We start from the raw sequence: 57,671 nt of genomic DNA on the forward strand, positions 1-57,671 counted from the left end.
GCTCGTGAAGGGCTGCGAGTTCAAGGTCTTCACCGATTGGGCGAACCATGCCGAAGGCCGCGTCGTCGCGCTGCGCGTGCCGGGCGGTGCGTCGCTCTCGCGCAAGCAGATCGACGACTACGGTGCGTACTGCGCCAAGTACGGCGCCAAGGGCCTGGCGTGGATGAAGGTCGAAGCGCGCGCGAAGGGCCGCGAGGGCATCAATTCGCCGATCGCCAAGTTCCTCGACGACGCCACGCTCGCCGCCGTGCTCGACGCCGCGCAGGCGAGCGACGGCGACCTGCTGTTCTTCGGCGCCGGCACCTACAAGACCGTGTGCGACTTCATGGGCGCCCTGCGCCTGAAGGCCGCGAAGGACCTCGGCCAGGTGGCGAACGTGTGGGCCCCGCTGTGGGTCACCGACTTCCCGATGTTCGAGTGGGACGACGAAGCGCAGCGCTACGTGGCCCTCCATCATCCATTCACTGCACCAAAAATCGACGACATCGCCGACCTCGCCGCGAACGCCCGCATCGCGGTCTCGCGCGGCTACGACATGGTGCTCAACGGCAACGAGATCGGCGGCGGCTCGGTTCGCATCCACAACAGCGCGATGCAGGCCAAGGTGTTCGAGCTGCTCGGCATTGGCGCGGAAGAGGCGGAAGCGAAGTTCGGCTTCCTGCTCGAGGCCCTGCGCTACGGCGCGCCGCCGCACGGCGGCATCGCCTTCGGCATCGACCGCATCTCGGCCCTGATGGCCGGCAGCGACTCGATCCGCGACGTCATCGCCTTCCCGAAGACCGCCAGCGCCCAGTGCTTGCTCACCAACGCCCCGTCGCCCATCGACGACAAGCAGTTGGCCGAGCTGCACGTGCAGGTGCGTCCGGCGGCAAAGGGCTGACCGCGCCGCTAGTACTTGCAAGTACTAAAAAGTGAGGCTAGTGTATCCACACCTTCAAATGGGTGGGGTGACGCCATGCGAATGCACGAAGTTCAGGTGGATAGCGAAGTTTTCGAGTTCGTGAAGAGCAAGTCGGAACCGCTAGTCGACACGTTCAACTCGTCTCTCAAAAGGCTGCTCATGACGGGAGGTGTTGCGCAGTCCAAGCCGATTGCGAAGGCGCAGCCGTCAGAGCTTCTGGTTCCAATGACCGCTCCCGTTGCCTTGAGGCAGACCCTGGCAGTCATTCGTCTCGTCGACAGCGGCGTTGATCGGATCGCTGCAACGCAAGAGGTTGCGAAGAGAGAAGGCGTCGCGCGGGAGACCGTCCAAGACAAATACTGCCGTCAGCTCGGTTTGTCTGCCGAGGCTTTCGACGAGTTGTTGGCGGAGATCGGTCGGGGCCGGATGTCCCGTCTTCTTGCCTCCAAGTTTCCGAAGTACTCGCATCAGATTCGAACAGCGATCGGAGCGGACTCCTTGAAATGAATGCCAATGGCTGACCGCGTCGTCCTGCTGCATGGCATCTGGAACAACCGCCCGGTGCTGTGGCCGCTCGCGGCGCGGCTGCGTGCCAGCGGCTTCGAGGTCGAGACCTTCGGCTACCCCAGCGTGTTCGGCGGCGCGGAAGCGGCGGCCCAGCAGCTGGCCGCCAAGCTGCGACTCGACGCCCGGAAGCGCAAAACCCCGGCCCATCTGGTGGGCCACAGCCTCGGCGGCCTCGTGTCGCTGCTCGCCGCCCAAGACCCCGAACTGCCGGTGCGGCGCATCGTCTGCCTCGGCAGCCCGCTCACCGGCAGCGGTGCAGCGCGCGCCGTGCATGGCCGCGGCCTCGGCTTCGGCATGGGCCGCAGCGCCCGCGTGCTGCTGAAGGGCCTCGAACACGCGCCCCAGCACTGCGAGGTCGGCGCCATCGCCGGGACCCTGGAAGCGGGCTTGGGTCGGGTGTTCGGCACGTTCGACGGCCCGCATGACGGCACCGTCGCCGTCGACGAGACCCGGCTACTGGGCTTGGTCGACCATTTCGAAGTCCGCGCCAGCCACATGGGCTTGCTGGTGTCGCGGGTCGCCGCCGAGGCGGTGGCGAGTTTCCTGCGCACGGGGCGGTTCGCGGGGTAGTCATCAGCGCGCCTGCCTCGCGTTCCGGCAGGCCGCTCTTCGCGGACTCGGGGCTGTCCTGCCCCGAGCCGCGCGCTCGCCATCCATGGCTCGCTCGTCGCTGGCCTGCCGACCCGCGGTCGCGGCGCGGCGATCCCCCGCACCGACATGTTGGCGAGGTGTGCGGGATCGCCGCGCTGTTGCGCTCCGGTGCGGGGTGGTGGGGCGGCGAGGCGAATAAGGAGCCCCGGCGCGGTCTTGAGGCGCAAGCCCCGAAGGGGTCGCGCAGGATGCGCGATCCGGCCGAGCGACAGGGATGTCGCCTTCGGCCGGACCGCCGGAAACCTCGCCGAGAGGGTCATGGGGCGGGACAGCCTCGCCGACAAGCCACCCCGCCCGTGGACGCATCACTCGGCGATAATCCCGCCATCGCACATACCACCGAGGCATCCCATGGGTCGATTGATGGCCATCGAAGGCCGCAAGAACGCGCAAGCCGCCAAGCGCGGCGCGGTCTTCACCAAGCTGGTCCGCGAGATCTCCGTCGCGGCGCGGATGGGCGGCGGTGATCCCGCCGGCAACCCGCGCCTGCGCCTCGCGGTCGACCGCGCCCTCGCGCAGTCGATGCCGAAGGACAACATCGAGCGCGCGATCAAGAAGGCCACCGGCGAACTGGAAGGCGTCTCGTACGAGGAAGTGCGCTACGAGGGCTACGCGCCGGGCGGTATCGCCGTCATCGTCGAGTGCCTCACCGACAACCGCGTGCGCACCGTGGCGGATGTGCGCCACGCCTTCTCGAAGTACGGCGGCAACCTCGGCACCGAGGGTTCGGTCGCCTTCATGTTCAAGAAGATCGGCGTGCTGGCGTACGGCGCTGGCGCGGACGAAGAGAAGATCACCGAAGCCGCCATCGAGGCCGGTGCCGACGACATCAAGAGCTACGACGACGGCGCGGTGGAAGTGATCACCTCGCCCGAGGCCTTCGAGGCGGTGAAGAAGGCGATGGAGGCCGCCGGCCTCGCGCCGGCCGAAGCCAACGTGACGATGCGCGCCGACAACGACGTGGCCGTCGACGGCGAAACGGCGCAGCAGGTGGTCAAGCTGCTCGACAAGCTCGAGGACCTCGACGACGTGCAGAACGTGCACCACAACGCCGACCTGCCGGACAGCGCGTACCAGTGACGACCCGCCTGCTCGGCATCGATCCCGGGTCCCGGCGCACGGGCCTCGGGGTTATCGACGTCGACGCCTACGGCCACTACACCTTCGTGCACTGCGAAGTGCTGAACCTGCTGATCGACACCGACAACTTCCCCGAGCGCCTCGGGCGTCTTGCCGAAGGCATCGACGCGATCATCGACCAGTGGCAGCCGCAGCAGGTCGCCATCGAAACCGTGTTCATGGACAAGAGCGCCACCTCGGCGCTGAAACTGGGCCATGCCCGCGGTGCGGCCATCGCCACCGTTGTGCGCCGCGGCCTGCCGCTGGCCGAGTACGCGCCGCGCGTCATCAAGCAGTCGCTGGTGGGCAAGGGCGCGGCCGACAAGGACCAAGTGCAGCACATGGTCAAGATCCTGCTGAACCTGCAGGGCGAGCGCCTGTTCGCCGATGCGGCCGACGCGCTGGCCGTCGCGCTCACCCACGCCCACATGTCCGCCACCGCCATGCGCGCCGGGGTGGGCGTGGCCGCGCTGCGGCGGCGCTGACTCGGGCAGACTGCCTCCCACTCTCCACGAGCGATCCACGAATGATCGGACGCCTCCGCGGCACCCTCATCCAGAAAGCCCCGCCCTCGCTGATGGTCGAAGTGGGCGGCGTCGGCTATGAGCTCGACGCGCCGATGTCGACCTTCTACGACCTGCCCGAGATCGGCCGCGAGGTCACGCTGTTCACGCACTACGCGGTGAAGGAGGACAGCGTCGCGCTGTACGGTTTCCTCACCGAGCGCGAGCGCCGGCTGTTCCGCGACGTGCAGAAGGTGACGGGCATCGGCGCGAAGATCGCGCTGGCCATCCTCTCCGGCGTCAGCGTCGACGATTTCGCCCGCCTCGTCTCGACCAGCGACGTCACCGCGCTCACCCGCATCCCGGGTATCGGCAAGAAGACCGCCGAACGCATCGTCGTCGAGCTGCGCGATCGCGCGGCGGAACTGGGTGGCGTCGGTGGTCCGGTGGCCAAGGGCCAGCCCATCCCGGCCGACCCGCAGTCCGAAGCCGTCATCGCGCTGCAGCAACTGGGCTACAAGCCGGCCGAGGCGGCGAAGATGGCCAAGGACGCCTTCGAGGCGGGGGACACGGCCGAGGCCGTGATCCGCAAGGCGCTCAAGGCCTCGCTGCGGACCTGATTTCACGCGGAGTACACGCCCGCCGAAACGGGCGTAGACTCCGCGCGCCGCCGCTTCCGCCCCGCCCATGTCCGACCCCAACGCCGCCCCCGTTTCCTCCGCGCCCGCCGAAGCCGCCTGCGAGGTCGGGACGGGACAACCGGCGGGCCACGTGCACGCCAGGGCCGGCACCACGGCCCTCGTGGTCGGCGCCATCGGCGTCGTGTTCGGCGACATCGGCACCAGCCCGCTCTACACGTTGAAGGAAGCCTTCGGCCACGCCTACGGGCTGACGCCCACGCCCGACAACGTGCTCGGCGTGCTGTCGCTGATCTTCTGGGCCCTCATCGGCGTCGTCAGCGTCAAGTACGTGATGGTGATGATGCGCGCGGACAACCGCGGCGAAGGCGGCGTGCTGGCACTCGCCGCGCTCGTGCAACGCCATCTGCCGATCGCCGCGCCGCTCAGTTACCTCGTCGGGGTGCTCGGCATCTTCGCCACCGCGCTGTTCTTCGGCGACGGCGTCATCACCCCGGCCATCTCCGTGCTCGGCGCGGTCGAGGGCCTCGAAGTCGCGGCGCCGGCGCTGCACCCGTATGTCGTGCCGGTGGCCATCGCCGTGCTGCTGGTGCTCTTCGCCTTCCAGTTCCTGGGCACCGAGAAGGTCGGCAAGGTCTTCGGCCCGATCACCTGCCTGTGGTTCGCGGCGATCGGCGTGGCCGGCGTGGGCGGGATCGTGGAGAACCCGGAGGTGCTGAAGGCCTTCAATCCGGCGTGGGCCGTGGCGTTCTTCGCCCACCACGGCGTGGTCGCGTGGGTGGCGCTGGGCGCCGTGGTCCTGGCGGTGACCGGCGGCGAGGCGCTGTATGCCGACATGGGCCACTTCGGCCGCCGCGCCATCCAGCTCGGCTGGTTCGGCTTTGTGATGCCCTGCCTGTTGCTCAACTACCTCGGCCAGGGCGCGCTGCTGCTCGCCGACCCGGCAGCGGTCAAGAACCCCTTCTACCTGCTGCTGCCCTCGTGGGCGCTGGTGCCGATGATCGTGCTGGCCACCTTGGCCGCGGTGATCGCCTCGCAGGCGCTGATCTCGGGCACGTACTCGGTCGTGCGGCAAGCGATCCAGCTCGGCTACCTGCCGCGCATGAAGATCGTTCACACCTCGGACGACACCGAAGGCCAGATCTACATGCCCAGCATCAACCGCTGGCTGCTGGTGGCGGTGATGCTGACGGTGATCGGCTTCGGCAGCTCCAGCGCGCTGGCCGTGGCCTACGGCGTGTCGGTGACGGGCACGATGATCATCAGCGGCATCCTGCTGCTGATCCTCGCGAGGGTGTGCTGGCGCACGCCGCGCTGGGTGCTGTGGACGGCCGGCCTCGCCATGCTGGTCGTCGACGTCGCCCTGTTCAGTGCGAACCTGGTGAAGTTCTTCGAGGGCGCTTGGTTCCCGCTGGCCTTGGGCCTCGGCGCCTTCGTGCTCATGCGCACCTGGCACCGCGGCCGCGTGCTGGTGCGCGAGCAGGTCAACCGCGACAGCCTGCGCATCGAGCACCTCGTGAAGAGCCTGATGGCCTCGCCGCCGGCGCGGGTGCCCGGCACCGCGGTGTTCCTCACGCCCAGCAATGCGTTCACGCCGCCGGCCCTGCTGCACAACCTCAAGCACAACAAGGTGCTGCACGCCTGCAACGTGCTGCTCAGCGTGCAGGTGCTGACGGTGCCGCGCGCCGAGGCGAACGACCGCGTGACGCTCGAACCCATCGGTCACGGCTTCTGGCGCATGACGCTGCGCTTCGGCTTCGTCGAGGACCCTCACGTGCCGAAGGCGCTGAAGGCCCTGAAGCTCGTCGAACCCGACTTCAACCCGATGGCCACCACCTTCTTCGCCAGCCGCGAAGCGCTGGTCGCGTCCAAGGGCGACGGCATGGCGCTGTGGCGCGACAAGCTGTTCCTGCTGCTGTCGCGCAATGCCACGCCGGCCACCGAATTCTTCTCGATCCCCGGCAACCAGCTCGTCGAGCTGGGGATGCAGGTCAGGATCTGAGCCGAACCTAGTTCGGCGGGAGCGGGTTCCGCCCCGCGATGGGTCGGCAGTCTGGCGTGAGCATCGGCTCGCGCGCCACGTCGGGGCTCAGGAAGCGTTGCCGCAGCTGTCGGTCGCGCAAGGCCCAGTCGAAGCCCGCCAACGCCCGGCGCAGGGCGTTGCCGTGCATCTGCTCGGCGTCAGGCGTGAGGCGGTAGTAGAGCTCGTAGCTGCCGAGGCGCCGCGTGCGGGACCGCAGGGTGACTGCCCCCCAGCCGCGGCGCATCAGGGCCACGTAGACCACTTCGCGGCCGCCGACCAGCACATCGAGGCGCCCCGCGGCGAAGTCGTCGGCCAAGGCCCCGTCCACGGTGCCTGCCACGATCTGGGACTCAGCGAAGCCGAGCGATTCGGCCAAGCGCACCGTGCGCGCGCCCACCTTCAGTGTCGAGGGTGGGGCCGTCGAGGCGGTCGCCCAAGGGCCCTGGTACACGGCGATCCGGTCGATCGTATGGCCGAACGGCAGTTGCACCGTGTCCTCGAGCCCGGTGCTCAGCTTCGGATCGCCGAGGAAGAGGTCGATGCCGCCGGCTTTGCGCGCTTCGAGGCCGGCATCGAGCGGGAGCGGAACGGCAACGAAGCGCCGTCCGGCGCGCTCCGCCAATCGGCGCAGGTTTTCGACCGCGATGCCGGTGAGGTGGCAGTCCGCGTCGTGGAAGGCCCAAGGCGGGAGATGGGGGACGCCCACGCGCAGCTCGACGGCGGGCGTCGAGGCTTCCGCGGCGTCGGCGTCGGTGCCGGGCCAAGCGGCGAGAGTGGTGATCGCAAGGACCATTCCCCACCTCAGGACGCTGTGACGGACCATGCCTGCCTCCCTGCGTTGGGGGCGCCGAGCCCGGGCGGTCTCACGCGCCGTGCGAATATACGCCCATGAGTACCCGCACCGTCTCGCCCGGCGCCACCGCCGAGGACGAAGCCCTCGAAGCCAGCATCCGCCCGAAGTCGCTCGCCGAGTACCTCGGCCAGGAAGCCGTACGCGAGCAGATGCAGATCTACATCCAGGCCGCCAAGCAGCGCGGCGAGGCTCTGGACCACGTGCTGATCTTCGGGCCGCCGGGCCTTGGCAAGACCACGCTCTCGCACGTCATCGCCAACGAGCTCGGCGTGAACCTCCGCCAGACCTCGGGCCCGGTGATCGAGAAGGCCGGCGACCTCGCGGCCCTGCTCACCAACCTGCAGCCGCACGACGTGCTGTTCGTCGACGAGATCCACCGCCTCTCACCGATGGTCGAAGAGGTGCTGTATCCCGCGATGGAGGACTACCAGATCGACATCATGATCGGCGAAGGCCCCGCGGCCCGCTCGATCAAGCTCGACCTGCCGCCCTTCACTCTCATCGGTGCGACCACCCGCGCTGGCCTGCTCACCGCGCCGCTGCGCGACCGCTTCGGCATCGTGCAGCGCCTCGAGTTCTACACCGCCGAAGAACTCACCCGCATCGTGCGGCGCTCGTCGCAGATCCTCGGTATCGCGTGTGATGCGGAGGGCGCGGCGGAAATCGCCAAGCGCTCGCGCGGCACGCCGCGGATCGCCAACCGCCTGCTGCGCCGCGTGCGCGACTACGCGCAGGTGAAGGGCGAGGGCGTGATCACCAAGCCCATCGCCGATGCGGCGATGAAGATGCTGAAGGTCGACCCGGAAGGCTTCGACGACCTCGACCGCCGCCTGCTGCAGACGATCGCCGAGAGCTTCGCCGGCGGTCCGGTGGGCGTCGAATCGCTGGCCGCCGCGCTGTCGGAGGAGCGCGGCACCCTCGAGGACGTCGTCGAGCCCTTCCTGATCCAGCAGGGCTTCCTGGTCCGCACGGCCCGCGGTCGCATGCTCGCCCCGAAGGCCTGGACCTGGCTGGGCCTGAAGCCGCCGCGCGGCGCCGCCACGCCCGATCTGTTCGACGCCGATGCCGGCTGATCGGTCCGCGTTCAGCCTGACCTTAAGGGTCTATTGGGAAGATACCGACGCCGGTGGGGTCGTCTACCACGCCAGCTACGTCCGGTTCCTCGAGCGGGCGCGCACCGAATGGTTGCGCGCCGTCGGGTACGACCAGACCACGCTGCGTGGCGAGAACGGCCTGCTGCTGGTGGTGCGCGCGATGCGGCTCGATTTCCTCGGCCCGGCGCGGCTCGATGACCTGCTCACCGTGACCGTAACCCCGGTCGAGGCGAAAGGGGCGAGCCTGCGCTGCCGGCAGTCGGTGCTGCTTGGCGAGCGCCCTTTGCTCACCGCCGAGGTCGAAGTCGCCTGCCTGCGTGCCGCCGATTTCCGCCCCATCCGAATCCCCGCCGGCCTGCTGGCCGACCTGATGCCGAACCCTGGTGCCCCATGCTGACGACCGTTTTCCTCGCTGCTGCCACCGCTGCCACGCCGCTTGCTCCGGAGGCCGCCGCGGCCGCCGCGGAGGTCGCGACCGAAGCCGCTGTGTCGGGGGGCATCAACTACTTCACGCTGATCCTCAAGGCGAGCGTGCCAGTGCAGCTCGTGCTGCTGCTGCTCGTCGCCGCCTCGGTGCTGAGTTGGGTGATCATTTTCCGCAAGCAGCGCGTCTACAAGCGCGCCGACGCCGAAGCCAACGAGTTCGAGAACCGCTTCTGGTCGGGCGCCGACCTCAACCAGCTGTACCGCGCGGCCACCGATCGCAACCGCGTGGTCGAGGGGCTGGAAGCCATCTTCGAGGCGGGCTTCCGCGAATTCACCCGCCTGCGCCAGAAGAAGGGCATGGACGCGCGCGCCCAGCTTGAGGGCGCCCAGCGCGCCATGCGCGCCACGCTGGCCCGCGAGACCGGCGAGCTCGAGCGCAACCTCGAGCTGCTGGCGAACATCGGCTCCACCTCGCCGTACGTCGGCCTCGTCGGCACCGTGTGGGGAATCATGATCGCCTTCCACGAGCTGGGTAACGTCAAGCAGGCGACGATGGCGCAGGTCGCGCCGCACATCTCCGAAGCCCTGATCGCCACCGCGATCGGCCTGTTCGCCGCCATCCCGGCCGTGTGGGCCTACAACCGCTACGCCTCGCGCGTCGAGCGCCTGACCGTGCGCTACGAGGCCTTCGCCGAAGACTTCAGCTCGATCCTCGCCCGCCAGGGCGGCAGCGACGAGCCCTGACCCCAAGCCCCCGCCTCATCCGTTGGAGGGCCCATGGCCGCGTTCAGCAACCGCCACAAGAAGCGCAAGCTCAAGGCAGAGATCAACGTCGTTCCGTACATCGACGTGATGCTCGTGCTGCTCGTCATCTTCATGATCACCGCCTCGGTGATGAACCTCGGCGTCGAGGTCAACCTGCCGCAGTCGAATGCCCGGCCGGTCGAACAGGCGCAGGACCCGGTGGTCGTCTCGATCGCCCGCGACGGCAGCTATTCGCTGAAGCTCGGCGATGGCGCCGACACGCCGATGTCGCGCGAGGAACTGGGCAATCGCATCCGCGCCTTCGTGGCACAGAACCCGCAGACGCCGGTCTTCGTCGCCGCGCACCGTGAGCTCCAGTACCAGACGGTGATGGAGGCCATGGAGCTGCTGCAGGGCGCCGGCGTCTCCAAGGCCGCCCTGATGAGCGAGCCGCGGGCCACGGAGCGCTGATGCGCGAGCGTCCCGAAGACACGGGCATTGCGGTCGGCCTGGCGGTCGGCCTGCACCTGCTCGTCGTCGTCCTGATGTTCGTCGCCTGGCTGTGGACCCCGGCACCCGAGGTGCTGTCCGTCGCCGGCCCGCCGATCGAAGTCGAACTGGTGCAGGCCGCGCCCGTGCGCGACCGCGAGCGCCCGAGCGCCGCCACGCCGCCGCCGGCCGCCCCGGAGCCGGTCGAAGAAGAGGCCGCCCCGCCGCCTCAGCCGGAGCCCGAGCCCACCCCACAGGATGCGGTGGTCGAACCGCAGCCCACGCCGCAGACCCCGCAGGCCGTTCCCGACACCCGCGATCAGGATCGCGCGTCCCGCGACGCCGTGTCGCCCGAGCCGCCGGCCCCGCGCGAGCAGGAAGAGCGTCGTCGCGAAGAGCAGGTCGACCTGACCGAGCGCCCGCCGCAGACCACGCCCGAGGAGCGGCAGCGCCTGTCCGCGCAGCAGCTCGAGCGCCTGAAGCGCTTGGCCGCCCTGCAACAGCAGAGTGCCGAAGCGCGCAACCAGACCCGCATGGAAGAGCAGCGCGACCGGCAGCGGCAGGACCTCGCCGCCCGCCAGCCCTCGCCGCAGCCCGCTGCCTCGCCGAGCGAGGCCACGCCGACGCCGATGGCCGGCAACAACGGCGTGGACACCAGCCTCCAGGCGGCTTACCAGCTCGCCATCCAGAATGCCGTCGAGCGCAATTGGCGGCGGCCGGAGACGATCCCGGTAGGGCAGCGCTGCCGCATCGTCATCGTCCAGATCCCCGGCGGCGAGGTGATCAGCGCCGACGTCGATCCGACCTGCCCCTACGACGCGCTGGGCCGCGATTCGCTGGAGCGCGCCGTGTTCGCCGCATCGCCGCTGCCCTACGCCGGTTTCGAAGAGGTTTTTGTTCGTCGCCTCGGCCTGAACTTCCAGCCGGCGGACTGAGGCTGCACCGGCGTTCAGCAACCAGCGGCTATCTCTTTCTCCGACCCCGTACACTCCGCGCGCGCCGCCCGACGGCTTTTGGAACCCCAGCCATGACGCGAACCCTTGCATCCCTCGTCCTGCTCGCCTTCGCCCTGCTGACGCTGCCCTTCGCGTCGCGCGCGCAGACGCTGGAAATCGACATCGTTGGCGGCAACGCCGCGGCCCTGCCGATCACCGTCGTGCCGATGCCCTACCTGGGCACGAACGTCGCCCCGGACACCGACGTCGCCGCGGTCATCGCCGCTGACCTGAACCGCTCGGGCCAGTTCCGCACCCTGCCGGACGCCAACATCATCGAGAAGCCGATCCGCGGCAGCGAGATCCAGTTCCCGACCTGGCGCGTGCTGAAGCAGGACTTCATCGTCGTCGGTCGCGTGCTGGACGCCCCGGACGGCGGTTACCGCGTCGAGTACGAGCTGTACGACGTGGCCAAGCAGGAGCGTCTGCTGGGCCTGGCCATGACCGGCCGGGTGCGCGGCATGCGCGACATCGCCCACCAGATCGCCGACCAGGTCTACGAGAAGATCCTGGGCGTCCGCGGCGCCTTCTGGACCCGCATCGCCTACGTGACCGCCTCGGGCCGCCACCCGAACCAGCAGTACGCCCTGATGGTCGCCGATGCCGACGGCTTCAACCCGCAGACGGTGGTCCGCTCGCGCGAACCGCTGATGTCGCCGGCCTGGGCCCCGGACGGCCGCCGCCTCGCCTACGTGAGCTTCGAGCGCGGCAACTCGACCATCTATATCCAGGAGCTGACCACCGGCGCCCGCGAGGTGGTGGCGAGCTTCCGGGGCATCAACGGTGCTCCCAGCTTCAGCCCGGACGGCACCAAGCTGGCCCTGACCCTGTCGCGGACCGGCAACCCCGAGATCTACGTGATGGACCTGGGCTCGAAGGCCCTGACCCAGATCACCCGCCATTTCTCCATCGACACCGAGGCGGTCTGGACCCCGGACGGCCAGAGCCTGGTCTTCACGTCCGACCGCGCCGGCCGGCCCCAGCTCTACCAGGTGCCCGTCACCGGGGGGGAGCCGACCCGCCTGACCTTCGAAGGGGACTACAACGCCAAGGCGTCCGTGGCCTTCGATGGTAAAAAATTCGCTATGGCGCAGGGAAACAGGAACGTTTATCGTATTGCGGTACTGGACCGCAGCCTCGCCCAGCCCCGTTGGCAGACCTTGTCGCCGGGCAACCTGGACGAGTCTCCCAGCTTCGCGCCCAACGCCAGCATGCTTCTGTACGCCACGAAAGAGGGCGGCCGGGGCGTGCTGTATGCGGTGTCGGCCGATGCGCGTGTCCGGCAGCGTTTGGTTTTGACCGACGGTGACGTCCGGGAGCCCGCCTGGTCGCCGTACCGGCAACGATAAACAGGACGGGCCTGCCGCACCCCCGCTCACGCTCCACTTTTTTGCTACTCACTGCCAACGAGGTTCCACCCATGAACAACACCACCCGCGTCCTGCTGGTCGCTGCCATCGCCGTCGGCCTCGCCGCCTGCACCAAGAAGACCGTTCCGGAAGCCCCGGCCGCCCAGCCGGCGCAGCCGGCCACGCAGGCCGCCGTCGACGACGGCAAGTACGGCCCGGAAGACCTGGACACCGACGCCTGCCTGAAGCAGCGCACCGTGTACTTCGATTTCGACCAGGACGCCGTCAAGGCCGAGTTCCAGGCGATCATGGCGTGCCACGCCAAGTACCTGCAGGACCGTCCGGAATCGCGCATCACGCTGGAAGGCAACGCTGACGAGCGCGGTTCGCGCGAGTACAACCTCGGCCTCGGCGAGCGCCGTGGCAACGCCGTCTCGGGCGCCCTGCAGGCGGCCGGTGGTTCGGCTGGCCAGCTGACCGTCGTCTCGTACGGCGAAGAGCGTCCGGTCGACACCGCGTCGACGGAAGAGGCGTGGGCGAAGAACCGCCGCGTCGAGATCGTCTACACCGCCCGCTAAGCGGAGCCGGTCTTGCGTGCCTTGAAGCTCGCAGTCGTGGTGGCGGCCCTCGTGGCCGCCACTTCGGTTTCGGCGCAGCGCGCCAGCCTGTCGGAGCGCATCGAGCGCCTCGAGGCCCAGGCGGCGTCGCAGAACAACGCGCAAGCCAACATCGAGACGCTGAACCGTCTCAACGCCCTGCAGCAGGAAGTCGCCTCGCTGCGTGGCCTCGTCGAACAACTGCAGAACGAGAACGCCCAGCTCAAGCAGGCGGCCCGCGAGCAGTACATCGACCTCGATTCCCGGTTGGGTCGCCTCGAAGGCGGCTCGGCCCCGGCGGCCGGAACGGCTGCCACGCCGGCAGGCGCCGACGGCGGTGCTCCCACGCCCGCAGAGACCCCTGCCGCCCCGGTGGACGCCGCCCCAGGCACCGCCGCCCCCGCTGCGCCGCGTGGCGTGGTCGCCGATGTCGCGACCGGTGCCCCGGTCCCGGCCGATCCGGCCGGCGAGCGGCCCATGTACGACAGTGCCTTCCAAGCCCTGCGCGACGGCGAGTACGCCGAAGCTTCGCGCCGCTTCCAGGCCTACCTGGAGGCCTACCCGGCCGGCACGCTGGCGCCGAACGCCTGGTACTGGCTCGGCGAGAGCTATTACGTCACCCAGAACTACGATGTCGCTCTGACGGCCTTCGAGAGCCTGCTGCAGGCCTTCCCGGATTCGGCCAAGGCGCCCGACGCGCTGCTCAAGCTCGGCTATTGCCAATTCGAGCTCGGCCGCGCGCCGCAGGGCGAAGCGACGCTGCGCGACGTGATCGCGCGCTTTCCGGGCAGCGACGCCGCGCGTCTCGCCCAAAGCCGCCTGCGCTCCCTCGCGCTGGACGCCGGCTGAGGCCCCGATGACCGCTCCGCGCCTGCGCGAGCAGCCAGGCGATCGCGAGCGGCCCTCCGAGATCGTCCAGGCCGAACGCCTCAAGATCACCGAGGTCTTTCTTTCCCTGCAGGGCGAATCCCGTTCGGTCGGCTGGCCGACCGTGTTCATCCGCCTGACGGGCTGTCCGCTGCGCTGCACCTATTGCGATAGCGCCTACGCCTTCCACGGCGGTGAGTGGCGATCCATCCCGGACCTCGTCGACGAAGCGCGCGCCCACGGGGTGCGGCACGTGTGCGTGACCGGTGGCGAGCCGCTCGCGCAGAAGCGCTGCCTGTTGCTGCTGAAGGCCCTGTGCGACGCCGGTTTCGACGTGTCGCTCGAAACGTCCGGCGCCCTCGATATCTCGGAGGTCGACCCGCGCGTTTCCATCGTGCTCGACCTGAAGACCCCGGATTCCGGCGAGGCGAAGCGCAACCGGCTGCCGAACCTGCCGCTGCTGCAGGCCAAGGACCAGGTGAAGTTCGTGCTGTGCAGCCGCGCCGACTACGACTGGGCGAAGGCAATGGTCGCGGAGCACGCGCTGGCGTCGCGCTGCGAGGTGCTCTTTTCGCCGAGCTTCGAGCAGCTGGCGCCGCGCGAATTGGCCGATTGGATTGTGGCGGACCGGCTGCCGGTGCGTTTCCAGCTGCAGTTGCACAAGCAGCTTTGGGGCGATGAGCCCGGGCGCTGAGGACGAGGAATCATGGCGATGAATCAAGGTGCGGAGGGTGCCGACTCGATGGCGCAGGACGGTCGCGGCAAGCGTGCCGTGGTGCTGGTTTCCGGCGGCATGGACTCGGCCGTGGTGCTGGCCATCGCCCGCGCCCGCGGTTTCGAGACCTATGCGCTGTCGGTGCGTTACGGCCAGCGCCACTCCGCGGAACTCGACGCGGCGGCGCGCAACGCGGCCAGCCTCGGCGCGGTGGCGCACAAAGTGGTCGAGGTCGACCTGCGCAGCATCGGCGGTTCGGCGCTGACCGCCGACATCGACGTGCCGGAGAGCCCCAGCGAGGGCATTCCCGTCACCTACGTGCCGGCGCGCAACACCATCATGCTGTCGGTGGCGCTGGGCTGGGCCGAGGTGCTGGGCGCCCGCGACCTGTTCTGCGGCGTCAATGCCGTGGATTACTCCGGGTACCCGGACTGCCGCCCCGAGTTCATCGCCGCGTTCGAGCGCCTCGCCAACCTCGCCACCAAGGCCGGGGTGGAGGAGGGCGGCTTGAAGGTGCACGCGCCGCTGATCGCGATGTCGAAGGCCGACATCGTCGTCGAGGGCCTGCGCCTTGGCGTGGATTTCGCCCAGACCGTGAGCTGCTACCAGGCCGACGCCGAGGGCCGTGCCTGCGGCCGCTGCGACGCCTGCCGGCTTCGGGCCGAGGGCTTCGTGAAGGCCGGCGCGCCGGACACGACTCGCTACCAGCCGCGCTGAACGCGGTGGCCCGCCGCGCTGCCAAGCGCCCGGGCTTGCGGTAGACTTCGCGCCCCGCCGCGATGGCGGGGCAGGTTTCGGTGGGCCGTTAGCTCAGTCGGTAGAGCAGCTGGCTTTTAACTAGTTGGTCGATGGTTCGAATCCATCACGGCCCACCACTTCCACCAATCGTCGTCACGACGCCCGCCGGGTCCGCGATCATCCGCCGACGCCCGGCGCCGGTGCGCGTGCCACCGATGGCGCGGGGCACCGTGGGCGAAGCTTCCTTGGCGGTGCGAGGTCGAGAACGAACCGGCCCTCGACCTGTCCTGCGTCCATCAGGCGATGCGCCTCGATGGCCTCACCCAGTCCGAAGACGCGCTGGATGTGGGGCGAGATCCGGCCTTGTTCGAGCAAGGTCAACAGCATCGAGAGGTCGGCCCGGAACCACTCCGGATGCCGGGCCCGGCGTTTCGAGATGTCGTAGAAGATGACCCGCCGCGCGGTCCCGGAACGGGACGACAGCCACTGGATCCGCAGGAAGTCGAAGGCGAAGCGGAGCGCCGCCAGCAGGCCTGGGCGCGCGTTGCCCGCCCTGTGGGCGGCCCGGAATGCGGCGCTGAAGCCCAGCGCCACGAAGCGTCCGTCCGGTGCGAGCCGGGCGAGGACGGACGAGAGCGCTTCGCTCCGAGCAGCGTCGAGGATGACCTTGAAGCCCTTGGCGTCGCGCGACAGGCGATCCAGTGTCGCGGAGGCGTCGGGCCGGTCGTAAGCGACGAACGTCGCACCCATGCGGGTCACGACGTCCTCGCGACTCGCCGAGGCCACCCCGACCGCCCGAACCCCGAAAGCGCGACACAGGTCCAGCGCGGCATGCCCCACGGCCCCGCTGGCGCCATAGATCAGGACGGCGTCGCCGGTCTTGGCGTCGCCTTCGAAGAACAGCGCCTGGTAGGCGGTCATGTAGGTCAGGATCAGGGGCTCCACTCGGATCGCGTCCAGCCCCTTCGGCACGGCGACCAGCGAGGCGGCCGGACGCACGAGGTGGGTCGTGTTGCCGCCGACCTGCACGAGGTCGGCGACCCGGTCGCCGATGTGCCACTGCGCGACGTCCGGCCCGACCTCATCGATGCGACCGACGATGTCGTAGCCGAGGGTCAGGGGCAGGCTCGGCTTCAGGCCCGGATAGAGGTTGCGGCGGATGAGCGTGTCGGTGAACGCGAGGCTCGACGCCTCCACCCGGATTCGGACCTCGCCCGGGCCCGGCACGGGAAGCGCGGTATCCCGCACCACCCGGAGCACCTCGGGGCCGCCGAAGGCCCCGATCTCGAGTCGCTGGACTGGCATGGTGGCCGCCCTTACGCGGGCCGGCGCAGGGCGCGCCAGAGGAACAGCAGCCCGAGGGCCATGAACCAGAGCTGGATTCCCGTCGTGGACAGCACGATCGAGACGGGGGGCGCGATGCCGAAGAGTTCGAGTGCCGGCAAGGCGACGAGGATGCCGGCCACGAGCCCCGCAAGCCCCGCCCATGCGGGCAGCTGCCGGTCGCGAAGGATCACGAGGCCCGCCGCGATGGCCCAGATCGCGGCGAAGGCCGCGACGCCCAAGGCCTCGCCAATCGCACCGCCCCAAGCGTTGAGGGCGGCCTGCATCGTCTCGATCGCGGCGCGGCCTTCCGCCGACAGGCCGGGAGCGGCATGGGCGTCGGCCAGCACGACGCTGCCGGTCAGCCAGCGCAGGATGCCGATCGCTCGCGCCAGCGCCGAGGCTGCGGCGGCGCCGATGGCGATGAGCGCCAGCGTGCCGAGCGGGCCGGGACGGGCCGCCAGTCGCACCGTCACCACGCCCGTCACGAGGAACAGCAGCGAATACCCGAGGTAGAGCCCGTAGCCCAGCCGCACCGCATCGAGTTGTTCCCGAAGCAGCGGAAGCATCTGCGATGGCGGGAAGTCGAGGCTGTCCGGCCACTGGATCGCGCCGCCGAGCACGGCCATCGGGGCGAAGATGCTTAAGCCTTGCACCAGCAGGACGAGGCCCGCCATCAGAAGGAGGCTCCGCGGCGGTGCATCGGCGGCGCGGGAAGGATCATGGATCGACATGGGGACTCCGGTGCTCGAGGGTGGGGCGCGTGCGTCAACCGTTCTGGACTAGCGCCGTCGCAGCGTCCAATGCGCATGGTCGGCACGCCCCGACCCTTCCGGCGAGGACGCCACGCGGTCCACCTGCCGGCGATCGATCTCCGCGAGGAAGCCGCCGATGCGGCGCTCCAGATCCGGGAAATGGGGATTGAACGTTGCTCGCGCGCCGGCCTCGCCGGGCGGGGGAGACTGCCGTCCGGTGCCGTACCAGACGCGCGCCGACTGCTTGCAGGCCTGCACGTCGGCCTCTGCCCGGAACGGGGCGCTGCCGCAGTTCCGGTAGGTGCCTTCGAGCCCGTAGTGCGGATTGCCGGGGGCGATATGAAGGGCGAGGTGCGAGAGTCCCGCCACCCGCGACGCGACGTCGGCCGCGGGAAGCCAGATCACGCGCTCGTCCGTTCGGTCCTCCGGCTCCGCGGAGAAGTAGTTCAGGAACACGCTCCGGGGATTGACGGCCCTGGCTGCGAAGATGCGCCTATTCCCGGCGACATCGATCACCTCGTCGTCCTCGCTCTGGACCACCATCCAGGGGGACTGGAACGCCCCTTTCCCCTTCAGGCCGGACTCCATTCTGCTGAGGAGCGCCATGGTGGAGGCGATGCCGCGCGTCGGCATCGCCTCGTACCTCGCGAATTCCTCCCGTGGGCCTGAGTCGAGCCATGGGCGGAAGGCGGAGAGCCATCGCGCTTGACGGGCGAGGAGGGACGAACTGATGCGGTAGGCGGGCGAGACCCCGATCACTGCATCGACACTCCCGGGGGATTCGGTGGCGACGGTGACCGCAAGCGCCGCGCCGAGCGAAAAGCCGGCCACCACGACGACATCGTTTTCCCGCCCTGCTTGCAGCACGGCGGCTTGGACGTGCCCGACCCAGTCCTTTTCGTCGACGACCATCAGGTCTGCGGGGCGGGTCCCATGCCCGGGCAGCAGAAGGACGCGTGCCTCGAAGCATTGGCGGGACAGCGACTCGGCGAGATCGCGCATGGCGAACGCGGTGTCGGACAACCCGTGGACGAGGATCGCGATGCCTCGTGGTGTCGCGGCCCCGCATCCCGGGGCGGGTGGCCTGCGGAAGGGCGCCACCGACGCGAGTTCAGCCTCGGCCATCGACGGGTCGAAGGGCACTCGATGGGCGCGAAGTTCTGTTCTGACCGCCGCCACGTAGGCATCGAAATCGCCGACGGGCGCCAGGGCGGCGGGGTCGCTCCAGCCGCTGCTCACGAGTTCCGATGCCGGCGCCACGGCTCCGTCCGAAGCGCATCCGGACAACAGCGCGAAGAGCAGGATGCCGGCGGCGGTCGTGGACCGGCGTCCCCGACCGTTTCCTGCGCGAGACATGGACATGCGTCATTCCCCAAGGCTTTGATGGCAACGAGCGTCACTTGGGCGATCGATGTGGATCAAGACGCAAACGTGCATGGCTGGATTGCAATGTATGCTCGCCTCTCGCGAAGAGTTCGGGGCTTTTTCCGGTGGGTGAGTCAGACTTCGATTGGACCCTGATCCGGTCCTTCCTTGCCGTGATGGAGGCCGGTAGCCTCCTGGGGGCGTCGAGGCGTCTTCATGCGTCCCAGCCCACGATCGGGAGGCATGTCGCGCAGTTGGAAGCACAGCTGGGATGTGCGCTGTTCGAGCGTACCGGCCGTGGCCTTGCGCCCACTCGGGTGGCGTACCGGATCGCCGAGGACGCGCAGCGGATGGCGGAGGGTGCGCACGGCGTCGCCCGCGCGATTGCCGGCACCCGCCAGAATGTCTCCGGGTCGGTGCGGATCAGCGCCAGCCAGACCATGGCTTTCGTCGTCCTGCCCGAGATCATCGGCAGGTTGAGGGCCGCGAACCCGCAGATCCAGGTGGAGCTCCAGGCCACCGACACGGTGGCGAACCTGCTCCGCCGGGAGGCGGACATCGCGGTCCGGATGGTGATGCCCGAGCAGGGCAGCTTGATCGCCCGCAAGCTGGGGACGTCCAAGATCGGCGCCTATGCGTCCCGTGACTACGTCCTGCGTCGCGGCCAGCCGGTCGCGCCGCCGGAGCTGCTCCAGCACGACCTCATCGGGCTGATCGATGACGATGTGATCCTGCGGGGATTCGCGGCGGGTGGCATCCCGGCCACGCGCGAGAGCTTTGCGGTGAGGACCGACGATCCCCTGGTGGTGTGGCAACTGGTCCGGGCGGGGCTGGGGATCGGGTTCCTCGCCGACAAGGTCGCCAAGAGGGATCCGTCGCTGGTTCAACTGATTCCCGAGGTGGGGCCGACGATGCCGGTCTGGCTCGTCGTCCACAACGAGATCCGCGGCAACCCTGCGATCAAGGTGGTCTTCGATTTCCTTGCCGCCGAGTTGGAGCGCGAATTGGCGCCGGTGCGGGTCGGCTGACGCGGCCTCCCTCCCCAAGTCAAGGTCGCATAGCTGGGTTGCAGCGCTTGGCAATAGCGCATCAAGCAGGAGCCGATGAAGCTTCGGCGACCCCCAGCGAGGCCATTGCCATGAGCCATTCTTCCTTGTTCCGCGTGACTCCCCTGATCCTCCTCTCGATGGCTGCGATCCTTTCCGGCTGCGCCACGGCCCCGAAAGGGGGGGCGGGAAGCCTGATCGGCTCGGACGCTCGACTCGAGATCGAGCGGGATCGCCCCCAGTCCTCCCGGCAGCAACGCATCGACCGCGCTGCGATCGCCGAGGCGAGGACCCTCCGTATCGCACCGGCCCGCTTTGCGGACGGCGCCGATACGGCCCTTTCGCCCCGCGAGCGCGAAGTGATCCTTGCGGGCGTGGGTCGCGCGCTGTGTTCGAGAACCGCTCCTTACTTCCAGATCGTCGCCGCGGACGAGCCCGCCGACATCGTGCTGGCGAGCGAGATCACTGGCATTGGCTTGACCAATCGGGGTGCGGCGGGCGCCTCGTTGGTCGTGGGCGCACTCTCGCCGATCCCGTTCACCCCGAGGCTGCCCGCGGGCATGGGCGGACTCAGCGCGGATGTCGTCGCCAGCGCGGCGGATGGGGCCCGCGTTCTCGAGTTCCGCTGGGCGCAGGGCGCCAATGCCTTCACCACCGATGCAACGCCATCGCGGCTCGGTGATGCCTATGCGCTCACCGACGTGCTCGCACGCGACGTGAGGCGCCTCCTCCGTGACGAGGGCGACGGACGGCGCCGCGAGCGCGTCGATGCGCCCGTACGCCGCCGAAGCAAGGAGGCCTGTCTCGCCTCCTTCGGTCGCATCGAGGCCGGTAAGCGGTTGGCGCGTCTTGCGTTGCCGCTCACCCCGGAGTTCGTCGAAGCCAAGGCCGGCGGGGGCGACTCGGGAAGGTGAGATCCTGCGGTTCGTGGACGTCGTGCCGAGGCACACGGAACAAGGGACGAGGCCCGGTGCCCCTTCCGCGTGCGCCTATACTGTCGCCCCTGCGATGCGAGGGGGTTCGACATGCCGCGATTGAAGGTCTGGGTCTGGTGGATCGCGGTGTCCTGCGTTCTCGCCCTTCTGCTCATGCGGACCGACTCGGACGTCGCCCTCGGCCTTCCGCCGGTCGCGGCGTTCCTGGTGTGGTTCGTGCAAGTCGCACTGGGTCTGGGCGTCGCCATCGCCGCCACGTGGTGGCTGGGCGGTTTCCGCTCCGTCGCCGCGCGCCCGCCGCTGTTTCAATTGCTTGTCGGAGGGCTCATCGGAAGCCTCGTCTTCGCGCCCTTGTCGCTGGGGCTGGAAGCGGTTTTCCCCTCGCCCGGCGAGGATTCCGCCGAAGGATGGTTGGATGCCTTGGAGCAAAGCGGCGGTGTGTTCGCGCTGGTCGCCGAGTGGCTGCAGCTCGCACCGGCCTATCTGACGAGCTGGGCGATCCTCAATGTGCCACCGACCTTCGCCGCCGTCGGTGCGCGGGACACGGTCGCCGATCCCCCGCCCGCATCCGCTGTGTCCGAGCCGGAGCCCCAGCCCGAGCCGCAGCCCGAGGCCACGTCCGGCACGCTGTCGGCCCTTTCGAAACCGCTGCTGGCGCGGATTCCTGCCGCAATCGGGACCGATCTGGTCTTCGCGCGGTCCGACCTGCACTACCTCCAGCTGCGGACCACGCTCGGCAGCACCACCCTGCTCGGCACGATCGCCGAAATCGAAGCCGAAATGGGCGATCACGGTCTTCGCGTGCACCGCTCGTTCTGGGTCGCCCTGAGTCACGTCCGGCGCGTGCGGCGTTCGGCCAGCGGTTGGTACTGCCTGATGTCCGACCAGACCAAGGTGCCGATCAGCCGGCGACGGCTGTCGGTCGTGAAAGACAAGCTCGGGGTTGATTTCGTGCGGGATAGCCCGTCCGGCGATTGACGGGCGGCCATCGCCGCCCGTCGTTCGCGTTGTTCAGGGCGTCGGACAGCCCGCGTCGCGTTGCTCGCGAGCACGCTGTTCATCGCCCGTCACCGTCTCGCAGCGCCGCTGCGGGCGCGGAAGGCGTGCCAACGAGGCATCCGGCATGACCAGCCGTGCTCCGGCGACGTCCACGGTCCCGGTGGCGGGTCGCTCGAAGATCCATGCGGGGAAGCTGCTTCCCGCGATCATCAGGCCGGGCCTGCTGCCGGCGTCGAAACGATAGGCGATCGGCGAGAAGCGCACGTCGATGACCCGCCCGTGGGCCCGTGTGACCGGCGTTTCGCGCACCAGCCGGACCTCGCCGTCGGGCCGAACGTCGACGAGTTTCACCACCAGTGGCCCGCTGTAAATGCTCTTGAGGCGGATCGTGGCCTGGATCGGCCCGGCGATCGGCAGCGTCCTGGACAGGGGGGCGCCCTGCAGCAGGCCGATGTCCGTTCGATCGAGCAGCGGTGACTGGTCCAGCATCCCGGCCGGGGCGATGAGGTGGTTGCCGCCGAGTGTCGGCACCGGCTTCGCCGGGTCGATCTGGATCGTGGCCGTCGGCGCCTGCAGTTCCGCGATGATGGGCCGCGCCGGGATCGGCCAAAGCGCGCTTCCCACCACCGACTCCGCACCTTCACCGGCCCAGGCGAACTGCACCTTCGGCCACCGCGTCACGTCGTTCCAGCGCTGCTTCAGCCAGAAGTCGAACCAGGTGAACATCGGGCGGATCGGCCAGAGTTCCGGCTCGTCCACGTCGTAGTGGGTCCCGTCGAGCATGATCAGCCGATCATTCCGACCCAGGCCCGAGATGCCGCGCTGGTTCCACGCCTCGATCGCGCTGTCGTGGAAGAAGTCGTGCCACAGCCCGACCTGGAGCACCGGCGCTCGAAGCCGACGGGTGACATTCCCCGCCTCCAGAAGCGGCGTCCTGGTGCGAGCGGCCAGCAAGTCCGGCCAGCGTGGCTGGAGGTCGCTGACGATCGGGAAATCGGCGACGGGCGGCGTGGTCCACCACTCAGAGGTGGAGGCATCGCCCTCCTCGAGCGCCTCGAACAGGTCCTCAAGGCCCTCGCCCGCCATCTCTTTCAGCGCCTCGAGTTCGGTGTCGTCGATGCCCAAGCGAGCCTCATGGTCCTCGCTGCTGTCGAGCGACTGCGACAGGACGAACGGAAGCAGCGCCTCCCATTTGATGGCGCGATCCGGGAAGATCACGCCGCCGAGGAAGTCCGGGCTGGTCGCCTGCGCATAGATGGCACGGACCGACGGCCTGCCGCTGGCGGCGGCTTGCAGCGCGGCCACGCCGCTCGCCGAGTCGCCGAAGACCCCGAGCCGGTCGTTGGACCACGGTTGGGCCTCGACCCAGCGCAGCAGGGCATCGCCATCGGCGCGCTCGTCAAGGAAGAGGCTGAACGTGCCATCGGATTCGTTGCGGCCGCGGACGAACTGGATCACGAGGGCGTAGCCCCGGTCGGTGGCTTCCGTCCAGCCGACGTCCTTCTCGTCGGCCTCGATGTCCGCGTTCGGGTGCTCTTCCGGGAAGCCGCTGACCGGCGTGAGCGGCAGGTCATAGGGGCTGCGGGTGACCAGGGTCGGCCATGGGCCGGGCCCTGTGCCGGGCAGATAGACCAGCGTCTGCAAGGTGGTCCCGTCAGGCGCGGGGACCCGGAATTCACCCACCAGGTGGCCCGCCGCGGCGCGGTGAAAGCCTGGGGGCAGGGCCATGGCCGCCGAGGCGGGAAGGCAGGCCAGGAGAAGGGCGGTGACCGCCCTTCGGATCGTGAGGTTCATCGTTGTTGTCCTCGTTGTGCACCCGCCGTGGGTGCTGACGTCCCGGTGGAGGTCGCCGGGCGGGGGAATGCTCGGCGGCTGGCCCGACCGCTGGTGCAGGCCGGAGCGCCGTTCTGCATGTGCGGTGCGGTGGGCGCAGCAGCGGTCGTTGACGATGCTTCCGCACCGCGTCGACGCCGTGGGCCGCGTTACGTCCGTGGTCCGGTCCGATCGGAATGCAGGCGCTACACTGCGCGCCCCATGCGCGAGCCCGCCGAAACCCCTGCCGCGCCTGCGCCCCGCGCCGCGCGCCCCGACCCGCTGGACCGCGTCCTCGCCAAGGACCGTGGCGCGCTGTTGCGCCTGCAGAAGCGGCTGGCGGAGGCCAAGGGCGAGGCGAGGGCGGCGGCGCAGCAGGCGCTGGAGCAGGCCCTGGCCCGCTCGCGCGAGGCCTTCGCCGCCCGCGAGGCCCGCTTGCCCGAGCCGCGCATCGACACCGAGCTGCCGATCGGCCGCGAGGCCGACGCGATCGTCGAACTGATCCAGAAGCACCAGGTCGTCGTCATCGCCGGCGAAACCGGTTCGGGCAAGACCACCCAGCTGCCCAAGCTCTGCCTCGCCGCCGGGCGCGGCGCCGCCGGCCTGATCGGCTGCACCCAGCCGCGCCGCATCGCCGCGCGCGCTGTGGCGAAGCGCGTGGCCGAGGAGCTGCAGGTGCCGCTGGGCAAGGAGGTCGGCTGGCAGGTGCGCTTCACCGAGCAGGTGGGCGAGGACACGCTGATCAAGTTCATGACCGACGGCATCCTGCTGGCCGAGATCCAGAAGGACCGCTACCTCTCGGCCTACGACACGATCATCGTCGACGAAGCGCACGAGCGCTCGCTGAACATCGACTTCCTCTTGGGGTACCTGAAGGGCCTGCTGCGCAAGCGCCGCGACCTCAAGCTGATCGTCACCTCGGCGACCATCGACACCGAGCGCTTCGCCCAGCATTTCGACGGCGCGCCGGTGATCAGCGTCGAGGGCCGCAGCTATCCCGTCGAGGTGCGCTACCGGCCGCTGGAGGACACCAACGCCGACGTGGCCTCGAAGCCCGATGCCGAGAAGTCGCTGTACGAGGGCCTGCTGGCGGCCTGCGACGAGATCACGCGGGAAGACGCGCGCGGCGACGTGCTGCTGTTCCTGCCGGGCGAGCGCGAGATCCGCGAGGTGCACCACCTTTTGGAGCGGCGCAAGTACCGCGAAACCGAAGTGTTGCCGCTGTACGCGCGGCTCTCGGCCAAGGACCAGGACCGTGTGTTCAACCCGGGGCCGAAGCGGCGGATCGTGCTCGCGACGAACGTGGCCGAGACTTCGCTGACGGTGCCGCGCATCCGCTACGTGGTCGACCCGGGCACGGCGCGCGTGAAGCGCTACAGCCCGCGCATGAAGCTCGACCGCCTGCACATCGAGGACATCGCCCAGGCCAGCGCCGACCAGCGCAAGGGCCGCTGTGGGCGCGTGTCGTCGGGCATCTGCTACCGCCTCTTCAGCGAGCTGGATTTCAATTCGCGCCCGCGCTACACCGACCCGGAACTGCTGCGCTCCTCGCTGGCGGGCGTGATCCTGCGGATGCTCTCGCTGGGCTTGGGCCGGGTGGAGGACTTTCCCTTCATTGACGCGCCGGACCCGCGCGCCGTGGCCGACGGCTGGCAGCAGCTCACCGAGCTCGGCGCGGTCGACAAGCACCGCCAGCTGACGCCGGTGGGCAAGCAGATGGCCGCCTTCGCGGTCGACGTGAAGCTGGCGCGCATGCTGATCGCGGCCAAGGAACGCGGCGCGCTGCGCGAGATGATCATCATCGCCAGCTTCCTCGGCCTGCAGGACCCGCGCGAACGCCCGCAGGAAGCCCGCGAGGCCGCCGACCGCGCCCACGCCGCCTTCGCCGACGAGCGCTCGGAGTTCGTCAGCATCCTCAAGCTCTGGGACGCCTATCGCGCCGCGCATGAAGACCTCTCGCAGTCGAAGCTGCGCGACTGGTGCAGTTCGCGCTTCCTCAACTTCCTGCGCCTACGCGAGTGGCGCGAACTGCATCGGCAGCTGATCCTCAACTGCGAGGCGCTGGGTTGGGCGCAGAACGAGGCGCCGGCCGACTATGCCGACCTGCATCGCGCGCTGCTCGCCGGTCTCGCGCTGCAGACCGGGCATCGCTCGGAGAAGGGGCTCTACGAAGCCCCGCGCAGTCGCAAGTTCGGCTTGTTCCCCGCCTCCACGCTGGCGCAAAAGCCGCCGCCGTGGTTGCTGTGCGCGACGCTGCTCGACACCGCCAAGGTCTGGGGCATCACCGCCGCGAAGATCGAGCCGGAGTGGGTGATCGATGCCGTGCCGCACCTGCTCTCGCGCCGGCACTTCGACCCGCACTGGTCGCGGCGGCAGGGCCGCGTGCAGGGTTCGGAGCAGATCGGCCTGTTTGGGCTGGTACTGCTGCCGAAGAAGCCGGTGCACTACGGCGGCCTGTACCCCGACGAAGCCCGCGAGATTTTTGTTCGACAGGGGTTGGTGACGGGCGAGATCGACACCCGCATCCCACTGGTGAAGCGCAACCTCGCCACGCTCGAACGCGCGCAGGAGGAAGAGGCGAAGCAGCGCCGCGCTGGGCTGGTCGTCGACGAGGACTGGCAGGTGCGCTGGTATCTCGACCGTCTGCCCTCCGACGTGCACAACACCGCGGCGCTCGAGGGCTGGTACGGCAAGCTCGACCCGGCGGCGCGGAAGGCGCTGGAGTGGTCGCCGGCCGACTTGATGTCGGTCGAGGGCAGCGGCGTCGAGCGCTCCCCGAAATTCCTGCCGCTGGGCGACGCGCGGCTGGCGCTGCACTACCGCTTCGAACCCGGCCACGCCGAAGACGGCGTGACGCTGGACGTGCCGTTGCACCTGCTGCCCGCGCTCGACGCCGCGCGACTCTCGTGGCTGGTGCCGGGGCTGGTGGAAGAGAAGGCCACGGAGATGATCCGCGGCCTGCCGAAGGCGCTTCGCCGCAACTTCGTGCCCGCGCCCGATTTTGCCCGCGCTTTTGCGCTGGCCTATCCGAACGGCGACGCCGACAGCCTTCCCGGGGCGTTGGGTCGCTTCCTCGCCAAGGCGACAGGCGTCGAGGTGGGAGCGCTCGACTTCGACGAGGCCGCGCTGGAGCCGCATCTGCGCATGAACCTTCGCGTTGGCGAGGCGGAAGGCCGAGGCTTCCGCGTGCTGGGCCAATCGCGCTCGCTCGACGAGCTGAAGGCCCGCTTCGGCGCGGAGGCGGAGAAAGCCTTCGCCGCGCGCGCCGGCGAGCGTCTCGCCCGCGAGGGGCTGCGCGAGTTTCCCGCCGAGCCGGTTCCGCTCGAGATCGCCGGTGCGGGTGGGCTGCCGGCCTTCCCGGCGCTGGTGCTTGATGGCGATGACGTGGCCCTGCGCGTGCTGGCCGACCGCGAGGCGGCGGCGCAGGCCCATGCCGGTGGCGTGGTGCGCCTCGCCGAGATCGCCTTGGCCGATTCGGTGAAATCGGCGCGGAAGCAGCTGCCGCTGAATCCGAAGACCGCGATGGTCTATACCGCGGTGGCGACGGCCGAGCAGCTGCGCGCTGATCTGGTCGCCAAGGCCCTCGCGGCTTTGCTCGACGGCGGCCAGGGCGGCGTGACGCTCGCCGCGATCCGCGACCGCGAGGCCTTCAATCGGGCGATTGGTGCCGTGAAGCAGAAGCTGTTCGGCGAAGCGATGGCGCGCTTGAAGATCGCCGAGGCCGCGCTCAGCCAGTACGCCGAGATCCGCCCGAAGCTGGAGGCGCCGGTGATGGGGTGGGCGAAAGCGAATCTTGATGATCTCCGGGCCCAGTTGGCGGGGCTCGTGCATCCCGGCTTCGTCCGCGAGACGCCGCCGGAAGCCTTCAACGAACTGCCGCGCTACCTGAAGGCGCTGGCCCTGCGCGCCGAACGCGCGCTGCGCGACCCGACCCGCGACCAGCAGCGCATGCTCGAGGTGCAGCCCTTCGCGAAGGCGCTGGACGATGCACGCCGTCGCGGCATCGCCTTGGAAACGGGATGGCAGGCCCTGCGCTGGGACCTCGAGGAGCTGCGCGTCTCGCTGTTCGCCCAGGAACTGGGCACGAAACGGCCGGTGTCCGCGAAGCGCCTCGCCAAGCAGGTCGAGGCGCTGTCCGCGCGTTGAGGCTTACTCGATGCGCTCGACCCGCGCCGTCGTGTTGTAGTCGGCGAACTTCAGGAGCCAGTTGCCCATGATGCCTTGGCGGATTTCCACCGTAGGGTTGGTCAGGCGGACGCCGACCAAGCGACTTTCCCGGTCGACCGACTGCCAAACCTGGCCGTTCTCGAGGCGGAAGACGGTGCCATACGACCAGCCCGTCGACTCGCCGATGAGCCGGGTGTTGATGGGGCCACGCGACTGCGAGGTCGGAGCTTCCCGCAAACCGCGGCGATCTTCCTCCCGGGGCGCGACCGTGCGGCCGCTGGTCCCGTTGTTCGACAGCCAGGCGTTCAGTGCCGCCAGTTCCTCCGCGCTGAGTTTCTCCAGGCCGGCGCTGCGGAACTCCGCGGCGCTCATCCGCTCCTCCAGCGTGGAAAACGGCGTGGCCTGCAGCGCGCTGGCAGGCACGATGGACGCTGCAATGACGAGGGCGAGAAAGGAACGCCTCATGGCATGGACCTCGGGAATGGTTGTGGGCTGACAAGCCCCAAGTCTACCCTCGGGGCATCGTGAAGCCCGCATCCCCTGCCACGCCCAACGCTGCGCACGCCCTGGCCGAGTGGCCGGCCCTGGCATCGTCGTCGGCCGGCGATTCGCCGGGCGCGGTGTTCTGCCGCCGCGCGCTCGACGTGCTGGCCGCGTTGTCGCCGGACCGCGAGATGATCTGGGCGACGGCGCTGGTGGCCCTCGGGGCCGAGGCCCCCGAGACGGCGCAGGCGCCCGTGCCCGGCCCGCTGCCGGCCATGCTCGAGGGCGTGAGGGCCGCGGAGCAGGTTTGGGCGCTGCATGCCCGGACCGAAGGACGCGCCGATGCCGAAGGCCTCAGGCGGCTGCTGCTCGCCATCGTCCGCGACCTGCGCGTGGTGCCGGTGCTGCTGGCCCTGCAGCTGGCGCGGCTCCGCCACGCCTCGGCCCTCCCTGATTCCGAGCGCACCGAACTCGCGCGGCTGGCCGCCGACATCCTCGCGCCGCTGGCGAACCGGCTGGGCATCTGGCAGCTGAAATGGGAGATCGAGGACCTCGGGTTCCGCTTCCAGCAGCCCGAGACCTACCAGCGCATCGCCCGATTGCTCGATGAGAAGCGCGGCGCGCGCGAGCAGTACATCGAAGACGTCAAGGCGCAGCTGCGCGCGGCCCTGAGCGAGGCCGGCATCGACGGCGATGTCGCTGGCCGGCCGAAGCACATCTACAGCATCTGGAAGAAGATGCAGCGCAAGGACGTGCCCTTCGGCGAGCTCTACGACATCCGCGCGGTGCGCGTGCTGGTCGGCGATGTCGCCGCCTGCTACGCGGCGCTTGGCGTCGTGCACCAGGTGTGGACGCCGATCGCGAAGGAGTTCGACGACTACATCGCCCGCCCGAAGGCGAACGGCTATCGCAGCCTGCACACCGCGGTCGTCGGTCCGGAGGGCCGCGCGCTCGAAGTGCAGATCCGCACGCGCGAAATGCACGAGCAGGCCGAACTCGGCGTGGCGGCCCACTGGCGCTACAAGGAGGGCGGCGGGGCCGATGCCAGTTTCGAGCGCAAGATCGCGTGGATGCGCCAGTTGCTCGAGTCGAGCGAGGGCGACGAGCAGAAGCTGCAGGAGGGCCTGAAGGCCGACCTCGTCGAGGATCGCGTCTACGTGCTCACCCCGCAGGGCAAAGTCGTCGACCTGCCGCGCGGCGCGACGGTGCTCGATTTCGCCTATGCGGTGCACACCGAGGTGGGCCACCGCTGCCGCGGCGCCAAGATCAACGGTCGCATCGTCACCCTCGATTCGAAGCCGGCCACCGGTGACATGGTGGAGATCCTCACGGCCAAGGCCAGCGCCCCGCGCCGCGACTGGCTGCAGCCGGCCAGCGGCTTCCTCGTCACCGGGCGCGCCCGCGACAAGGTGCGAGCGTGGTTCCACAAGCTCGACCGCGCGCAGAACCTCGTGGAAGGCCGCGAACTGCTGGAGAAGGAGCTGCGCCGGCTGGGCCTGATGGGCGCCGACCTCGCGCCGGTACTGCCGCGCCTGCGCTTGGCGACGCAGGACGACCTGCTCGTCGCGCTGTCGCTGGGCGATGTGAGTCCGGCGCAGGTAAGCCGCGCGCTGCACGAAGCGCAGCAGCCGAAGGAAGCGTCGGCGCTGCCGCCGCACTTGCCGACGATCCCCGCCGCCGCGGCGCGCGACAAGGTCGGCGCTCGCAGCGACAGTTTCGTGGTCGATGGCGTCGGCAACCTGCTGATGCAGCTGGCGCGCTGCTGCCAGCCGGTGCCCGGCGATGCGATCGCCGGCTACCTCACGCGCGGGCGGGGTATCAGCGTGCACCGCGCGGACTGCGTGGCGCTCTCGCGGCTGGTGGCGCGCGACCCCGACCGGGCTATGCCGGTGTCGTGGGGCCGCGCCGGCGGGACGTACGCGGTCGACGTGGCGATCCACGGCCTCGACCGCAAGTCGTTGCTGAAGGACATCACCACCCTGATCGCGCAGGAAGGCATCCACATCAATGCGGTCGCTTCGCGGAGCGACGACAGCCGCGGGCTTGCCGACCTCAAGCTGACGCTCAAGGTGAGTGATTTCGAGCAGCTGTCGAAGCTGCTGGCCCGTCTCACCGCGGTTCCGGGCGTGCGCGACGCGCGGCGGGTGGGCTGATGGCGGCGCGGCCCTCGCGCTGGGCGGTGGTGGCCGCGCTCGGCGCCTGCCTGCTGCTGGGGGCGGTGCTCTTGCGCGAGCCGATCGGGCGCGCGGTCTTCCCCGATGCCGCGTTGGCAGGATGGCTCTCCGCGGCGGAACAGGCCCTCGAGGCGGGCGATCTGGATTCCGCCGCTCAACGTTTCGAGGCCGCACAGGCCCGGGCACCGGATCATCCGCGCGTCGTGAGCGGGCTGGCCGCCACCGGGGAACGGTCTCTCGGCGAAGCGGCCCAAGCTGTCGCCCTCGGCGATGCGATCCGCGCGGAGCATGCGTTGGCCCGTGCGGAACGCCTCGGCATGCCGGGCGAGCGCCTCGCTGCGCTGCGGCAGTCGCTTCGGGTGCGTGCGGAGCCCGCGGTCGAAACCCTGTTGGAAACCGCCACCGCGCGCGAAGGCGTCGACGGCGATGGGGCCCTGGACCTCTACCGGCAAGTCCTCCAGCGCGAACCGGGCAATGCGTTGGCGCTCGCCGGACGCACCCGCCTGCTGTCCCTGAGGCTCGATCGGGCTGCGCGTGCGCTCGACGGTGGCGATGAGGTGGCGGCGGCGGCGCTCGTGCGGGAGGTGCGGGCCATGGACCCGGCGCATTTGCGCCTGCCCGAACTCGAGGCTCGCCTCGGTGCCGCAGGCGTGATCGGTGTCGAACGCCCGGCATTGGCCACGTCGTCGCCGGCGAGCGATACCGCGGAAGCCGTCCGATGGCGAGGGCTGGCCGACGAGGCCATCGGCCGCGGGGCCTTCGATGAGGCCCGTCGCGCGCTTCGCGAAGCCGAGCGCCTGGCGCCGCAAGCGCCCGAACTGGCCCCGTTGCTGCAGCGCCTCGAACGCGCCGAGGCCGCGCGCGCGTCGATGCGCTGATCCTCAGCGCAGCTGGTTGAAGATGCTGCGCAAGGTGGCGCGGGCGCGCTCCGGCGAGAACTCCCGCGCGGTGTTGGCCAAGCCCCCCGTGACCAGCCGCTGCCACAGCGCCTCGTCGTCGTAGGCGGCGAGGATCGTCTCGGCGATGGCCTCCGCCTCGTCCGCCACCAGCGTGTCGACGCCGTGGGCCAAGCCCATGCCCTCCACGGCGCAGCGCGTCGCCACGACCGGCAGGCCGTGCGCCAGCGCCTGGTTGATCTTGCCCTTCACGCCCGCGCCGTAGCGCAGTGGCGCGACCGAGAAGCGGTGCGCGTCGATCAGCGGCTCGAGGTCCGGCACGTAGCCGTGCACGGTGATGCCCGGGCGTTCGCCAAGGGCGAGGATCGCCTCGGGCGCCTCGCTGCCGACGAGCGACAGCGTGATCTCGGGCCGGCGCTCGCGGATGCGCGGCAGGATCTCGTCGGCCAGCCACAATGCGGCGTCGACGTTCGGTGGATGGCGGAAGCCGCCGACAAAGAGCAACCCATGGCGTTCGGCCATCGCTGGTCCGGCACCGCGGACGCGATGGATGTTCGAGACCACGTCCACGACCGCGCCGGGCGCGCTCTCGGCCAGCAGGGCTTTCTCCACCGGGCTGACCACCCAGGTGCGGTCGACGCTGTCGATGAGCGCCAGCTCGTCGGCGCGGGTGCGTGCGGCGGCACGCAGCAGGGCCGCATCGCGGCGCTCTTCGGCTTCGCGCTGTTCGCGGAGGTGGTGCAGGTCCACGGTGTCGAACACGATGCGCGCCTGCGGGGCATGGCGGCGCAGCAGCGGCAGCAGCGGCGAGAGGATGTAGTGGCGACTGACGATGACGAGCTGGAACCGGGCGCCATGCTTCGCCAGCCAGTCGGGGAGGGCCCCGAGCCACGGTTGCGTCCACGCCTCGACGCCGAGATCGCGCAGGGCCTGCGTGTAGCGCCCATCGTCGAGGCCGTTCTCCGGGAAGAAGGTGACGGCGCAGCCTTCGTCGACCAGCAGGCGCAGCAGCTCGAACAGCCGTACCGAGCCGGAGTCGCGGTCGGGCATCGGCGTGGTCGCGTCGATCACGAGCACGCGCGCGCGGGCGCGGTGTTGTGCCGCGTAGTGGGGCGCCTGTGTGGGCGCCGGATGGCGGCGCACCAGCACGTCGTGCCACCGCTCGACGAAGCGCTGCTGGTTGCGGACCTGGTAGGCCTTCACGCCGCTGCCCGTGTCGGTGCCGGCCGTGATTCCCTCGTGGTGGATCACCACCGAGGCCGGCTGCACGCGCACCTTCAGTCCGGCCTCGCGCACCTTCATCGCGAGGTCGGTGTCTTCGTAGTACGCCGGGGCGTAGCGCAGATCGAAGCCGCCAAGCCTCTCGAACAGCGCGCGCGGCAGGGCGATCGCGGCCCCGGAACAGTAATCGGCCTCGCGGACGAAGGTGTACGCCGGGTGCCTCGGATCCTCGAAACGTCCGAAGTTCCATCCCGAGCCGTCGGCGAACACGATGCCGCCGGATTCCTGCAGGCGGCCGTCCGGGTACACCAGCTGTGCGCCGGCGAGGCCGGTGTCCGGGTGCGTCTCGAACGTGCGCAGCAAGGCATCGAGCCAGCCCGGGGTCAGCGTGGTGTCGTTGTTGAGGAACACCACGAACTCGCCGCGCGCCATCGCCGCGCCGGCGTTGCAGCTGCCGACGAAGCCGAGATTGGTCGCGTTGCGGTGGTAGCGGAGTCCGCCGATGGCGGGAAGCACCGTCCCGGTGTCGTCCGGCGATGCGTCGTCGATGACGATGACTTCGACATCGTCGGGAAGCTGCGTCTGTAGGAGGCTGCGCAGGCAGGCCAGCGTGTAGTCGAGCTTGCCGTAAACCGGAATCACGACGCTGGCGCGGACCGATGCGGGCAGCGTGAAGGCGAGGGGACCAGGATCCACGGGGGTAACGGCGAGCTCGGCGGTCGGTCGCGGCGACAGCCGCCGCTGCGCGGCGTCCCAGGTGGCCGCGAACCCGCGGGCACGGAGGCTGCGGAGGCCGCGGCGCACCAGATCGAGGCTGCGATGCAGGCGGTAGAGCGCCGCGGCCCACGCATCGCCCACCCGCCCGCGGAGCCGCAGTGGCCAGCGGATCGCGGGGTGCGACAGGGTGCGCTGGGCCCGAGCCAACTGCTCCTGTGCCGCGTCGCGCTGGCTCAAGGCCACGTCGCGCTGGCGGATGAGGTCCGCGGTGTCGCGGTCGTAATAGCGATAGGCCGCGTCGCGCTCGCCGGCCAGTGCCACCTGGTCACGCAGGAGCGCCTCGACTTGGCGCATCGCCGCGTCGCGCTGCTGGATCAGATCCGCGGTGTCCCGCGCGTGCGCCAGGTAGGCGTCATCGCGTTCCTGCGCGAGGACTTCGAGCGTGGCGTGGCGCAGGCCGGCGACGTGCTGGCGGACCCTTTCCGGCCCGTTGTCGATCAGGGTGGGCGCGACGGCGGTCAACGGATGCACCACGGCCCACGCCCGTCGCGCCTCGTCCAGCGTGCTGGGTGTCGGTGCCGGCCTGGGTAGACGCTCAGGGGCGGTGGCGGCGTCGCCCAAGGCGGCTGCGAACGCCGGCGCCTCTGGCGCGACCACGGCCACCGTCGCGCCGGCCTTGCGAGCTCGCTCCGCATAGGCGCCGCGGTCGCAAACGACCATGGGGATGCCCAAGGCCTGCATTTCCGAAAACACATAGCCGAAGGTTTCCGGCAGCAGCGACGGCAGGAGCGCGAGATCGGGGTCGAAGGTGTCGACAAGCGCCGGCAGTTCGTCGGGACGGTAGTCGGGCGTGGCGTTGCCGCCGACTTGGCGCGCGTAGCGTTCCGCGTCCGCACCGCCGCCGGCGAAGCACCAGTCGATGCCTGGCGGGCACTGGGGGAGGAGGGCGTCAAGCAAGGCTTCTCCCTTGCCGCCTTGCAGGCGTCCCGGTACCAGCACGCGCAGGGGGCCGGGTCGGCGAGGCGCGCGGCGCGCGGGCGTGACGCCGGTGAATGGCGGCAGCCCGTGGGGGATGACGTCCGCGGCCGGCAGTGACGGTGCCACGGCGGCCAGCCGCGCGGCGGCGAATCGCGAGGGCGCGACGATGCGTGCATCCGCCGCCTTCAAGGCCTCGATGGTCGCGTCCGACCGCGCCCGCCACGCCTGGGGGTCGTGCGTGTGGAACCGGAATTCAGGCCGCGCGGCCGCGGCCGCAAGGCGGGCGCCGTCTCCGCTCGGCAGCGGTTCGACATCGTCCAGCACCGGCCAGAAGGGGAACAGGTCGTGCACGACGAACGTTGTCGGTAGGCCGGTGCGCAGCACGTCCAAGGTGGTGCCGATCAGGGACGAGACCCGCAGGCTCGACACACCGAAGCTGGCGAGGCATTCCGCGAGGGCGGCGCGCACGGCGGGATGCGTGTCGCCCGTATCGCCGACCGCGGGCGTGATGGCCCACGAGCGGATCGGGCACGTGTCGAGGCTCACGTGCAGGGCGAGGCGCTGGCCGTAGCCGCCGCGAGCGCTGCCCCGACTGACGAGGGCGAGGTGGTCGGCCGTCGGATCGTCACGCATCTGGTCGCTGACGAAACGGGCGACGCCACCGCCCCAGTCGTGCAGGACATGGAGGATCACAGGACGCGCCGTGCGTCCGGCGGCGGTCGGGGCCGGACGTCGCAGCGCGAGGCGCGTCGGGCGCCAGTCCGGGTCGATCGGAGCGGTCGCGGCCGGGGTCGGCGAAGGCCCATCACCCAGCGCCATCGCGACATGGGGCAGGCGCGCGCCGCGGACCGGGGCTTGGCCGCCCTCGCGCACCCTCCGCTCGGCCGCCTCGCGGCGCCACAGGGCGCAGCGCGGATCCGGGGCGTCCGGCAGGGCCACGTGGGGCTCCCAGGTCCACGCTTCGAGGACGGCGTCGGCCGGGTCCTCCAGCGCCCACGCATCGGTGATCTCGGCGATGGCGACGGGGCTCACGGCATCGAACGCCGACGTGACCGCCAGCGCCGCCGCCAGTTGTCCGAGCGAAAACGGATCGGCAGCGACTCCCGGCGCCACCAACAGAAGCAGGGGCGCATCGCTGGCCGCCAAGGCCGCTCGCAGGCGGTCGTCCCAGCGCTGCCCCGGATCGCCTTCGATCGTCCCGATCGGGTCATGTCGTGCCGTCGGCAACGTCGCGGTGTTCAAGCGGGGGTCAAGGGGGGCTGCGCTAGACTGCGGGACCCGGATTATCGCTTGGTTGACGCTTGGTTTCGCGCCCATCCCCCAACACCACCGCCCGCTTCAAGCCGCTGCTGCGCTACGGGCTGTGGGGCGCCCTGTTCCTGCTGGCCCTTGGACTTGGCTTCGGCATCCCGGTGGCGATGGTGCTCGACCGTGAAGTCCGCGCCGAATTCGAGGCGCTGACGTGGCAGATCCCGACGCGCGTCTTCGCCCGCCCGCTGGCCCTCGTCGAAGGGGAGCCCATGAGCGTGGCGGCGCTGCAGCAGGAGCTGGAGGCGGCAGCCTTCAGTGAAGGCGATGGCCGGACGCCCGGCACCTTCAGCCGCGACGGCGGCGTGTTCCGCATCGCGACGCGGGGCTTCCGCGATGTCGACGGCGCGGTCGATCCGGCGCGCGCCGAGGTGCGCCTCGCCAACGGTCGCGTCGCCGGCCTGCGTCGCAACGACGGCGGCGGCCCCGGCTTCATGCTCGATCCGGCGCGCATCGCCACGCTGTACGGCGCCAAGCAGGAAGAACGCGAGCTGATCCGCCTCGACGACGCGCCGCCGCTGCTGGTGGCCGGCCTGCAGGCCGTCGAGGACCGCAACTTCAAGCACCACATCGGCATCGACCCGTGGGGCGTGCTCCGCGCGATGTTCGTCAACCTCAAGGAAGGCGAACTCGAGCAGGGCGGCAGCACGCTGACCCAGCAGCTGGTGCGCAGCCTGTTCCTGAGCAACGCCAAGACGGCGACGCGCAAGGCGAAGGAAGCAGCGTATGCGCTGATCATCGAGGCGCGCTTCGACAAGCGCCGCATCCTCGAGACCTACCTCAACCAGGTCTATCTGGGCCAGCAGGGCGGGCAGAGCATCCACGGCGTCGGTGCGGCCTCGCGCTTCTGGTTCGGCCGCGACGTGGCCGACCTCAAGGCCCATGAGATCGCGCTGCTGGTGGCGCTGGTGCAGGGGCCGTCACACCATGACCCGCGCCGCCATCCGGAGCGCGCGAAGGCGCGTCGCGACCTCGTGCTCGGCGTCTTCCACGACACGGGCCTGCTCACCGAAGCCCAACGCGATGCCGCGCGGCGCCAGCCGTTGGGCGTGCTCGCGCGCCCCGGTCTCGCGCGCAACCGCTATCCCGGCTTCCTCGACCTCGTGCGCCGCCAGCTCGCGAGCGATTACGACGCGGATGCGCTCACCGGCGCCGGGCTCACCGTGCACACCACCCTCGCGCCCTCGGCGCAGCGCGATGCGGAGGCCTCCGTCGCCCGTTCGCTGGGCGCTCTCGACAAGGCCGACCGCCCGGCGCTGCAGGCGGCGCTCGTGCTCACCGATGCGCAGACCGGCGACGTGCGCGCCATCGTCGGTGACCGCAACGCCAACCAGCCGGCCTTCAACCGTGCGCTCGACGCGCGTCGTCCGGTCGGCTCGCTGCTGAAGCCCATGGTCTACCTGCTGGCCCTCGCCCAGCCGGGCCGCTGGTCGCTGGCCTCGCCGATCGACGATGGCCCGGTGTCGATGCGCCTGCCGAACGGTCAGGAGTGGGCGCCGAAGAATTCCGACGGTCGCAGCCACGGCGTGCTGCCGCTCGAAGACGCGCTGATCTACAGCTACAACCAAGCCACGGTGCGGCTGGGCATGGACGTCGGCCCGGAGCGGCTCGTCGCGCTGCTCAAGGCGCTCGCCGAGATCGATGCCGAGCCGAACCCCTCCCTGATCCTCGGCAGCGTTGATCTTTCGCCGTACGCGATGGCGCAGGCCTATCAGTTCCTTGCCTCCGGCGGTCGCATCCAGCCGCTGCGCGCGGTGCGCGGCGTGCTCTCGCCGGAAGGCGAACCGGTGGCCCGCTACGACGGCCGCAAGGACGAGGCGCAGGAGGGTGATGCCGTCGCGGCGCGCCTCGTCACCCTCGTGCTGCAGGACGCCGCCCGGCGCGGCACGGCCCGCGCGCTGGCCGGTGGCGAAACGGCGGGCCTCGCCGCCGCCGGCAAGACCGGCACCAGCAACGACGGCCGCGATTCGTGGTTCGCGGGCTATACCGGCAGCCACCTCGCCGTGGTGTGGGTGGGCAACGACCGCAACGAGGCCACGGGCCTTTACGGTGCCACCGGTGCGATGCGCGTCTGGCAGGGCCTGTTCTCGACCCTGCCCAGCGCGCCGCTGCAGCCGGGCGAGCAGGGCATCGAATGGGCTTACGTCGCGCAGGGGCAATTCGCCACGACGGAATCCGAATGCACCGGTGCCCGTCGCTATCCTTTTGTCGCAGGCTTCCTGCCTGCCGAGCACCTGAGCTGCGTCGAACGCGGCCTGCTCGATTTCTTCGGTTTTGGAGCGGACGGCGAGTGAAGGACAGGATGAACCCGATGCATGCCGCGGCGCTTCGTGGCCTGGCGATCTTGGGCGGCGCGCTGCTGCTGGCCAGCTGCGCCACCCCGCCGCCGGCTCCCGTGGCGCCGGCTGGCCCGCCGCCGCTCACCGACGCGCAGATCGTCGAAGCCACGCAGGCCGCCGGGCGCGACGGCGTCGAACTGGTCGTCACGCCGCTGGTCGATCCGCACGTCGAGGACCTGCGCGAGCGCGCCGAAAAGGCGCAGGCCGCGAATCGCCCGCAGCGCGCCGATCGGGAGCTGCTGAAGGCGCTCGCCATCACGCCCGACGACCCCGATCTTCTGCAGTGGCGCGCCGAGCTCGCCGTGCTGCGAAAGGCCCGCGATGAAGCCGAGGCCCTCGCCAAGCAGAGCATCGCTTTGGGCCCGAAATCCGGCCCGCTGTGCCGCCGCAACTGGACGCTGGTGAAGCTGCTGCGCGAATCGCGCGGCGAAGCCGAGAACGCCGCTTCCGCCGCGGCGATGCTCGAACGCTGCACCATCGCGCCGCCGGTGCGGATGTGACGGCCGAGGCCGCCACCTCCGGCGGCCGCGGGGTGCTGCCGATGCTGACCGCCCGCGCGCTCGACGAGGGCGGCGCGCTCGCCAACGCGATTCCCGGTTACGCGCCGCGGCCGGCCCAGCAACGGCTCGGCGTCGCCATTGCCGAGACCATGGCCGAGCGCGGCGCACTGGTGGCCGAGGCCGGCACCGGCACCGGCAAGACCTACGCCTACCTCGTGCCGGCCTTGCTCTCCGGCCAGCGCGTGATCGTCTCGACCGGCACCAAGGCGTTGCAGGACCAGCTCTACCACCGCGACCTGCCGAAAGTGCGCGAGGCGCTCGGCCTCGGCCTGCGCACCGCGCTGCTGAAGGGCCGCAGCAATTACCTGTGCCTGCAGCGCACCGAGCTCGCCAAGGGCGCGCCGGTGTTCAGCGGCCGCGAGCAGATCGCGCAGTTCGAACGCATCGTGCAGTGGAGCAAGCGCACGCGCCGAGGCGACCTCGCCGAGATCGAAGACCTGCCCGAGGATTCGCCGCTGCGCGGCCTCGTCACCTCCACGGTCGAGAACTGCCTCGGCAGTGAATGCCCGTTCTGGCAGGACTGCTTCGTGGTCAAGGCGCGCGCCGAGGCGCAGGCCGCCGACCTCGTCGTCATCAACCACCACCTGCTGTTGGCCGACCTCGCCATCAAGGAGGAGGGCTTCGGCGAGATCCTGCCGGGCGCTTCGGCCTTCGTGCTCGACGAAGCGCACCAGCTGCCCGACCTCGCCTCGCAGTTCTTCGGCGAATCGGTTTCGGCGCGCATGCTCATCGACCTGACGCGCGATGCGATCGGCGCCTGCGGTAAGGTCGCGGGCAGCCTCGCGGCCGTGTCGCCCGCGGTGCGCGAGTTGGAGGCGGCGATCCGGCTGCTGCGCGCGCAGTGCGAAGGCCTGCCGCAGCGCGGCACGCTGGCCCTGCTGCTCGACCACCATGCCGATATGCCCGCTCTGGTGCGGACGCTCGACGCCGCGATGGCCGGGCTGGCCGCCGCGGTCGCGCCGATGAAGGAGGCCGCGCCGGAATTCGCCGCCGTGCTGACGCGGCTGGAGCTGTTCCAGAAGCGGCTGCGCACCTGGGCCGAGGGGGCGCCCGGCTTGCTCGAAATGGACGCTGGCGACGAAGCGTCGAACGAGCACGCCGCCCCGACTGATGGCGCGGAGGACGACGACCGCGCCGACACCGCCTCGCACGGCGAAGTGCGCTGGTTCGAACTCACGCAGCGCGGCTTCGCCTTCTCGATCACGCCGCTCGATGTCGCGGGTCCGCTGCGCCGCTACCGTGAGCAGAGCAAGGCCGCTTGGATCTTCACCTCCGCCACGTTGGCCGTCGGTGGCGACCTGAAGCACATTGCGTGGAAGCTCGGCCTGCACGAACCGCGCACCCTGCTCGAACAGAGCCCCTTCGACTGGAAGACTCAGTCGCTGGCCTATTTCCCGCCCGGCCTGCCCGAGCCTTCGTCGCGCGACTACACCGAGCGCGTCGTTGCTGCGGTGCGGCCGGTGCTCGAAGCGTCGAAGGGTCGCGCCTTCTTGTTGTTCACCTCGCACCGCGCGCTCCGAGAGGCGGCCGCGCTGTTGGCCGGCGGGCCGTGGCCGCTGTTCGTGCAGGGCACGGCGCCGCGCCTGCAGCTGATCGAGCAGTTCCGCGCCAGCGGCAACGGCGTGCTGCTCGGTGCCGCGAGTTTCTGGGAGGGTGTGGATGTCGCCGGTGATGCCTTGAGCGTCGTCGTCATCGACAAGCTGCCCTTCGCCGCGCCGGACGATCCGGTCCTTGAGGCCCGGCTCGAGGCCGTGCGCCGCCGCGGTGGAAATCCCTTCCTCGCCGAGCAGGTGCCCACCGCCGCCATCGCGCTCAAGCAGGGCGTGGGACGACTGATCCGCCGCCACGACGACCGCGGCGTGCTGGTGCTCTGCGACCCGCGCCTCGTCAGCAAGCCCTATGGCCGCGTGTTCATGGCCAGCCTGCCGCCGCTGACGCGCACCAAGGCCTTGGCCGACGTGCAGGCCTTCTTCGATCCCTCGTTTGCCCCGGAGCCTGCCGATGCCGGCTGATGCCCCTGCGCGCCCCGGCCGCGTGACCGGCCTCGGTGGCGTGTTCTTCAAGGCCCGCGACCCGAAGGCCCTCGCCGCGTGGTACGCCGAGCACCTCGGTTTCCCCATCGAAGCCTGGGGCGGCGCGATCTTCCGCAACGCCGACGATCCGAACCCCGAGGCCTACACGAACTGGTCGCCGTTCGCTGCCGATACCGAGTACTTCGAGCCCTCGCCGCACGCCTTCATGCTCAACCTGCGCGTCGACGACGTCGAAGCGCTGGTCGCGCGCCTGCGCGCTTCGGGCTGCCGCGTGCTCGACCGCGGCGAGGACGGCGAGTTCGGCCGCTTCCGCTACGTGCTCGACCCGGAAGACCACCTGCTCGAACTCTGGGAGCCGCCGGCGTGAGCACGCTGCTGGCTTTCGAACTCGCCACCGAAGCCTGTTCGGTCGCGCTGCTGCACGACGGCCGCCTGCTGGCGCGCCATGAGGTCGCGCCGCGCCGCCATGCCGAGCTGGCCTTGCCGTGGGCGGAGGCGCTGTTGGCCGAGGCGGGCGTCGCCAAGTCGCAACTGGATGCGCTGGCGGTCGGCGTCGGCCCCGGCGCCTTCACCGGCGTGCGTCTGGCCATCAGTCTCGTGCAGGGCATCGCGCTCGGGCTGGACCGGCCGGTCATGCCAGTGTCCACGCTGGCCGCGCTGGCCCAGCCGTTGCTCGCCGAGGGGCCGGTCCTGGCCGCCATCGACGCGCGGATGGGGGAGCTCTACATCGGCGAGTTCGCCGCCGATGCCGACGGTTTGCCCAAGGCATTGGCGGAGGAAGCCCTCCTGCCGGTCGGTGTGGCCGCTGCGGCGCTTCTGGCCCGTTGGCCCGTGACCGATCTTGGGCGAGTCGGCGCCGGTACCGGCTTCGCCGCGGGTGGCGGTGCGTGGTGCGCCGAACTCGCCGGTCGACTGAAGCGGGTCGAGGCCGAAGCCCTGCCCACGGCCGCGGCGGTGGCCCGGATCGCGGCAGCGGCGTTCGCGCGTGGGCATGCCGTGGCGCCGGAGCGCCTCGAACCCGCCTACCTCCGCGACAAGGTCGCCCTGACGTCGGCCGAGCAGGCCGCCGCGCGCGCGGCGAAGGCCGGCGCTGGCGAGGCCTAGTCCTCGCTGCTCACCGCGCCGTTGCGGAAGTGCCAGGTGCGGGTGATGTGCAACACATCGACGCGTTCCCCGGTCTGCGGCACCGGCGGGTAAGGACCGGCCAGTTCGACGATGCGGCGGGCCGCCTGGTTCAGCACCTCGTAGCGGCTGGGCGTGTTCAACACCACCGATTCGACGCTGCCGTTGCGGCGCACGGCCACGGTTATCACCAGTCGGCCTTCGAGGCGCTCGGCGCGGGCGCGCTCCGGGTAGTTGGCGTTGCCGACCCGTTCGACCCTCTCCACCCAGGCCTTCAGGTACTGCGCGTAGGCGTACTCCTGCGTGCTCGCCGAGACGAACTTGCGCTTCGGTCGCCGCGCGTACTGCGCCTCGCGGCGCTCCACTTCGGCCGCCAGCCGGGCCATTTCCAGTTGCTGCTTGAGCAGCTGCTCGCCCAAGGGCAGGGGTGTCGGCGGGGTTTCCGGGGTCGGGCGTTCGCGCGGCGCGGGCTCGGCACCCGTGGCTACGGTCGTCACCACGGGCATTGGCGTCGCGTCCTGCGGACGCGGCGACTGCGCGCGGATCGGGATCGGCGCGAGGCCCTCGTCGAGCTTGGGCACCGGTGCGCTCACCGTGTCGCGGGGGCGCTGGCTCTCTTCGCTGTCGCCGCCGCCCTGATGGCTGGCCTGGGCGAGGAAATCCGCCTTCTCGGGCGGAGTCCGGCTGGCGGTCTCGGTGAGGATCACGTCCAGCGTCGGGGTGATCGGGGCTGCGTCGTCGCGACCGAAGCTGATGCCGAGCACGACGATGCCGATCACCACCGTCGCCAGCAGGGTGGTCGCGGTCAGGCGCTGGGCCGGGCCGACGCCGTCGGGCGGGGGCGCGGCGTCGCGCTCCGCGGCAGGCAGGGTGCTGCGGGCGCTCACGCCGGGCCGCGCTCCAGGGCGTCGAACAGGGTGCCTGCGATGTTCAGCCCGGCGCCGGCGTCAATCTCGCGGATGCAGGTCGGGCTGGTCACGTTCACTTCCGTGAGGTGCCCGCCGATCACGTCGAGGCCGACGAAGCGCATGCCGCGACGCTTCATCTCCGGCCCGACGATGGCGGCGATCTCACGGTCGCGCTCGGTCAGCGGCCGCACTTCGCCACGCCCGCCGGCGGCGAGGTTGCCGCGGAACTCGGTGCCCTGCGGGATGCGCGCGAGGCAGTGCGAGACCGGTTCGCCATCCACCAGCAGCACCCGCTTGTCGCCGTTCGCGATCTCGGGAAGGAAACGCTGGGCCATGGCCAGGTGCTGGCCGTCGGCGGTCAGGGTTTCGAGGATGACGTTGAAATTGGGGTCGCCGTGGCGGCTGCGGAAGATCGAGCGCCCGCCCATGCCGTCCAGCGTCTTCAGCACGACCTCGCCGTGTTCTGCGGCGAACGCCTTGAATTCGGCGGCTTCGCGGCTCACCAGGGTGGGCGGGATGCAGGCGGGGAACATCAGGGCCGCCAGCTTCTCGTTGAGCTCCAGCAGGCCGGCCGGGTCGTTGGTGACGGCCGCGCCCTGCCGCTGGGCCGCCGACAGCACCTGGGTGTCGTGAAGGAAGTCGGCATCCACCGGCGGGTCCTTGCGCATCAGCACCTGGTCCATTTCGGCCAAGGGGCGCCAGGTGGCCTCGCCGAGCTGGAACCAGCCGGCCTTGTCGTCCTTCACCGACAGGGCGGCGAGCCGCCCTCCCGCCGCGCCACCTCGGAACCCGAGGCTGCCCGGAACGACGTAATGCAACGCCCACCCGCGACGCTGGGCCTCGAGCAACATCGCAAATGTGGAGTCCTTTACGATCTTGATGGACTCGATCGGGTCCATCACCACGGCCAGCCGACGCTGCATCCGGAACCGCCCTTCGGTGCGAGAATGTGAAACAGGGTATCAGGGGGCCGCAGGCACCGCAGAGCGTGGAATCATGAAGCGGGGCGCGGGCTTGACACGTTTTGTTGACACTGGGATATAGGTTGCGTTGCGGCGCGCCATGGCCTGCCCGGGCCTCCGCCGACGGCACTTTTGGGGATAGCGATGAGTGAAAGCAACGAGTCCGGCGCACTGGCGGGCCTTAGGGTCATGGTCATCGATGACTCGAAGACCATCCGTCGTACGGCGGAAACCCTGCTGAAGAAGGAAGGGTGCGAGGTCGTAACCGCGAACGACGGCTTCGAGGCGCTCGGCCGCATCGCCGAGGTGCAGCCGCAGGTGATCTTCGTGGACATCATGATGCCGCGCCTCGATGGCTATCAGACCTGCGCCCTCATCAAGTCCAACCAGCTCTTCAAGAACACGCCGGTGATCATGCTGTCGTCGAAGGACGGCCTGTTCGACAAGGCGCGCGGCCGCATCGTCGGTTCCGAGCAGTACCTCACCAAGCCCTTCACCCGCGACGAGTTGCTCGACGTCGTCCGCCGCTACGCGCCCGCCGCATGAGCGCCTTCGACCTCCTGCTCGACTACGAGCGCCGCTCGCTGGCCCACCAGCCGGGTCGCCCCGAGTTGGTCGAAGCGCCGGGCCACTGGCGCGGCGTGGGCTTCCGCATCGGCAAGCACCGCCTCGTCGGCGCGTTCGGCGACGTGGTCGAAATCATCAGCCTGCCCGCGATCACCGCCGTGCCCGGCTCGCAGCCCTGGATGCTCGGCCTCGCCAACGTCCGCGGCAGCCTCTACGGCGTGGTCGACCTCAAGCAGTTCCTCGAAGGTGAGCGCAGCGCCGTCAACGAGGGGCAGCGCTGCCTGCTCGTCAGGCAGCCGGGCGGCAACGTCATCCTGCTCACCGACGAGCTCTACGGCCAGCGTTCGTTCAACGACTCCCACCTCATCGAGCGCCCGGAATCGCTGGAGGGCCGCTATGCCGCGGTCATCGCCCGCGCCTACCGCGTCGCCGACGTGACGTGGGGCGTCCTCGACATCCCGCTGCTGTCCCGCACCCCCGAGTTCCGCCAGGCCGCCGCCTGACCGCCGCACCCGCTTGAGCCGCGCCCCAGCTTGAGTCAACCCGTTCCAATCCGAGGTCCGATGTAATGAGCGCTTCGAAAGTCACCTTCCAAGACCGCCTGACCAAGGTCGGCCTGCGCGTCTGGGCCTTCCTGCTCGCGGTGTCGCTGCTGATCTTCGCGGCGAACTTCTTGGCCGCGACGTGGTTCGCCGGGCAGATCAACAGCGCTTCGGCACTGTCCTTCGGTCTGCAGGTGGACGCGCAGAAGCTTGGTCGATACGCGACGGAGGCCATCGCCGGTCGCGAAGAAGCGTTCGCCGAACTCCAGGGCACGCGCGATGCCATCGTCACGGCGGTCGGCGCACTCAACGACGGCACCGGCGGCAAGGGAGTGCCCGGCTACAAGGGCGACCTCAACATGCCTCAGGTGAACGCGGCGCTCGGCCAGGTCACGGAGACCTGGACGCGCATGTCGGCCGACACCGACAAGATCCTCGGTGCGCAGGGCGAGATCATCGCGCTCGCCCAGACCGCGGACTCGTTCACCGGACGCATCCCGCGCCTCACCGCCCGTCTCGACGAGGTGGTGCGCGCCATGTCGGACGCCGGCGCCCCGGTCTCGCAGATCAACATCGCCAACCGCCAGATCGTGCTCGCCAACCGCATGGCGCAGCGCGTCGCGGAAATCCGCTCCGGTTCGGACCAGTCCGAAGCGCTCTCGCGCGACGCCGCGGTGTTCGCCCAGGTGCTGGCCGGCCTGAAGCAGGGCAACTCGGACCTCGGCGTCGTGGCGCTCACCTCGCCGAACGCACGCGCCGCCGTGGAAGCGGTGGAAACGCAGTACGCGGACGCGCAGAAGGAGCTCGAGAGCATCCTGACCACTGCGCCTAACCTCTTCGCGGTGCAGGCCTCTGGCGACGTGCTCTCCGGCGACGCCGAAGTGCTCGGCGAGAACAGCGCGGCGCTCGCTGGCGCCTTCGCCAACGCCAACGTCACCCGCATCTTCCCGAACAACTGGTGGGCCATCGGTGGTGGCCTCGGCCTGCTCATCGGCGTGGTCGGCCTGTTGCTGACGATCTTCTCGGACGGTCGCAAGCGCGAACGCCAGGCCACCGAGCTGAACCAGCGAAACCAGGAGGCGATTCTGCGCCTGCTGGACGAAATGGGATCGCTCGCCGAGGGTGACCTGACCGCCAAGGCGACGGTGACGGAAGACATCACCGGCGCGATCGCCGACTCGATCAACTTCGCTATCGACCAGCTGCGCACCCTCGTCGGAACGATCAACGAGACCGCCGTGCAGGTGGCCGCCGCCGCCCAGGAAACGCAGGCGACCGCGATGCACCTCGCCGACGCCGCCGAACACCAGGCGCAGCAGATCACCTCGGCCTCCGCGAAGATCAACGAAATCGCGGCGAGCATCGACGAGGTGTCGAAGAACTCCGCCGAATCGGCCGACGTGGCCCAACGCTCCGTGCAGATCGCCGCCAAGGGCGCCGAAGTGGTGCGCCAGACGATCCAGGGCATGGACAACATCCGTGACCAGATCCAGGAAACCTCGAAGCGAATCAAGCGCCTCGGCGAAAGCTCTCAGGAAATCGGCTCGATCATCGAACTGATCAACGACATCTCGGAACAGACGAACATCCTCGCGCTGAACGCCGCCATCCAGGCGGCCTCCGCGGGTGAAGCGGGCCGCGGCTTCGCGGTCGTGGCCGACGAAGTGCAGCGACTCGCCGAACGCGCCTCGAACGCGACGAAGCGAATCGAAGCGCTGGTCGCCACCATTCAGAGCGATACCAACGAAGCGGTGTCCTCGATGGAACAGACGACCGCGGAAGTGGTCGCCGGTGCCCGCCTCGCCGAGGACGCCGGCCTCGCGCTGGTCGAGATCGAAAAGGTGTCGAACGACCTCGCCGACCTCATCCAGAGCATCTCGGAAGCCTCGCGCCAGCAGTCGGCCGCCGCGACGAACATCACCGCGACCATGACCGTCATTCAGGAGATCACCACGCAGACCTCGCAGGGTGCGAGCCAGACGGCCGAGTCGATCGGCAACCTGGCCCAGCTCGCTGCCGACCTGCGCCGATCGGTCGCCGACTTCAAGCTGCCGGACTGATCCGCTCTCCCGCGGCATCCGCCGCGGCGTGACCCCCGTACTGCCGAGAGCGCACGATGCGTCTGCAAGACCAGAACGACTACACCACGCTGACCTGGGTCAAGCCGGAGATCGACGAAACCCTCAAGCTGGCCCGCCAGGGCCTCGAGGACTACGTCGAGAACGGCCAGGACCCGGCCCAGCTCGAACTGTGCGCCAACGGGCTCGCCCAGGTGCACGGCGCGCTGCGCATGGTCGAGCTCTACGGCGCGGCGATGGTCGCGGAGGAAATGCACGCGCTGGCCAAGGCGCTGATCGCTGGGGGCATCGAGGATCGCGACAACGCCTTCAGCGCGCTGATGCGCGGCATCATGCAGTTGCCCGACTATCTCGAGCGCCTGCAGACCGGCTTCCGCGACATTCCGCTGGTGCTACTGCCGCTGCTCAACGATTTGCGTGGCGCCCGTGGCGAGAAGGGTGTGTCCGAGGCGATGCTGTTCTCGCCGAACCTGGGCATCGAACTGCCGGCGAACGCCCGTGGGCCGAGCACGCCTTTGCCCGTCGACCAGGTCAAGCGCCGCGCCGAAGTCGCCAGCCAGCTGTTCCAGGGCTCGCTGTTGAAGTGGCTGAAGGACGGCGACAGAGGTTCCGCCCTGGACCTCGCCGACGTCTGCCTGCAGATGGTCGAGTTCACCAGCGCCGAATCGGCGCGCCGGCTGTTCTGGGTGGCGTCCTCGCTGCTCGATGCTGCGGCGCGTGGCGCCTTCCCGGTGGAGCGCGCGCACCAGCAGGTGATCGCCCGCATCGAGCGCGAGATCAAGCGCCTCGCCACCGAGGGCGACGCGGCCTTCCGCACCCAGCCGCCGGTCGAATTGACGCGGCAGCTCCTGTATTTCATCGCCCATGCGCCCGAGAAGTCCGGCCGCCTCGGCGAGGTCAATGCCGCGTTCGCGCTCGAGAGCTACATGCCGAGCGAGCGCGAGGTGGAACACGCACGCAGCGCGATGGCTGGCCACAACCGCGCCCTGCTGTCGACGGTCACCAATGCCATCAAGGAAGACCTCCTGCGCGTGAAGGACGCGCTTGACCTGCACATGCGCGCCCCTGCCGGCGTCGTCGCCGAACTCGGCGCGCAGATCGACACCCTCGACCGCGTCAAGGAAACCCTCGGCGTGCTCGGCCTCGGCGTGCCGCAGCGCGTCGTGCGCGACCAGCTCGCGACCATGCACGCCATCGCCGGCGGCCACCGTGCCCCGGACGAATCGGCCCTCCTCGACATCGCCGGTGCGCTGCTCTATGTCGAAGCGATGCTCGACGACCAGGTGGCGCGCCTTGGCGAAGGCGAGGCCGACGCCAACGCGCCGCAGCCGCTGCTGCCGGCCGCCGAAGCGCGCGCCGTGCTCGACGTGGTCGCCCGCGAAGCGCTGAACAATTTCAGCAGTGCGCGCGCCTGCTTCGTCGCCTTCGTCGAGACCCATTGGGACCACTCGCGACTGCAGGACGTCTCTCCCCTGCTGTCCGAAGTCGCCGGCGCCCTCCGGATCCTCGAAGTGCCCGCGGCGGTCGACCTGCTCACCGCCATCTCGCGCTTCACGGTGGAAGAGCTCATCGCCAAGCGTCGCGTGCCGACCGGCCACCAGCTCGATCGCCTCGCCGACGCCTTGGCCTCGGTCGAGTACTTCCTCGAGGCGATCCGCGATCGCCGGCCCAATCCGGACCAGATCCTCAACATCGCCCGCGAAAGCCTGACCGCCATCGGTTACTGGCCGCTGCCGGCCGCGCTTGCGCCCGCCATCGTGCCGGCGACGCCCGCGGCTCCGGCGTTCGAGCCGCCGATCACCGAAGCGTCGGCGGAATCGGTCGTCCCGGTCGATCCGGCCCTCATTGCCGCCATCGAAACCCCGGCCCCTGCCTTTGCCGAACCGCCCGCACCGGTGGCGCCGATCCCGGTGCCCCGCGTCGACGTGGCGGCCATCGTGGATACCCCGGCCCTCGCGCCGGCCGCTCCCGCGCCGAAGCCCGCGGCAGTCGTCGGCGAGCGCCTGCCGGGTTACGACGTCGCCTCGAACGAGGACGTCGACGCCGAGATCCAGGAAGTCTTCCTCGAAGAATTCTCGGAGGAGATCGAGAACCTCGGCACGCTGCTGCCGGCTTGGGCCGCGAAGCTCGACAACGTCGACGCGCTGCGCCCGATCCGTCGCGTGTTCCACACGTTGAAGGGCTCCGGCCGACTCGTGGGTGCCAAGGCGCTCGGCGAGTTCAGCTGGAAGATCGAGAACATGCTGAACCGCGTGCTCGATGGCACGCGCCCGCCGACCCAGGCGGTGCACGACATCGTCGCCGAGTGCGCGCGTGTGCTGCCGGACCTGCGCGCCGCGCTGGCCGGCGAGGAGCGCTACGCCGATCTCGACGGGCTGAAGGCCATTGCCGACCGCGTTGCCGCGGGTGAGGAAGCGCACTACGTCGCCCCGGCAGCCCATGCGCCGGAGCCCGACGCGCCGATCCAGGCTGCCGCGCCGGCCATCGAGCCGGTGCCTTCCGCGCCGTTCGCCGTCGAGCCGCCGCCGCTGCCCGAGGCCCCTGAACTGCCGCCCTACGTGCCGGTCGTTCGCGCGGCCAGCCATTGGCCGATGCTGCCGGCCTACGAAGCGGTTCCGGAAGGGGTGTCCTTCGCGCTGGACCCGGTGCTGCTCGAGATCCTCCGCCCCGAGGTCGAAGGCCACCTGGAAGTGGTCGACGAGTGGCTGGCCCGCTCGGAAGCGCAGGGCCCACAGCGCATCGAAGAGCGCCTGCTCCGCTCGGTGCACACGATGAACGGTGCTTTCGCGATGACCGAGGTCAGCGCGATCACCGGTGTCACCTCGCCGTTGGAAGGCTTCCTGAAGCGCCTGATTTCCGCGCACGCCCTGCCTTCCGCCGGGGACGTCGTGCTGGTTCGCCAAGCCACGTACGCCGTGCGCCAGACCCTCGACGCGCTGGCCGACCCCGAGGCGCGCCTGCCGCAGTTCCCGGCCCTGGCCGCGGCGCTGCAGGCCGTTCGCGACGCGCTGCCGGAGCCCGGCTCGCCGGTGCTCAGCCTTGGCGACGACGACACGATCGTCGCCGTCGACATGGGCGGCATCGACACCGCGGAAGTGCCGCGCTTCGACGCCCCGGCCGAGCCGGTCGCCGAAACCACCGCCCCGGAGGCCAGCGGTGAGCTCGCTCCGGCCGATGCCCAGGACCCCGAGCGCCTGACGCTCGACTCCTTCCTCGAGGCGCCGCTGCCGGTGGCGTTCGACATCGCCGAGAGCGAGTCCGTCGCCATCGAACCTTCCGTCGACGTCCCAGTCGACGCGACGCACGCCGCGGACGAGGCCTCCATCGCCGCTGCATTGCCGCCGGTCGACGATCGGGCCGAGGAAGCTGCCTACGCCGCCGAGTTGGCGGTGCTGAAGGCCCTCGCCGATGCCGAGGCGGCTGCCGCAGTCGAGCAGGCCGCGCGCGCCCAAGCCGAGCGGGACGCCCGCGTCGCCGCCGAAGCCGCAGCAGCGGCGGAAGCACAAGCGGCCGAACGTGCCGCCCAGGATGCCGAGGCGGCCGCTCTGGCTGCCGGACTGGCGGCGTTCGAGCAGGCGGAGCGCGAGGCGCGCGCCGCTGCCGAGCAGCGTGCCCGCGAGCAGTCCGAGCGCGAGGCCGCCGCCTTCGCGCAGATGCAGGCCGAGCTGGCCGAACAGGCCGCTCGCGCGCAAGCGGAGCAGGAAGCGCGTGAAGCCGAGGCTCGCGAGGCCGAAGCCCGCGCCGCTGCGGAACAGGCCGCCCGCGAGCAGGCCGAGCGCCAGCGCATCGCTGAAGAACTGGCCCGCCGCGAGGCGGCGCGTCTCGCCGCCGAATCGCCGTCCGGCGCCATCGACGCCGCCGGCGATACGGGCTTGGTCTTCGATGCCACCACCGTGCCCGACGCGGGCGATCCGGCCGATCCGGCCGATCCGGACGAGGCCCTCGACACCACCGAGATCGACACCGACCTGCTCGAGATCTTCCTCGATGAGTCGAGCGACCTGCTCGACCACAGCGACGGGCTGATGGCCCGCCTGCGCGACGAGCACGAGGATCGCGAGCTCATCACTGGCCTGCAGCGCGATCTGCATACCCTGAAGGGCGGCGCGCGCATGGCCGGCGTCTGGCCCATCGGCGAACTCGGCCATGCGATGGAATCGCTGCTCGAGGCCATCGCCGACGGCAAGCGCAGCCTCGACGCCCGCGGCGTCATCGTCCTCGAGCGCTGCTTCGACCGCCTGCACGCGATGACCACCCGCGTCACCGAGCGCAAGGCGATCGTCCAGCCGAACGGCCTCATCGCACAGGTGAATGCCCTCGCGCTCGGCCAGTCGCTGCCGGGTGCGGTCGCAGACGATGCTGAAGACGGCACGCCGTCCGCCGCCGTGACGGTCGCGGTCGACGCCCGCAAGCCCAAGCTCGCCGAGCTGTCCCGCCCGATCGACGACGTCCTCGACGACGACGACGGCGGTGCGCTGCGTGCCGCGCAGGAGCAGGTGCGCATTCGCGCCGACCTGCTCGACAAGCTGGTGACGTACGCCGGCGAGGTGGCCATCTACCGCGCCCGCCTCGAACAGCAGCTGGGTGCGTTCCGCGGCAACCTGAACGAACTCGAGCAGACGACGTCGCGTATCCGCGACCAGCTGCGCCGCCTCGAGATCGAGACGGAAGCGCAGATCGCCTCGCGCTACCAGCGCGAAGAAGAGACCAGCAAGCAGTTCGATCCGCTGGAATTCGACCGCTTCTCGACGCAGCAGCAGCTCACCCGCTCGCTGGCCGAGTCGACGAACGACTTGGGCAACCTCTACGACTCGCTCGACGAGCTGACCCGCGGCTACGAAGCCCTGCTGCTGCAGCAGTCGCGCGTGAGCTCGGACCTGCAGGAAGGCCTCATGCGCACGCGCATGCTGCCCTTCGAATCGCTGGTCCCGCGCCTGCGCCGCGTGCTGCGCCAGGCCTGCACCGACACCGGCAAGCAGGCCCAGCTCAAGGTCGACGGCGCCAGCGGCGAAATGGACCGCTCGGTGCTCGACCGCATGACGGCGCCCATCGAGCACATGCTGCGCAACGCCATCGCGCACGGCCTCGAAACGCCGGACGAGCGCCGGCAGGCGAAGAAGGATGCCGAGGGCACCGTCCGCATCGCGGTGGCGCGTGAAGGCTCCGAAGTGGTGCTGCGCCTCACCGACGACGGCAAGGGCCTCGATCGCGAGCGCATCTTCGCCAAGGCCGTCGAGCGTGGCCTGACGACGGCCGACGCCCAGCTCAGCGACGAGCAGGTGTTCGGATTCATCCTCGAGCCGGGCTTCTCCACCGCCGAGACGGTCAGCAAGCTCGCCGGCCGCGGCGTCGGCATGGACGTCGTCTACAGCGAAATCCGCCAGCTCGGCGGCTCGCTGCAGATCCGCTCCACGCCCGGCAAGGGCAGCGAGTTCACGGTGCGCTTGCCGTTCACCCTCGCGGTCACGCAGGCGGTGTTCGTCAAGATCGGCGAGACCCGCTTCGCGGTGCCGATCGCCTCGGTGCAGGGTGTCGCCCGCATCGGTCGCCCGGAGCTGGCGGAGCAGGAAGCCACCGGCAGCCCGGTGTTCCGCTACGCCGGCGAGGACTACGGCATCTACGACCTCGGCCGTTTGGTGGGCCATGCGCCCGCAAACGCGGAAGGCAGCCTGCAGATGCCGCTGCTGCTGGCCCGCTCGGGCGACCTGCGCGCGGCGATCTGCGTCGACCAGGTGCTGGGCAGCAAGGAAATCGTAGTCAAGCCGGTCGGCCCGCAGGTCAGCTCGGTCACCGGCATCTTCGGCGCCACCATCATGGGTGACGGTTCGGTCGTGGTGATCCTCGACGTCGCGCCGTTGGCCCGCCGCTTCAACGCCATCGCCGCCGAGGCCTTGGCGGAGGATCGTCCGGTCGCGCCGGCCGCCGCGCCGCTCGCCGAGCGCAAGGTGCCCTTCGTGATGGTGGTCGACGACTCGATCACCATGCGCAAGGTCACCGGCCGCGTGCTCGAGCGCCACAGCTTCGAGGTCGGCACGGCGAAGGACGGCATCGACGCCATCGAGAAGATGGCCGAGCGCGTGCCCGACCTGATGCTGCTCGACATCGAGATGCCGCGCATGGACGGCTACGAGCTGGCGCAGACGATGCGCGGCGACGCCCGCCTGCGCGACGTGCCGATCATCATGATCACCTCGCGCACCGGCGACAAACACCGCCAGCGCGCGTTCGAGATCGGCGTGAACCGCTACCTCGGCAAGCCTTACCAGGAGCCGGAGCTGATCCGCCACGTGTTCGAACTGCTGGCCGAGGTGGCTGCGCGTGGCTGACGGGTCGCGCCTGAAGGTTGCGCTGCTGGCTCGCGCCGGCGACGCCCGCGAGCAGCTCAAGCGCGCCATCACCGAGCTCGGCGCCGAGCTCGTGGTGGAGGCCGACCCGAATGACCTTGCGCCCGGGGCCCTGGTTTCCGCTGGCGCGACCACTGTGCTGGTGAGCGTCGAGCCGGCGGTCGAAGCCGCCCTCGATCGTCTCGAAGACGACCTGCTCGAGCCGTCGCTCAACGTCATGTTCGACGAGGCGGAGACGACGGCGAAGCTCGGCGGTTGGGATCTGAATCGTTGGGCGCGCCATTTGGCCGCCAAGTTGCTCGGCTGTGGCGTGCTGCCGCCCGGCGCCGAGCCGGAGGCGCACCAGGAGGCCGCCGCCTTCCTGGAACCCGGCGTGCCGACCACGCCGGCCGCGCTGGCGGACGAGGCCCGGATCGACGATTTCGCCGCCGAAATCAACGCGTCGGCGGCGGACGTGCCCAGCGCCTACCGGCCGAGCGATGCGCCGCCCACCGTCGAAGCCGCCGACACCGCACCCGCCACCGAGGTCGCGCCGCCGGCCGACTGGGTGACGCCGCCGGTGCAAGAGGGCGACCCGGAACACCTTGAACTCGACTTCGCTGCATTGGAAGAAGCGATGCAGGCGCCGGTGGTCGATGTCGGCGCCGCGGAGCCGGCCTCCCAAAGCGCGCCGGCCGCGTTCGCGGTCGCGGATGACCTCGATGTCGGCATGATCGATCTGCGCGGCCTCGAACTGGTCGACGACGTCGACGTGCCGGCGCCGGAACGTCCGTCGCAACCCTCCGTCTCCCTGCTCTCGGCGAAGGAGATCAGCTTCGACGCGCCGACCGCTTCATCATCCGCGATCGAGGCCGACGCGTTGTCGATGGACGTGGAAGAGCTGACCCTCACCGAGGAGGAGCTCGCGGCCTTCGGCGAAGGCGGTGGCTTCCGCTTCTCCAGCGGCGACACGTCGTCCGCCAAGGACGAGGAGGCCAGCGACGACACGCTGGCCATGGACCCCGAACTGGCGAAGCTTGCCGCGTCCTTCGACGAGAACCTCGATTCGCTCAGTTTCGAAGGCAGCAGCGAGGACCTCGACGACGGCTTCGCCGATTTCGATCGCCGCGAAACGCCGCTGGCGCTCGGACCGCAGGGCGAGACGCCGCTGGAGCCGGAGCGCGCTTTCGCCGAGCCGCCGCCGATCCCCGATTTCGATTTCGCGGAAGGGGCCTACGTCAGCGTTGCGAAGCCGGCGGCGATGCCGATCCCGGACACCAGTGGCCTGAGCCTCTCCGCCGAGGATGCCGCGCCGGTGGCCCCGGCGCCGGCCGCGGCCAACCCGGCCTTCAACTTCGCGGGGCTGGGCGGCCTGGAGCTCGCACCGATTGATGACGTGCCGGCCGTGGCGCCGCCGCCGCCTCCGCTGGCCGAGCCGGTGGTGATCCCCGATGTCGCCCACCTCAGCCTGAGCCCGCTCATCGAGGAAGGTGCCGAGGCCGCGGCCGCCACCGGAACGGTGCTGGTGCTCTCGGGCATCGGTGGGCCGGATGCCGTGCGCCAGCTCTTGCGTGCGCTGCCGGCCAGCTTTCCCCTCGCCGTGCTGCTTCAGCAGAACCTTGATGGCGGGCGCCACGACCGGTTCGTCGAGCAGCTCGCCAAGATCAGCCGCCTGCCGGTGGCCTTGGCCGAGCCCGCCGAAACGCCGCCGCCGGGTGCGGTCCGCGTTTTGCCGGAAGGTCTGTCCAGTGCCGGTGCCCTGAGCTTCCCCAAAGCCGAAGGCGTCGCTGCGCTGATCGCGGCAGCCACCGCGGTGCAGGGTGCCGTGGTCGTGCTCAGCGGTGCCGACGAAGCCGTGGTCGAGCCGCTCGTGCAGGCCATGGCCAAGGGCACGCGCGTGCTGGTACAGGACCCCGCCAGTTGCTTCGACGCCAAGGCCGTCGTCGCGCTGCAGGCCGCGGGCGCGTCGCCGGTGTCGGCCGCCGACATCGCGGCGCGGCTCGATGCCTATTTCCCCACTTGATGATGCGAACCGACCGGAACACGCCATGAGCACCGAGCTGAACGATATCCGAGGCGTGATGATCGCCGTGGGCGGTGGTGGTCGCCTGCTGCTGCCGAACGCGAACGTGGCGGAAGTGATCTCGTACTCCGAACCGGAGCGTGTCGACGCCGCGCCCGAGTGGCTGCTGGGCGTGGCGCGCTGGCGCGGTTGGCGCCTGCCGGTGCTGAGCTTCCCGCAGCTGGTGGGCTGGCCGTCCGAGACCGTGCAACTCGGCGCCAAGCTCGCCGTCTTGAAGGCGCTGGGCGGCAATCCGCGCCTGCCGTACTTCGCCGTGGTGTCGTCGGGCTTCCCGCGACTCGTCAGCGTCTCGCGCGAGCGCCTGTTGCCCGTCGAGGACATGCGTGAGCACCCGCTCGGCGTGCAGGCGCGCGTGCAACTCGGCGAGGACATCGCCGTGATTCCCGACCTGATGACGGTCGAGCTGCTCGTCGACGAAGCGCTCTCGAAGGTCGCCTGACGAAGGGCTTCAGCCCTTCGCGATGCGCTTGAGGACCGCGCGGCTCAGCGCCGCGCGAAGACCGTGATCTCTTCGCGGTCGTGGTAGAGCTGGCGCGCGCGCAAAGCCTTCAACTCGCCGGCCTGGGCGCGGAACAGGTCGAGGCACATCACCGTCTCGTCCCATCGCTTCTTCATCGGCAGCTTGAGGTTGAAGATCGCGTTGCGGCACCAGCCTTCGCGGAACCACTCGGCCATCCGTTCGGCGACGCGACGGGGCTGTTCGACCATGTCGCAGACCATCCAGTCGAGCGGACGCGCCGGCTGCCAGCGGAAGCCGTCCGCGCGCAGGTGCTCCACCTGCGGATGCCCGGCCACCGGTTCCTTCAGTGGGCCGTTGTCGACCGCGGTGACGCGAAGTCCCGCACGCACCAGCACCCAGGTCCAGCCGCCGGGCGCCGCGCCGAGGTCGGCAGCGCGAAGGCCGTCGCGCAGCAGCGTCTTGCGCTCCTCGTCGGTGAGCAGGGTGTGGATCGCCTCGTCGAGCTTGGCGGCGCTGCGGCTCGGCGCGTTCGGCGGCTGGCGCAGGCGCGGGATGCCACCCGGCCACGGGCTGCTGTCCTCCACGCGCGAGAGCGCGAGCTCCATCCGCGTGCCGGAATGCACGAGCACGTGCAGGCGCGGCTTGCGCGCATCCGGCTTGTCGGTGAGCCAGCCCGGCTTGCGCAGTGCAGGGCGCAGGGCGTTGCCGAAGCCGCGGGCGAGGCCGGCCAGCTCGCGGCCCTCGTCGGCGTCGCTGTGCTCGACGACGAGGTCGCCGAAGCGCAGGGCACCGCCCGAGGCGGCGGCGACCGTTTCGCGGGTCGTCTCGAGCGCGGCCAGCAGCGGCGTGATGCGATCGGTTGGATCGAGGCCGTCGAGCCGTGCAAGGCCGAGCAGCTTCTGCCGGGCGAATATCAGGTCATCGAACGCGAGCTGCCTCTCGAGCAGCGCGGCGCTGGCGCAGACGTAGCGCACCACGCCGCTGCCGCGCTCGGTGGTGGCATGCCCCCAGTGGTCGCGCTCGCCCGCACGCGCGGTGAGCTCGGCGGCGAGCTCGGGCTCGAAGCCCGGCCGGCAGTAGGCGAGCAGGGCCGGTTCGGGCTTGGCGGTGCTCATCGGCTCAATAGACCTTGCCGGCGCGGCCGTACTCGGCGAGCACGGCGCAGGCCTCGTTGCGGCGCAGGTCGGTGACGACGGCGATGCCGCGCTTCACCAGCTCCCCTTGCCAGTCCGCGGGCAGGGGGCCTTCGTCGAAGCCCGCCAGCGATTCCACGTCCTCGGCACGGGCGCCGATCAGCAGCCGATCGATGCCGGCCCAGACGCTGGCGCCGTAGCACATGCAGCAGGGCTGCGAGGACGTGGCCAGGGTGATCGGGCCGCGCTCGGCGTTGAGGCGGAACTGCTGTACGCGCTGCTGGCTGGTGGCGAAGGCCATCATCTCGGCGTGCGCGATCGAGGTGCTGTGCGGCACCACGCGGTTCACGCCGACGCCGATCAAGCGGCCTTCCGGCGAGAACACGGCGGCGCCGAAGGGACCGCCGCTGCCGTGCTCGACGTTCAAGGCCGAGAGGCGGATCGCCAGCGCCATCTTGGCGTCGTCATCGGCGTAGTCGGCCGAGGCATCGACGGCCTCGTGCACCCATGCGGGCAGCGTGAGGTGCACTTGCGCGTAAAGCATCAGCGCACGGCCTCGCCACTGGTGGCTGGGCCGGCTTCGCAGCGGCCCTCGACGCAGGTGCAGCCTTGGATGTCGCGGAAGCCGCAGACCGACTGCATGTCGTTCTTCGCGCACTCGGCCTTCACCTGCTCGGGGAAGGTCGGACTGTCCTTGTTGACGCAGGCCGGGTAGTAGCCGCAGCAATTGCCCACGTCCTTGACGGCGCAGTCGGCGTCGGTGGTGCAGGAGTAGTCCACCTCACCGGGCTTGCCGGCCTCGGTTTCAGGCACGGGTGCGCTCGAAACGGGCTGCTCGATCAGCGGCTTGCCGCTCGCGTCGGTGGCGGCACTGCCGTTGCCCGACGTTGTGCTGCCGCAGGCGCCCAAGACAAAGGCGCCGAAGGCGACGGTGAGCGCGAAGGCGAGATGGCGGAGCGATCGGGGGGGCTGCTGCATGTCAGGCTCCTTTCGCGGCCCAGCTGTCGCGCAGGGTCACGGTGCGGTTGAACACTGGTCGTTCGGCCGCATGGTCGTAACGCTCGGCGGCGAAATAGCCGAGGCGCTCGAACTGCACGGCGGATTCGTTGGCCAG

The 57,671-nt window shown here is 70.2% G+C and carries 47 protein-coding genes and 1 tRNA gene (2 of these 48 cut by a window edge); 35 read left to right on the forward strand and 13 right to left on the reverse strand.

From position 1 onward, the window contains the following. The 7 genes from aspS to O9255_RS05350 form a co-directional block, all read left to right on the forward strand. On the forward strand, positions 1–880 hold the final stretch of the coding sequence (aspS, locus tag O9255_RS05320) for an aspartate--tRNA ligase (protein WP_297865806.1). Its footprint begins 884 nt before the window's first position; the window shows 880 of its 1,764 coding nt (coding positions 885–1,764); the start codon falls outside the window, past its left edge; it ends in the stop codon at positions 878–880. 75 nt (positions 881–955) lie between these two features. Then, complete coding sequence (locus O9255_RS05325; protein ID WP_297865807.1) at positions 956–1,408, forward strand: hypothetical protein; 453 nt, start codon at positions 956–958, stop codon at positions 1,406–1,408. A 6-nt stretch (positions 1,409–1,414) separates the two neighbouring features. After that, positions 1,415–2,038, forward strand: a complete 624-nt coding sequence (locus O9255_RS05330) for an alpha/beta fold hydrolase (protein ID WP_297865808.1) — start codon at positions 1,415–1,417, stop codon at positions 2,036–2,038. A gap of 432 nt (positions 2,039–2,470) precedes the next feature. Further along, a complete protein-coding gene (locus O9255_RS05335) occupies positions 2,471–3,199 on the forward strand; it encodes a YebC/PmpR family DNA-binding transcriptional regulator (RefSeq protein WP_297865809.1) in 729 nt (242 codons plus the stop codon). After that, positions 3,196–3,723 carry a crossover junction endodeoxyribonuclease RuvC gene (gene ruvC / locus O9255_RS05340; RefSeq protein ID WP_297865810.1) on the forward strand — a complete coding sequence of 176 codons (528 nt, stop codon included), beginning with the start codon at positions 3,196–3,198 and terminating at the stop codon, positions 3,721–3,723. The genes O9255_RS05335 and ruvC overlap by 4 nt, the downstream gene beginning before the upstream one ends. Positions 3,724–3,764: 41 nt before the next feature. Next, a complete protein-coding gene (gene ruvA / locus O9255_RS05345; protein ID WP_297865811.1) occupies positions 3,765–4,361 on the forward strand; it encodes a Holliday junction branch migration protein RuvA in 597 nt (198 codons plus the stop codon). A gap of 67 nt (positions 4,362–4,428) precedes the next feature. After that, on the forward strand, positions 4,429–6,381 hold the full coding sequence (locus O9255_RS05350) for a potassium transporter Kup (RefSeq protein ID WP_297865812.1): 1,953 nt from the start codon (positions 4,429–4,431) through the stop codon (positions 6,379–6,381). A gap of 7 nt (positions 6,382–6,388) precedes the next feature. On the opposite strand, the gene O9255_RS05355 is transcribed toward O9255_RS05350, so the two are convergent. After that, positions 6,389–7,195 carry a transporter substrate-binding domain-containing protein gene (locus O9255_RS05355; protein WP_297865813.1) on the reverse strand — a complete coding sequence of 269 codons (807 nt, stop codon included), beginning with the start codon at positions 7,193–7,195 and terminating at the stop codon, positions 6,389–6,391. 95 nt (positions 7,196–7,290) lie between these two features. Between O9255_RS05355 and ruvB the strand changes: the two genes are divergently transcribed. The 11 genes from ruvB (at position 7,291) to O9255_RS05410 (ending at position 15,405) form a co-directional block, all read left to right on the forward strand. Then, complete coding sequence (gene ruvB / locus O9255_RS05360) at positions 7,291–8,328, forward strand: Holliday junction branch migration DNA helicase RuvB (protein WP_297865814.1); 1,038 nt, start codon at positions 7,291–7,293, stop codon at positions 8,326–8,328. After that, a complete protein-coding gene (ybgC, locus tag O9255_RS05365; protein WP_297865815.1) occupies positions 8,318–8,746 on the forward strand; it encodes a tol-pal system-associated acyl-CoA thioesterase in 429 nt (142 codons plus the stop codon). The genes ruvB and ybgC overlap by 11 nt, the downstream gene beginning before the upstream one ends. After that, positions 8,740–9,519, forward strand: a complete 780-nt coding sequence (gene tolQ, locus O9255_RS05370; RefSeq protein ID WP_297865816.1) for a protein TolQ — start codon at positions 8,740–8,742, stop codon at positions 9,517–9,519. Before ybgC ends, tolQ begins: the two co-directional genes overlap by 7 nt. Before the next feature lie 33 nt (positions 9,520–9,552). Continuing rightward, the gene (tolR, locus tag O9255_RS05375; RefSeq protein ID WP_297865817.1) at positions 9,553–9,990 is read left to right on the forward strand and encodes a protein TolR; all 438 of its coding nucleotides are present in this window, start codon (positions 9,553–9,555) and stop codon (positions 9,988–9,990) included. Continuing rightward, complete coding sequence (locus tag O9255_RS05380; RefSeq protein WP_297865818.1) at positions 9,990–10,943, forward strand: protein TolA; 954 nt, start codon at positions 9,990–9,992, stop codon at positions 10,941–10,943. Before tolR ends, O9255_RS05380 begins: the two co-directional genes overlap by 1 nt. Positions 10,944–11,035: 92 nt before the next feature. Then, positions 11,036–12,352, forward strand: coding sequence for a Tol-Pal system beta propeller repeat protein TolB (gene tolB, locus O9255_RS05385; protein ID WP_297865819.1), 1,317 nt, complete (start codon positions 11,036–11,038; stop codon positions 12,350–12,352). Positions 12,353–12,423: 71 nt separating this feature from the next. Further along, positions 12,424–12,930, forward strand: coding sequence for a peptidoglycan-associated lipoprotein Pal (gene pal / locus O9255_RS05390; RefSeq protein WP_297865820.1), 507 nt, complete (start codon positions 12,424–12,426; stop codon positions 12,928–12,930). Positions 12,931–12,942: 12 nt separating this feature from the next. After that, positions 12,943–13,797, forward strand: coding sequence for a tol-pal system protein YbgF (ybgF, locus tag O9255_RS05395; RefSeq protein WP_297865821.1), 855 nt, complete (start codon positions 12,943–12,945; stop codon positions 13,795–13,797). Positions 13,798–13,804: 7 nt separating this feature from the next. Continuing rightward, positions 13,805–14,509, forward strand: a complete 705-nt coding sequence (queE, locus tag O9255_RS05400; protein ID WP_297865822.1) for a 7-carboxy-7-deazaguanine synthase QueE — start codon at positions 13,805–13,807, stop codon at positions 14,507–14,509. Positions 14,510–14,557: 48 nt separating this feature from the next. Beyond that, a complete protein-coding gene (gene queC / locus O9255_RS05405; RefSeq protein WP_297865882.1) occupies positions 14,558–15,247 on the forward strand; it encodes a 7-cyano-7-deazaguanine synthase QueC in 690 nt (229 codons plus the stop codon). Positions 15,248–15,329: 82 nt separating this feature from the next. After that, a tRNA-Lys gene (locus tag O9255_RS05410) sits at positions 15,330–15,405 on the forward strand. A gap of 40 nt (positions 15,406–15,445) precedes the next feature. Here the strand turns inward: O9255_RS05410 and O9255_RS05415 are convergent. The 3 genes from O9255_RS05415 to O9255_RS05425 are packed head-to-tail and all read right to left on the reverse strand — an operon-like array spanning position 15,446 to position 18,708. Then, entirely contained in the window at positions 15,446–16,573 is a 1,128-nt protein-coding gene (locus O9255_RS05415) for a zinc-binding dehydrogenase (protein ID WP_297865823.1), read from the reverse strand. An 11-nt stretch (positions 16,574–16,584) separates the two neighbouring features. Then, the gene (locus O9255_RS05420; protein ID WP_297865824.1) at positions 16,585–17,325 is read right to left on the reverse strand and encodes a DUF4386 family protein; all 741 of its coding nucleotides are present in this window, start codon (positions 17,323–17,325) and stop codon (positions 16,585–16,587) included. A 48-nt stretch (positions 17,326–17,373) separates the two neighbouring features. Further along, complete coding sequence (locus tag O9255_RS05425; RefSeq protein ID WP_297865825.1) at positions 17,374–18,708, reverse strand: alpha/beta hydrolase; 1,335 nt, start codon at positions 18,706–18,708, stop codon at positions 17,374–17,376. Positions 18,709–19,028: 320 nt separating this feature from the next. On the opposite strand from O9255_RS05425, the gene O9255_RS05430 reads away from it, so the two are divergent. The 3 genes from O9255_RS05430 (at position 19,029) to O9255_RS05440 (ending at position 21,670) form a co-directional block, all read left to right on the forward strand. Further along, the gene (locus tag O9255_RS05430) at positions 19,029–19,739 is read left to right on the forward strand and encodes a substrate-binding domain-containing protein (RefSeq protein WP_297865826.1); all 711 of its coding nucleotides are present in this window, start codon (positions 19,029–19,031) and stop codon (positions 19,737–19,739) included. A 110-nt stretch (positions 19,740–19,849) separates the two neighbouring features. Then, positions 19,850–20,671, forward strand: a complete 822-nt coding sequence (locus O9255_RS05435) for a DUF3313 family protein (protein ID WP_297865827.1) — start codon at positions 19,850–19,852, stop codon at positions 20,669–20,671. Between the two features lie 111 nt (positions 20,672–20,782). Next, entirely contained in the window at positions 20,783–21,670 is an 888-nt protein-coding gene (locus O9255_RS05440) for a LytTR family DNA-binding domain-containing protein (protein WP_297865828.1), read from the forward strand. Between the two features lie 33 nt (positions 21,671–21,703). On the opposite strand, the gene O9255_RS05445 is transcribed toward O9255_RS05440, so the two are convergent. Further along, positions 21,704–23,485, reverse strand: coding sequence for a CocE/NonD family hydrolase (locus O9255_RS05445; protein WP_297865829.1), 1,782 nt, complete (start codon positions 23,483–23,485; stop codon positions 21,704–21,706). Positions 23,486–23,725: 240 nt separating this feature from the next. On the opposite strand from O9255_RS05445, the gene hrpA reads away from it, so the two are divergent. After that, positions 23,726–27,649, forward strand: a complete 3,924-nt coding sequence (hrpA, locus tag O9255_RS05450) for an ATP-dependent RNA helicase HrpA (RefSeq protein WP_297865830.1) — start codon at positions 23,726–23,728, stop codon at positions 27,647–27,649. 3 nt (positions 27,650–27,652) lie between these two features. Here the strand turns inward: hrpA and O9255_RS05455 are convergent, their stop codons facing one another. Further along, positions 27,653–28,135, reverse strand: coding sequence for a hypothetical protein (locus tag O9255_RS05455; RefSeq protein ID WP_297865831.1), 483 nt, complete (start codon positions 28,133–28,135; stop codon positions 27,653–27,655). Positions 28,136–28,194: 59 nt separating this feature from the next. Between O9255_RS05455 and O9255_RS05460 the strand changes: the two genes are divergently transcribed. Together O9255_RS05460 and O9255_RS05465 are read left to right on the forward strand one after the other, a co-directional pair. Then, on the forward strand, positions 28,195–30,306 hold the full coding sequence (locus O9255_RS05460; protein ID WP_297865832.1) for a bifunctional (p)ppGpp synthetase/guanosine-3',5'-bis(diphosphate) 3'-pyrophosphohydrolase: 2,112 nt from the start codon (positions 28,195–28,197) through the stop codon (positions 30,304–30,306). Beyond that, complete coding sequence (locus O9255_RS05465; protein WP_297865833.1) at positions 30,306–31,205, forward strand: hypothetical protein; 900 nt, start codon at positions 30,306–30,308, stop codon at positions 31,203–31,205. Before O9255_RS05460 ends, O9255_RS05465 begins: the two co-directional genes overlap by 1 nt. 3 nt (positions 31,206–31,208) lie before the next feature. Here the strand turns inward: O9255_RS05465 and O9255_RS05470 are convergent, their stop codons facing one another. Beyond that, positions 31,209–33,302: a glycosyltransferase gene (locus O9255_RS05470; RefSeq protein ID WP_297865883.1), complete on the reverse strand. Its 2,094-nt coding sequence runs from the start codon at positions 33,300–33,302 to the stop codon at positions 31,209–31,211. Between the two features lie 2,138 nt (positions 33,303–35,440). On the opposite strand from O9255_RS05470, the gene mrcB reads away from it, so the two are divergent. From mrcB to tsaB, 5 genes are read left to right on the forward strand one after another with little or no spacing between them, the layout of a single operon-like run. After that, entirely contained in the window at positions 35,441–37,741 is a 2,301-nt protein-coding gene (gene mrcB / locus O9255_RS05475) for a penicillin-binding protein 1B (protein ID WP_297865834.1), read from the forward strand. Positions 37,742–37,749: 8 nt separating this feature from the next. Beyond that, on the forward strand, positions 37,750–38,286 hold the full coding sequence (locus tag O9255_RS05480; protein WP_297865835.1) for a hypothetical protein: 537 nt from the start codon (positions 37,750–37,752) through the stop codon (positions 38,284–38,286). Between the two features lie 41 nt (positions 38,287–38,327). Further along, a complete protein-coding gene (locus O9255_RS05485) occupies positions 38,328–40,358 on the forward strand; it encodes an ATP-dependent DNA helicase (protein ID WP_297865836.1) in 2,031 nt (676 codons plus the stop codon). Beyond that, complete coding sequence (locus O9255_RS05490) at positions 40,348–40,746, forward strand: VOC family protein (protein ID WP_297865837.1); 399 nt, start codon at positions 40,348–40,350, stop codon at positions 40,744–40,746. Before O9255_RS05485 ends, O9255_RS05490 begins: the two co-directional genes overlap by 11 nt. Next, the gene (gene tsaB / locus O9255_RS05495; protein ID WP_297865838.1) at positions 40,743–41,483 is read left to right on the forward strand and encodes a tRNA (adenosine(37)-N6)-threonylcarbamoyltransferase complex dimerization subunit type 1 TsaB; all 741 of its coding nucleotides are present in this window, start codon (positions 40,743–40,745) and stop codon (positions 41,481–41,483) included. Before O9255_RS05490 ends, tsaB begins: the two co-directional genes overlap by 4 nt. Here tsaB and O9255_RS05500 read toward each other — a convergent pair. Both O9255_RS05500 and gshB read right to left on the reverse strand, forming a co-directional pair. Continuing rightward, positions 41,480–42,370: an energy transducer TonB gene (locus tag O9255_RS05500; protein WP_297865884.1), complete on the reverse strand. Its 891-nt coding sequence runs from the start codon at positions 42,368–42,370 to the stop codon at positions 41,480–41,482. The genes tsaB and O9255_RS05500 overlap by 4 nt on opposite strands. A 14-nt stretch (positions 42,371–42,384) precedes the next feature. Then, complete coding sequence (gshB, locus tag O9255_RS05505; protein ID WP_297865839.1) at positions 42,385–43,332, reverse strand: glutathione synthase; 948 nt, start codon at positions 43,330–43,332, stop codon at positions 42,385–42,387. 183 nt (positions 43,333–43,515) lie between these two features. On the opposite strand from gshB, the gene pilG reads away from it, so the two are divergent. The 6 genes from pilG (at position 43,516) to O9255_RS05535 (ending at position 55,403) form a co-directional block, all read left to right on the forward strand. Continuing rightward, on the forward strand, positions 43,516–43,917 hold the full coding sequence (gene pilG, locus O9255_RS05510; protein WP_297865840.1) for a twitching motility response regulator PilG: 402 nt from the start codon (positions 43,516–43,518) through the stop codon (positions 43,915–43,917). Further along, the gene (locus tag O9255_RS05515) at positions 43,914–44,441 is read left to right on the forward strand and encodes a chemotaxis protein CheW (RefSeq protein ID WP_297865841.1); all 528 of its coding nucleotides are present in this window, start codon (positions 43,914–43,916) and stop codon (positions 44,439–44,441) included. Before pilG ends, O9255_RS05515 begins: the two co-directional genes overlap by 4 nt. A gap of 65 nt (positions 44,442–44,506) precedes the next feature. Further along, the gene (locus O9255_RS05520) at positions 44,507–46,540 is read left to right on the forward strand and encodes a methyl-accepting chemotaxis protein (RefSeq protein ID WP_297865842.1); all 2,034 of its coding nucleotides are present in this window, start codon (positions 44,507–44,509) and stop codon (positions 46,538–46,540) included. Positions 46,541–46,596: 56 nt separating this feature from the next. Then, positions 46,597–52,884, forward strand: a complete 6,288-nt coding sequence (locus tag O9255_RS05525) for a response regulator (RefSeq protein ID WP_297865843.1) — start codon at positions 46,597–46,599, stop codon at positions 52,882–52,884. Continuing rightward, complete coding sequence (locus tag O9255_RS05530; protein ID WP_297865844.1) at positions 52,877–54,904, forward strand: chemotaxis protein CheB; 2,028 nt, start codon at positions 52,877–52,879, stop codon at positions 54,902–54,904. Before O9255_RS05525 ends, O9255_RS05530 begins: the two co-directional genes overlap by 8 nt. A 25-nt stretch (positions 54,905–54,929) precedes the next feature. Beyond that, a complete protein-coding gene (locus tag O9255_RS05535) occupies positions 54,930–55,403 on the forward strand; it encodes a chemotaxis protein CheW (protein WP_297865845.1) in 474 nt (157 codons plus the stop codon). 44 nt (positions 55,404–55,447) lie between these two features. Here the strand turns inward: O9255_RS05535 and rlmM are convergent, their stop codons facing one another. The 4 genes in view from rlmM to O9255_RS05555 are tightly spaced (at most 4 nt apart) and all read right to left on the reverse strand, a layout consistent with a single transcriptional unit that may run on beyond the window. Then, a complete protein-coding gene (gene rlmM, locus O9255_RS05540) occupies positions 55,448–56,539 on the reverse strand; it encodes a 23S rRNA (cytidine(2498)-2'-O)-methyltransferase RlmM (RefSeq protein ID WP_297865846.1) in 1,092 nt (363 codons plus the stop codon). Between the two features lie 4 nt (positions 56,540–56,543). Further along, positions 56,544–57,101, reverse strand: a complete 558-nt coding sequence (locus O9255_RS05545) for a nucleoside deaminase (protein ID WP_297865847.1) — start codon at positions 57,099–57,101, stop codon at positions 56,544–56,546. Further along, entirely contained in the window at positions 57,101–57,535 is a 435-nt protein-coding gene (locus tag O9255_RS05550) for a hypothetical protein (RefSeq protein ID WP_297865848.1), read from the reverse strand. The genes O9255_RS05545 and O9255_RS05550 overlap by 1 nt, the downstream gene beginning before the upstream one ends. A 1-nt stretch (position 57,536) precedes the next feature. Continuing rightward, positions 57,537–57,671, reverse strand: the 3' portion of a protein-coding gene (locus O9255_RS05555) for a glutamine--tRNA ligase/YqeY domain fusion protein (RefSeq protein WP_297865849.1). The gene runs 1,608 nt beyond the window's last position; only the last 135 of its 1,743 coding nucleotides appear in the window; its start codon lies off the right edge, out of view; the stop codon is at positions 57,537–57,539.

Source organism: Silanimonas sp., from assembly GCF_027530345.1.
Lineage (GTDB): Bacteria > Pseudomonadota > Gammaproteobacteria > Xanthomonadales > Xanthomonadaceae > Silanimonas.

Bases quoted from the DNA above. Each gene is read 5' to 3' on its own strand.
- O9255_RS05325 (WP_297865807.1), top strand. From the start codon at position 956: ATGCGAATGCACGAAGTTCAGGTGGATAGCGAAGTTTTCGAGTTCGTG.
- O9255_RS05330 (WP_297865808.1), top strand. From the start codon at position 1,415: ATGGCTGACCGCGTCGTCCTGCTGCATGGCATCTGGAACAACCGCCCG.
- O9255_RS05335 (WP_297865809.1), top strand. From the start codon at position 2,471: ATGGGTCGATTGATGGCCATCGAAGGCCGCAAGAACGCGCAAGCCGCC.
- ruvA (WP_297865811.1), top strand. From the start codon at position 3,765: ATGATCGGACGCCTCCGCGGCACCCTCATCCAGAAAGCCCCGCCCTCG.
- O9255_RS05350 (WP_297865812.1), top strand. From the start codon at position 4,429: ATGTCCGACCCCAACGCCGCCCCCGTTTCCTCCGCGCCCGCCGAAGCC.
- O9255_RS05355 (WP_297865813.1), bottom strand. From the start codon at position 7,195: ATGGTCCTTGCGATCACCACTCTCGCCGCTTGGCCCGGCACCGACGCC.
- ruvB (WP_297865814.1), top strand. From the start codon at position 7,291: ATGAGTACCCGCACCGTCTCGCCCGGCGCCACCGCCGAGGACGAAGCC.
- ybgC (WP_297865815.1), top strand. From the start codon at position 8,318: ATGCCGGCTGATCGGTCCGCGTTCAGCCTGACCTTAAGGGTCTATTGG.
- tolQ (WP_297865816.1), top strand. From the start codon at position 8,740: ATGCTGACGACCGTTTTCCTCGCTGCTGCCACCGCTGCCACGCCGCTT.
- tolR (WP_297865817.1), top strand. From the start codon at position 9,553: ATGGCCGCGTTCAGCAACCGCCACAAGAAGCGCAAGCTCAAGGCAGAG.
- O9255_RS05380 (WP_297865818.1), top strand. From the start codon at position 9,990: ATGCGCGAGCGTCCCGAAGACACGGGCATTGCGGTCGGCCTGGCGGTC.
- tolB (WP_297865819.1), top strand. From the start codon at position 11,036: ATGACGCGAACCCTTGCATCCCTCGTCCTGCTCGCCTTCGCCCTGCTG.
- pal (WP_297865820.1), top strand. From the start codon at position 12,424: ATGAACAACACCACCCGCGTCCTGCTGGTCGCTGCCATCGCCGTCGGC.
- queE (WP_297865822.1), top strand. From the start codon at position 13,805: ATGACCGCTCCGCGCCTGCGCGAGCAGCCAGGCGATCGCGAGCGGCCC.
- queC (WP_297865882.1), top strand. From the start codon at position 14,558: ATGGCGCAGGACGGTCGCGGCAAGCGTGCCGTGGTGCTGGTTTCCGGC.
- O9255_RS05415 (WP_297865823.1), bottom strand. From the start codon at position 16,573: ATGCCAGTCCAGCGACTCGAGATCGGGGCCTTCGGCGGCCCCGAGGTG.
- O9255_RS05420 (WP_297865824.1), bottom strand. From the start codon at position 17,325: ATGTCGATCCATGATCCTTCCCGCGCCGCCGATGCACCGCCGCGGAGC.
- O9255_RS05425 (WP_297865825.1), bottom strand. From the start codon at position 18,708: ATGTCCATGTCTCGCGCAGGAAACGGTCGGGGACGCCGGTCCACGACC.
- O9255_RS05435 (WP_297865827.1), top strand. From the start codon at position 19,850: ATGAGCCATTCTTCCTTGTTCCGCGTGACTCCCCTGATCCTCCTCTCG.
- O9255_RS05440 (WP_297865828.1), top strand. From the start codon at position 20,783: ATGCCGCGATTGAAGGTCTGGGTCTGGTGGATCGCGGTGTCCTGCGTT.
- O9255_RS05445 (WP_297865829.1), bottom strand. From the start codon at position 23,485: ATGAACCTCACGATCCGAAGGGCGGTCACCGCCCTTCTCCTGGCCTGC.
- hrpA (WP_297865830.1), top strand. From the start codon at position 23,726: ATGCGCGAGCCCGCCGAAACCCCTGCCGCGCCTGCGCCCCGCGCCGCG.
- O9255_RS05455 (WP_297865831.1), bottom strand. From the start codon at position 28,135: ATGAGGCGTTCCTTTCTCGCCCTCGTCATTGCAGCGTCCATCGTGCCT.
- O9255_RS05465 (WP_297865833.1), top strand. From the start codon at position 30,306: ATGGCGGCGCGGCCCTCGCGCTGGGCGGTGGTGGCCGCGCTCGGCGCC.
- O9255_RS05480 (WP_297865835.1), top strand. From the start codon at position 37,750: ATGAACCCGATGCATGCCGCGGCGCTTCGTGGCCTGGCGATCTTGGGC.
- O9255_RS05485 (WP_297865836.1), top strand. From the start codon at position 38,328: ATGCTGACCGCCCGCGCGCTCGACGAGGGCGGCGCGCTCGCCAACGCG.
- O9255_RS05490 (WP_297865837.1), top strand. From the start codon at position 40,348: ATGCCGGCTGATGCCCCTGCGCGCCCCGGCCGCGTGACCGGCCTCGGT.
- gshB (WP_297865839.1), bottom strand. From the start codon at position 43,332: ATGCAGCGTCGGCTGGCCGTGGTGATGGACCCGATCGAGTCCATCAAG.
- pilG (WP_297865840.1), top strand. From the start codon at position 43,516: ATGAGTGAAAGCAACGAGTCCGGCGCACTGGCGGGCCTTAGGGTCATG.
- O9255_RS05515 (WP_297865841.1), top strand. From the start codon at position 43,914: ATGAGCGCCTTCGACCTCCTGCTCGACTACGAGCGCCGCTCGCTGGCC.
- O9255_RS05520 (WP_297865842.1), top strand. From the start codon at position 44,507: ATGAGCGCTTCGAAAGTCACCTTCCAAGACCGCCTGACCAAGGTCGGC.
- O9255_RS05525 (WP_297865843.1), top strand. From the start codon at position 46,597: ATGCGTCTGCAAGACCAGAACGACTACACCACGCTGACCTGGGTCAAG.
- O9255_RS05535 (WP_297865845.1), top strand. From the start codon at position 54,930: ATGAGCACCGAGCTGAACGATATCCGAGGCGTGATGATCGCCGTGGGC.
- rlmM (WP_297865846.1), bottom strand. From the start codon at position 56,539: ATGAGCACCGCCAAGCCCGAACCGGCCCTGCTCGCCTACTGCCGGCCG.
- O9255_RS05545 (WP_297865847.1), bottom strand. From the start codon at position 57,101: ATGCTTTACGCGCAAGTGCACCTCACGCTGCCCGCATGGGTGCACGAG.
- O9255_RS05550 (WP_297865848.1), bottom strand. From the start codon at position 57,535: ATGCAGCAGCCCCCCCGATCGCTCCGCCATCTCGCCTTCGCGCTCACC.